The organism is Roseateles sp. DB2 (assembly GCF_051857535.1).
GTDB lineage: Bacteria > Pseudomonadota > Gammaproteobacteria > Burkholderiales > Burkholderiaceae_C > Roseateles_B.
Window position 1 is genome coordinate 1 of sequence record NZ_JBPZGY010000023.1, and the last position, 50,726, is coordinate 50,726.

Consider the following 50,726-nt stretch of genomic DNA (forward strand, 5'->3'; position numbering starts at 1 on the left):
CTGCTCGACCACCGCCAACTTAAAGGCCATCGTGTAGTCGCGCTGGGTGCGCTTGATCCCTGTATCCATCACATCTGCCCTCTCTCGGGTGCAAATGTGTCAACGCTGGGCAGGACGGGTCACTCCAATGAAAAAGGCGCCTCCATGAGGCGCCTTTTGCGATATGACCGGGCGATGCTCAGCGTGCCACGGCTTGTCGCATGGAGCGGGCAATGAAGAGCAGGCCGGCCAGGGTCATCACACCGCACACCAGCACCGAGGGTAGGACCTTGGCCAGGCTCAGGGCCTCGCCCTTGAGCACCTGCAGCATCAGGGTGTTCTGGGCCAGGCCAGGGACCCAGTAATACCAGGCCGCCTCCCCGCCTGGATTCATCAACCCCACCATGGGCGCCAGGCTGATCAGGGTCATGGCCAGGGTGGCGCTGGCCTGGGCCTCCTTGAAGGTCTTGGTGCGCACGGCCATGGCCATCAGCAGGGCACCCACGCCGGCCGCCAGCGGCAGTTGCACCGCCAGGCAGCGCAGGGCCTCGCCCCAGCCGAACTGGAACATGGCCTGCAGGCTGTCACTCTGGATCAGGTACTGCGCTGGCAGGAAGCTGAGGTTGGACAAGGCCGCCACGGCCACACCGGACAGTGCCACCGCGCCCCACTTGCCCAGCACCAGCGCCAGTGGTGAGGCCGGGTTCATCAGCAGTGGCTCCAGCGAACCACGCTCGCGTTCGCCGGCCGTGCTGTCGAGTGCCGCCGTCAGCGCGCCGTAGAGCACGGCCATGATGATGAACATGGGCACGATGCTTGTGATGCGGGTGGCGCGGGCCTGGACGCTGGCCAGGTCGCGTTCCTCGATGGCCACAGGCTGCAGCAGCTCGGGCGAGATGCCGCGCAGGGCGAGGCTCAGGCCCGCACGCTCCTGGTTGAAGCCGCGCAGCAAGCGCTGCATGCTGCCGACGGCGACCTGGGCGCGCTGGTTGGCGCTGTCGCTGACCACCTCCACCGTGGGCCGCTCACCCTCCAGCAGCTGCTTCTCGAAGTCCTTGCCAATGACCAGCACAGGCTCCAGCAGCTGGGTCGCCCGCAGCTTCTGTTCATAGTCCGCCGGTGCGGCCTTGAGCGTGTAGGTCTGGCGCAGCAGGTAGTTCTCCAGCGTGGGGGCGTGCTCCAGGCCCGCCACCATCAGCTCGCGCTTCTCGGCCCGCTCCTCCAGGGAGGCAATCAGCCCGGACAGCGCCATCAGCATCAGGGGACCCATCAGCACCGCAGGCACCAGCATGCGCAACAGGGTACGGCGGTCGCGTATTGCATCGACGAGTTCCTTGAACAGCACGATGCGGGCGTGGGCCAGGAAGGACAAGGGAGGGCGTGTGGGGCTCATCAACAGCTCCTTGGAAACGGGGCTTGGGTTCTCGCTCATGCCATGACCTCATCGGCGGTGTTGTCGCTGAAGGCCAGCTTCACGAAGGCCTCCTCGAAGCGCGTCTCGCCGGTCTGAGCCAGCAGCTCGGGCACGCTGCCCTGCGCCACGGCTCGGCCGCGCGCCATCACCACGACGTGATCGCAGAGCTGCTCGACCTCCTGCATGATGTGGCTGGAAAAGACGATGCACTTGTTGCCGCCAGCCGGCGAGCGCAGATGGCGCAGGGCGTCGCGCAGGCCGCGCGTGGCCAGCACGTCCAGGCCGTTGGTGGGTTCATCCAGCACGATATTGGCCGGGTCGTGCACCAGGGCGCGTGCCAGGGCCGTCTTCATGCGCTCCCCTTGGCTGAATCCCTCGGTGCGGCGGTCCATGATGCGGCGCATGTCCAGCAGCTCGGCCAGGACGTCGGCGCGGGCGCTGGCGGCGTCGGCGTCCATGCCCTGCAGGCGGCCGAAGTAGATGATGTTCTCGCGGGCTGTCAGGCGGGGGTACAGGCCGTGGGCATCACCCAGGATGCCCATGCGTGCCAGGGCCGTGCGAGGGCTCTTGAGCACGTCGATGCCGTCTACCGCCAGGCTGCCCTGGTCGGGTGGAAAGAGGCCGGCCAGCATGCGCAGTGTCGTGGTCTTGCCGGCGCCGTTGGGGCCGAGCAGGCCGGTGATGCGGCCGTCCGGCGCATGGAAGCTCAACGACTGCACGGCTTGCACCACACGCTTGGGCGGGCGCTTGAAGAGGGTCTTGCCGCCAGCCTGGGTGATGAACTGCTTGGAGAGTTGTTCGATGCGGATCATGGCTGCACCTCCGTGCGGACGATGGGCTGGAAGGCGGGCGGACGGGGAATCCTCACGGCGCAGGCGGCGTTCTGGGGGAGGGCGGCGGCGTCGGTCTTGGCATCGATGAAGCGGTACAGCACCTCGCTCATGCAGCCCAGGCTCATCACGCCATGGCCGGCCTGAGGCACCACGATGTGCTGGGTCTTGGCACCCAGCAGCCTGGCGACGCGGTCGGCGTGGCGCGGCGGGGTCACCGGGTCGGCGCCGCCAGAGAGGAGCAGCACCGGAGTCTGGGCAGGCGGCACCTGATAGAAGGCCGCGGGCACCTCGGCGCGGGGCCAGGTCTTGCAGACGCGCTCATAGAGCTCGGCATCGACGCGACCGGTGTCCCGGCCCGGCTGCTCGGCGCTCTTGCCCATGCGCGGCGCATCCTCGGCGCAGATCACCGAGAAGTGCATCCCCAGGGCCAGTCGCGTGGCCTTGTTGCTGCCCATCAGTCCGCCGAGGCCGGCCAGGGCCTCGAACTGGCCCTTGCTGGCGGCCTGGATGGCAGCGGGCACCAGCGAGGTCATGGACGGCACGTACAGCGGACCGCGGATGGCGCGCAGCATCTGGGGGCGGGTCAGGGTGAAGGTCTCTGGCTCGTTCGTCAGCGGGTGTCTCATGGTCACCGAGCGTGGCAGCGAGCCCAGCAATTGCGCCCACTGCTGGCGCAGCTGTGGATAGCGTTTCGCACAGGCCGGCTCGTCCTCGCAGGCCTTGAACTCGGCGTCCAGGGCGGCCTGGATGTCGACGGACAGGCTCTCTGGCAGCACCAGGTCCGCCGGAGCAACGCCATCGATCACGGTGCGCCGCACCCGCTGCGGAAACTGGCGCTGGTACTCCAGCGCGGCGCGCGTGCCGTAGGAGCCGCCGATCAGGTTCCAGCGCTCGGCGCCCAGCTCGGCGCGCACGGCGTCGAAGTCCTGCATGGCGAGGGTGGTGCTGTAGAAGCGCAGATCGCCATGGGGCAGCTTCTGCAGTTGCTCGCGACACTGCTCGATGCGGCGCAGGCCGGCCAGCTCGTCGGCACCTTCCGCCAGCGACAGACGGGATTCGTCAGGGCACTGCAGCGGCGCGGACTTGCCGGTGCCGCGCTGGTCGATGAAGACCAGGTCGCGCCGGTTGTTGAGTCGCGCCATGCGGGGCAGCACCAGCGGCGCCACGCCGATGGCGCTCTGGCCGGGGCCGCCGGCCAGCATCAGTACCGGATCGGGCTGCTTGTTGCGCGCCATGGCCGGTACCACGAGGTAGTGAACCTCGATCTGCGGGCCCTGTGCGCGGGCGGGGTCCAGCGGACGCTTCAGTACGCCGCATTGCAGCTCATTGGCAATGCCCTCGATGCGGCAGGGCCTGGTGGCCGCCTCGGCCTTGTGCTGGGCGCCCATCAGGGCCGTCAGCAGCCCCACCAGGATGGCTATCCACCCCCCGTGCCGTGTTCGGCAGATCATCATCGTCATCCTCCGAGGCCCGTTGGGCCCTTCATGTTGGCATGGGGCGGATTATGGGAAGAGACAGGGTCGTCGGTGCCGGCCGTGAGGTGAATGGAGGACGGACGCGTTGACTGGCTGGAAACCGGCCATGGACGGAGGCCGCCTTGCTGGACCGCCTTTGGCGCCTCAGTTCGGGTAGCTCAGCAGCAGTGCCGAAGCGAGGCAGGCCATGGGCTCGGTCGCGTCGGCCGGCAGCCCGCGATGGCGCCACACGCGGCCCGGCCGGAAGGTGTCGACAGCCGCCAGCAGCTGATCCTCCTCGCCCCGGACGAGGAAGGCTGGGGCCGTGCTGGCGAGGTTGACCTCATGGCCGGCGACGTCCTGCAAGTGCAGCTGCAGCGTCCGTCCGTCGATCAGCAGATCGCCACCGGCCGGGCGCCATTCGTCGCTGATGCTGAACGCCGCCTTGCGCTGCCCTTGGCTGCATACGCAGTGCAGGGTCGTCACGGCGTCCGGCAGCAGGCCTATCCGGTGGGTGAGCAGCGTCTTGCTGCGCCAGTCACAGCGGCCTTCCCAGTCCATGGCCCCATGGAAACCGTATGACAGCGTCCACTGGTGGGTGAGCCGCTCCAAGGGCCCGAGAGCGAGGCGCTGCGTGCTGATGGCGCTGCGGCGGACCGCCGTGACGGCATGGGATCCCAGCCGGAAGGCCTCCGCCGTGCTGGGGCCCAGGCCGCTCTGCGCCCAGGGCCCGCGGTCCTGGACGGCAAGCTGCTCGGCAGCTTGCTCCCACTGCGGCGCCAGCACCATCATGCGCAGGGGCGCGGCGGTGGGTGGCGGTTCAGCGGGGCAGGGGCGGGCCGCGACCAGCAGGCTCAGGGTCGCCATGACGAGGCAGCGCCGGGGTGCAGGCATCAGGGGCGGGCGGCTCATTGCGGACGTTCCTGCCAGTCGCTGAACCGCAGCTGGCGGTCGACCGTGCTGCTGCCGATGAGGGGCAGGCGCGTGGTGATGGTCAGCAAGGCCTGGCTCGGCAGGTGACGCTGCCAGCGCTCGTCGGGGGCGAAGTACACCTGGTAGCTGAACTCGCTGACGAAAGGCAGTCCTTCGACCTGATAGGCCAGGCTTAGCGGCGCGCCGCTGTCCTGCTGGACCCAGACCCGCCCCCTGAAGGACAGCTTGTGCTCCTGTTGCGAGCCGGCCAGGGATTCGCACGCATCGAGGTGCCCCCGGATGTCGAAGGCCTGGGCGAGTATGTTTCCGCGCGCCTCCACGCCGGCCGGCTCGGCCGCGTCGATCTCCAGCAGGACCCGATCGGGATGGTCGGCAGGGTTGAAGCCGGGAGGCGGCAGGGCCTCGGCCAGACCCTGCAGTGCGCTGTCCCGGGCGCTCACCCAGTGGCGCCGCGGCTGCGTGCCGTCCCATCCCTGCAGCCGCTCGATGGCGCGATACTGCGCGCGCCTGCCTGCGCCCTGCTGACTGACCCGGTAGTCCACCTGACCTGCTGCCAGGCTGCTGAGGTCCTGCAGATGCTGGCGGGTCTGCTGCCAGAGCGGATGGCTCGTCTGGGCAGCCAGGGGCTGGGCAAAGGCGGTCAGTACGGCGGCGGTGAACAGCAAGGAGGCACGGTGGATGCAGTCAACTCTCATGGGCATGGCGGGGTGGATGTCCGGTCTGGCGTGCCCCGATGAAACCATGCCTGCCTGGCGTGCACGCCTGTGCGTGCCTTCCCGTGCCGTTTAGCTGAACCGCTGGTAGCGCCAGACAATGCCAGTCCCGCCCTTTCTCTTGACGCAGCCCTTTCAGCGGTCCCTTCCGCTGCCCCCTGACGCCCCTGACGCCGATCCATGGCGCCACTCCCATGACCGAACACCGACCCCGCCCGACTTCAAGCCAGCCTTGGCGGACGCCCCCCCGCCCTGTTCTGAGACAGACCGGGCGTTGGCAGCGCTGGCCGCTCACCCGGCTGCTTCTGCTGGCGGCAGCCCTGCCCTTCGGCAGCAGCGGCATCGCCTCGGCCCAGACAGGCGATGCACCAGCCATCGTCCAGCGCCCCCGGGTGGCCCTGGTGCTGTCGGGCGGCGGAGCGCGGGGGCTCGCGCACATTGGTGTCCTGAAGGTGCTGCAGGAGTTGCGGGTGCCCGTGGACATGGTGGTCGGGACCAGCATGGGAGCTGTGGTGGGGGGGGCTTATGCAGCCGGGCGTAGCCCGCAGGAACTGGAAATCCTCATGCGGGGCGCGGACTGGGACAACATTCTTGCGGACCGCCCGCCCCGTGACGAACTGAGCTTGCGTCGCCGCGAGGACGACCGGCTGCTCGCCTCACGGGTGGAATTCGGGCTGACCTCGCAGGGGGTGCGCCTGCCCAATGCTGCGGCAGGCAACAGCGGCCTGGAGTTCACGCTGCAGCGCCTCCCTCCAGCCGCCGATCACGAGACGCTGGTCAGCCAGCTGCCCCTGCTCTTCCGGGCCATCGCGACGGACTTGCTCAACGGGCAGATGGTGGTGCTCTCTGAGGTGCCCCTGCGCCAGGCAATCCGTGCCTCGATGGCGGTGCCGGGGCTGTTCACCCCGGTGCGGCTGCAAGGGCGTCTCATGGTGGATGGCGCGCTGGTGCGCAACCTGCCCATCGACGTGGCCCGGCAACTGGGAGCCGATCTCGTCATCGCCGTCGACGTGGGGTCGCCACTCCTGGAGGAATCCGAGATTCAGAGCGCCCTGGGTGTCGCAGACCAGATGCTCAAGATCCTCACGTCGCAGAACGTCGAGCGCTCGCTGGCCGATCTGAAGCCGCAGGACATCCTGATCCGGCCATCACTCAAGGACATCGGCCTGACCGACTTCCAGCGCAGCGACCAGGCGCTTGAGGACGGGGTCGCGGCCGCCCGCGCTCAGACCGAGCGTCTGCAGGCGCTGGCCCTCAGCAGCGAGGACTACCGCCGGCACGAGGCCGCGCGCGATCAGCACCGCGCCTTGCACGAGCAGTCGGCGCCGGTGCTGGCGTCGATCGCTCTGGAGGGCATCGATCGCGGACGGACGGACAGCCTGCTGCAGTCCCTGCCATTGACGCTCGGCGCACCGGCCCCACTGCAGCAGGTGCAGCAGGCGGCCGCGACGTTGTACGGCCGCGGCGATTTCGAACGGGTCGATCCCCGCATCGAGGACAAGGACGGCCAGCGACAGGTGAGCTTCGAACTCACCGAAGCGCCCTGGACGCGCAGCCGAGTCCGCCTGGGCTTCGAGGTGGCCAGCCAGTTCGAACGGGCCACGGAATACACACTTTCCGGCCTGCACACCCTCAGCTGGGTCAATGCCTGGGGGGCGGAGCTTCGCACGGTAGCAAAGTTGGGCTTTAGCCGGCAGTTGCAGAGCAGTTGGTTCCAGCCGCTGGGGCCGGGTTCGCGCTGGTACGCCGAGCCGAGCCTCAGCTTCACCGGCACCACCTTGAACCTGGAAAGGCAGCCGGCGAGCATGCGCGTGCGCAATGGCAGCCTGTTGCTGGGGCGCCAGCTGGGAGACTGGGGGGCGGTGGAACTGGGTGCCGGCAGGAAGCACACGCGGCTGACGCTGCTGGGCTCGCCCAACCTCTTTGACGAGCGCTACGCCTTCGGGCGCCTGCGCGTGGACACCCTCGACGCCATGGCCTTCCCCACGACAGGCCGCCTGCTCGATCTGCAGTACGCCCGCCACCGGGCTCGCGATGACACCATCGCCATCAGCCTGACTGCCAAGGGCATGCAGGCCTTCCGCGTGGGGGACTGGGCGGGCCATGCCTACGTGAACGTGGCCGACGTCGCCAAGGGCTCGCCCCTGTACTCCCAGGAGGTGCTGGGCGGCTTCCTGCGTCTGTCAGGGTTACCGCCCCAGGCCTATGACAAGGTGAAATCCCATGCATTCGGGCGCCTGGTGATGGCCCGCAGGATAGGCGAGATGCCCACCGGGCTGGGGGGAGCGCTGCGGTGGGGATTCTCGCTTGAGGCCGCGCGCGAGGAGCCCTGGCCGGCAGACGAGACCCAGGTCCGGCTGGGCCTGCAGCAGCCCCGGTCGCCCTGGTCAACGCAGGCGGCCAGCGTCTTCCTGGCAGTGGATACGCGATTCGGTCCGGTCTACGTGGCCCATGGCGGTACCCGCGGCGGCAGCCAGGCCACCTACTTCTTCATCGGGCCCGTCTGGTGACCGCGCCTTCGTGCGGCGTAGCGCCAGGTGAGCCTTTGCGGCGCGCCTCGCGGTGCTGCCCGCCAAAGATGCCAGATCTGAGGGAACTATTGCCTACTCTCGCCCCATTTCACCCCATCACTGGATGACCATGATGATCAGCAAGATTTCGACGACCTGCCTGGCCCTGGCCCTGGTGGCGTGCGGGGGCGGCGGCGACGGCTCCGTGCCCACCCCGCCCGTTCCCAAGCCCAACCCCCAGCTCAATGAGAGCAATCTCCTGGACGCTGCCGCCGTGGCCTATGTCGGCAATGCCCACAACTGGGCGGACTACGCCGTCCTCTACGACGACCTGATCAGCGCCTATCTGGTCCAGGTCGAGGACGGCACCCATGACTGCCCCCGAGGCGGTTCTGTCACCTTGAAGCGCGAGGGCCAGCGCTGGAACTATGCCGTCAACAATTGCCAGACACAGCGACTGAGCATTGCGTCGGGCAGCTTCGAGGTCGATGCCAGCGCCCAGTCCGGGGCCGGCCAGCTCACCGTGCGCCTCGACAAGCTGCGTCTCCTCAAGCTCTGGGCCAATGCACCGGACCTTCAGTTCTCCGGCATCTACCAGCATGACCTCGCCGCGGGCGGCGAACCTTCGCAGCACATTCCCAAGGCGTCGCTCACCGTGCAGAGCCCGGTGAGCACGCGCCAGTACACGGCCATCTCCCGCACGACGGAGGCCAGCCGCTACCGCGTGCAGTCCAGCGCCTTCGGGGTGGTGATGAACGTGGTCATCGGTGCAGGATATGGCGACGCCTTCGTCGCCAGCGCTGATGACGGGACCACCATCAGTGTCAGCTCCGTGGCTACGGGCAAGCGGATCGAGCTGCGCAGCTCTCCGCAGAGCAGCCCATCGGCGGTGAAGCTCTACACCGACAGCGAGTTCCGCGCAGCCGTCCAGCGCGCCGCGCCTTGAACGGCCCCGGCGCCCCGGTGCGGTAGCGTCCTTCGGCACTGGTAGTGGCGCACGGCGCGACTGCCCTGCATTTCCAAACGCATGGATGTGATGGCTGAAGACACTGCGGCCGTTGCAGCAGGAAGCTGCAACGCCCATCAACTCCAGTCCACGCCATGACCCAGTCTTCTACCTCCCTTGCCCGCCTCACCTTGCTAACGCTTTCCATGAGCGCTCTGCTGACCGCCTGCGGAAGCGGCAGTGGGCCCAGCCAGCCCGATGACCCGCTGGCGAACTCACAGCTCAACAGCGGCAACGTGCTGCAGAGCATCGCCCTCGCGCAACGAGCCCAGGACTCGGCTCTGGTGCTGAACCAGCTCTTCCGGCTGGCTTCCGCGGAGCTGCTGGCCGAGCTCCCCGCCAAGTCGACGGGCGCCTGCAGCGGCGGCGGCGACTTCAGCTACAGCGCAACGGCCCAGTACCAGAGCTTGCAGTTGAACCAATGCCAGTTCAAGAGCTATCGCTACCGGAAGGGCACCTTGACGCATGTCGATGCTGCCAGCGGCGGCACCCTGACGCTGACGGACGTCGGTTTCGACCAATCGGCCATCGGCATGAGCTTTGACGCCAGCGGCACCGTGACGGAATCCCTGAGCGCCGGGCAATGGCGCTGGCGTGGCGACGTCAAGATCGGCGCCGGCCAGCACAGCGATGTGTGGAAGTACAGCCTCGAGACGGCGGCGAACAGTGCCTCTGCCGACGTCATCACTGGCGAGATGAGCCTGCAATCCTCCCGCCTGAAGGCGCCCCTCACGGTGCGCTGGCTGGCGGGCAATCCCGGGCTCGTCATCCAGTCGGCGGATGGGTCGTCGGTCACGGTCACCACCGATGGGCAGACCCGCGGCACCGCGCAGCTGCGCAGCCCAAGCGGAGCGACGATGCAGCACAGCTTCACCGCCGATGAGCTGCAGGCGGCGATGAAGGCCTGGAGCTATTGAATCCGAATCTGCGCCCCACCGGCAGCACGTGGCGAGGGTGCGTCGAGGCGAACCGCCATCAGCGGGGCTAGCAGGTTTTGCGCGAGGCTGCAGGCGCGGGCCTTCTCACGACGGTCAGGCAGATGGCGTATCGTTTTCGCCTCATCCACCTTGGTGCCGGCCCGCGGCCAGCACCTTTCCCTCGAAGGAACCTCCGCATGAAGCTCTACTACAGCCCCGGCGCCTGCTCCCTGTCTCCGCACATCGTGCTGCGCGAGGCCGGCCTGCCCTTCGAGGCGGTGCTGGCCAGCACCAAGACCAAGAAGCTGGCCGACGGCACGGACTTCTTCTCCATCAATCCCAAGGGCTCGGTGCCGGTACTGGAGCTGGACAATGGCGAGCGCCTGACCGAAGGCCCGGCCATCGTCCAGTACCTGGCCGACCTCGTTCCCGAGAAGCAGCTGGCTCCAGCCAACGGCAGCTGGCCGCGCTACCGCCTGCAGGAATGGCTGAACTACATCACCAGCGAGCTGCACAAGGGCTTCTCGCCCCTGTTCAACCCGGCCACGCCTGAGGACGCCAAGCCCCTGTTCCGCGAGGCCCTCAACAAGCGCCTGACCTGGGTGGACAGCCAGCTGGAAGGCCGCGACTATCTGCTGGGCAGCCAGTTCAGTGTGGCGGATGCCTATCTCTTTGTGGTCAGCAACTGGGGCCAGTACGTGGGCGTGGACATCAGCGGCCTGCCGAATCTGGGCGCCTGGCGCGGCCGCGTGGCGGCACGCCCGGCGGTGCAGGAGGCCATGAAGGCCGAAGGCCTGCTCAAGTAAGCCCAGGGCTTGCCCATGAAAAAGGCGCCTCGACGAGGCGCCTTTGCTTTGGCCGCAGACCGGCGTTCAACCCTTCTTCGCGGGCTTCAGCAGGCCTTCGCAGGTGGCGCGCTGCTGGTCGGCCGTGTCGACCTTGGCGCAGATGCCGTCCAGCTGTCCGCGCAGCTTGCCCAGGCTGGCCTCGTGCTGCCCGCCCTTGTTCCAGGCCTGCAGATCGCTGCCAACCTTCTTCAGCGAGCGGGCACTGCGCTCATAGAAGGCGCCCTTGTCCTTCTCGGCCTCGGCGAAGAGCTGGCCGGCCACCTTCTCGATGCGGGCGGCGTCCTGCGGTGCCAGTTCCACCAGCGCGGCCAGGTAGTTGGCGCCCCACTGCAGGCGGGTGGCGGGGCCTTCGCTCTTGTTGAAGGCCTCTTCGTACCAGCGCAGGGCCTCGTCCTTCCTGCCCTGCTTCTTGGCGTTGCCGCCCAGCATGCTCATCAGGTAGTAGGGCGAATGGCTCTTGGACAGGCTGGACTTGAGCAGGGCATCGCTCTGCTCCCATTGGCCGGAGATGCTCAGCAGGCCGGCGGCCTCGGTGATCACGGCCTGGCGTTCATAGCCGTCGGTGATTTCCTTGTCCAGGCGCGCGGCGGTGTCGCGCACTTCCTGCAGCAGGGCAGGGTTCAGCTTGGGATGACGCTCGTCCTTGGGCAGGTCGATGCGGGCCAGCTCCACGCGTGCGCTCAAGGCGGCCAGGCGATCGGCGCGCGAAAGGCTGGCGTCGGCCTCCAGGCGCTTGAGGGCGGCTTCGTACTGGCCCAGCAGGGCCTGACGCTCGGGGCCCGCCTTGGGAGCCAGGCTCCTGACGATCTCGGGGGCGCCGTAGCTCAGGGCATCGGTCTGGGCGCGGGTCTCGGTCGTGCTCGCCAGGACCTTGCTCACGCGCTCGGCCAGGGCGGCATCGACCTTGAGGCTCTTGCCGCCTTCATTCGCGGCCAGGGCCTTGAGCCAGAGGCGGGAACCGGTCTCGGCGTCCACGGCCTGGGCTGCGGCGGCCAACTGGGCCAGCAGGGCAGGGCGCTGGGCGGCGGGCACCAGCTGCTGCTCGTCGGTTTCCCAGGAGTAGAAACCCAGCAGCTTCCATTCGTTGGCGCTGAGCTTCTTGCCGGTGCGGGCATCGGCCAGCACGGACTTGATCGGGCGGCCGCCGGCCAGGCCGAGCTGCAGCACCTTCATCACCTGGGCGGCATCGGCCTCGCCGGGCAGGCGGGTCAGCTCCTGGCCGTCATTGCTGAAGAGGATGAGCGTGGGATAACCACGCACCTTGAAGCGCGTGCCCAGCTTCTGCGCGCCGGGGACGTCGCCATCCAGATGCACGGCGACGATGCTGCGCGTCTGTTCGATGAAGTCCTGGCGGTTGAAGAGCGTCGCCTTGAGCTGGTTGCAGGGCGGGCACCACTTGGCCCCCCAGTAGAGCAGCACGGGCTTTTTCTCGCTGCGAGCCTGGGCGAAGGCTTTCTCGATGTCGGCATCGCCAGCGGCTTCCTGCCAGGCCACGCTGCTGGCAGTGGGCGCCGCGGCGCTGGCGGGCAGGATGCAGGAGGGGCTGAAGGCGGCCAGGCTCAGCAGGCCGGCACAGGCCAGGGAGGTGGGGCGCAGGGAGGCAGGGAGCTTCATGCGTTCATGCGGCCCTCTCGTGGATGGCCGGTGTCGGGTGAAGAAGGGCGCATTGTGAACCCAAGCTTCCAGGCCTGCCTATGCGGACTCGTCCGGGCGATCTGCGCAAAGGGCATATCGCCTGCCGGGCGGCAGCGGATCAAAGCTTCATCGCCATCCCGATGGAAGCCGGTGCCGTGGGCTGGAAACCGAACTGGGCATAGAGCCGGTGGGCTTCTCCGTCGGCGATCAGGCTGACGTAGGCGGTGCGTGGCGCCCGCGCATGCAGCCACTCGCACAGGGCCGACATGATGCGCTTGCCCAGGCCGCGCCCCTGGTGCGGCGGCAGCACGGCGATGTCCACGACCTGGTAGAAGCAGCCGTCGTCACCAATCACCCGGCCCATGCCCACCACCTCCTCCCCTTGCAGCAGCTGCACGGCGAACAGGGTCTGGCGCAGGCCGCGGGCTGCCGCCGTGTCGCTCTTGTCGCTCAGCCCGGCCTGCTGGCGCAGATGGCGGTAGGTCTGGACGCTGGGGGGCTGCCGGAGCAAGGTGTAGTCGGGGGACATGGTGCGGGGAGTCACTGCAGGAACGGCCCATTCTGGCAAGCGGGTGCCAGGCATCCAAAGGGCATGGGGCCAGAGCTCAGTGCGAGGCAGGCAGGTACAGGCGTACGCGAAGCCCCCCCAGTGCGGGGCTGCGGTCGACCGCCAGGCGGGCGTCATGCACAGCGGCGATGCGGCGCACGATGGACCAGCCGAGCCCGCTGCCGTCCTGGCCGGTCCCCAACTGGCGGAAGAAGCGCTCGCCCAGGCGCGCCAGGGCCGGGACCTCCAGGCCGGGGCCGCTGTCCTCCAGGGTCAGCAGCACCTCGCCGTCATCCTGCGCCAGCTGGAGGTGAACCCGGGCGCCCGGCGGGCTGTAGCGCAGGGCGTTGTCCAGCAGGTTGCGCAGCAGGGCGGCCAGCAAACTGCTGTCGCCCCGGACCACCCGGGGCGCGTCGGCGCCGTCCAGTGCCAGCTGCTGACGGGCCTGCAGGGCGCGCGGTACCTGCTCTGCCAAGGACTGGCGCGCCAGGGCCGCGAGGTCCAGGGGCTGCAGTGCGGGGGACTGCCCGGCCTCCAGCCGTGCCAGGGTCAGCAACTGTTCGACCAGCCGCGAGGCGCGATCGCAGCCGACCAAGGTGGCCTGCAGCGCGCGCGCGCGGGTGGGCTCGTCCTCCCCGGCAGCCAGTGCCACCTGGGCCTGGGTGCGGATGGCGGCGATGGGTGTGCGCAGCTCGTGGGCGGCATCGGCAGTGAAGCGTCGCTCGCTCTCCATCAGCGCCTGGATGCGTGCAAACAGGGTATTGAGCGCCTCCAGCAGGGGCTGCATCTCCAGCGGGGCCTCGGGGAGATGCAGGGGCTGCAGCTCGGCGGCGGAGCGGGCGCGCAACTGCCGGCCCAGCTCGCGCAGGGGGCTCATGCCGCGGTGCACGCCCCACCACAGGCCCAGGGCCAGCAGGGGCAGGGCCAGCAGCAGTGGCCACAGCATGCCGCGCAGCACAGCCCGCAGGATGTCGGCCCGTGACTGCAGCTGCTCGCCCACCAGCACGAGGATGTCGCCTTCGGCCCCCTGCGTCGCGAAGACACGCCAGGCCCGGCCCTCGCGCTGCACATTGCGAAAGCCTGCGGCCTCGGACAGGGGCAGCATCGGCGCCGTCGGCGCATTGGCCGAGCGCAGCACCAACTGCCCTTCGTGGAAGACCTGGAAGGCCACCTTGGAGGCATAGCGGTGCAGGCTGGGCGCCTCGGGCCGCAGCTCGCGCAGTTCCCTGTGCTCCAGCGGCCCGCCCTCGTGCGGTACGCCTGACTGGCGCGCTACCAGCAGGGCGGCGGCCTGCGCCAGATGCGCGTCCAGCAGCTCGTCCAGTTCATGACGCGCATCCAGGCCGGTACTGAGGCTGCTCAGGGCCCACAGGCCCAGCACCAGGCCCAGCATCAACGCGAGCAGCCGGGCCTGCAGGGAACGGGGGTGCAGCACGGTCCTCATGGCAGTGGTTCCCGGCTCAGGAGGTAGCCCACGCCGCGAACTGTCTGGATCAGTCCGGGCCCCAGCTTCTTGCGCAGGTGATGGATGTGGACCTCGATGGTGTTGCTCTCCACCTCCCGGCCCCAGGCGTAGAGCTGCTGCTCCAGCTGTTCCCGGGAGAGCACACGTCCGGCCGACAACATCAGCAGTTGCAGCAGATCGAACTCCCGCGTGGCCAGCGCGACGGGCTGGCCGGCGCGCTGCACGCTGCGCGCGGCAGGGTCCAGCACCAGGTCCTGCACCTGCAGCCGCTCCTGCGGTTGTCCGTGGGCGCGGCGAACGAGGGCCCGCAGTCGGGCGGCCAGCTCGTGCAGGTCCACGGGCTTGACCACGTAGTCGTCGGCCCCGAGATCCAGGCCGCGGATGCGGTCGGGTACGGCGTCGCGCGCGGTCAGCGCCAGCACGGGCAGCTGCACGCCAGCGGCACGGATGCGGGCCAGCACCTCAAGCCCGTCCAGCAAAGGCAGGCCCAGGTCCAGCACGGCCGCGGCATAGGGCTCGGCCCGCAGCTCGCGTTCGGCGGCCGCGCCGTCACGCACCCAGTCGACTTGAAAACCCAGCTGGCGCAGGCCTGTGCGCAGGCCGTCGCCCAGCAGCGCGTCGTCTTCGGCAATCAGGATGCGCATGGTCGCGTGGCCTCCGGGGGCTCAGTCGTCGTCGTGGGAGCGACCACGGTGGCGCTCGCCCTTGTCATGGTGTTCATGATGCACCGAATGCTGCTCATGGCCACCTTCCCCTTCCTTCCCGGGAGCGAGCGCACCACGGTTCCACTGCCAGGCCCAGAAGGCGGCGATCAGGGTCGCGATTCCCAGGGCCAGCGGCCAGAGGCTGTGGCGGACCAGGTCCGGGCCGGCGCCGGGCTGGCGGCCGCTGAACATGGGGGCGAAGGCATTGCGCCGACGCAGCACCGACAGCCCGGCCAGCAGGCCCAGATGCAGCAGCACGACGAAGAGCATGATCTCACCGCTGGCCTCATGCAGTTCCTCCAGAGCCTCGCCCAGCCATTCCTGGTCCAGGGCCAGGCCGCTGAGGCCGCTCAGCAGGGCCAGACCCAGCAGGCCCAGTGCGGCCGCGGCCTGCCCGGCGGCCAGCAGGCGCCCGGCCTCCAGGCGCCCCTGCCAGGCCCCGCGGACGCGGTTCAGCAGGGCGGCCAGCCTGCTGCGACGCGGCCCCAGCAGGCCCCACAGCAAGCGCCACAGGGCCAGGCCCAGTGCGGTGTAGCCGAAGCTGATGTGCAGGCCGTGCCAGGCTTCCTGCTCGGCGCTCACATAGGCGCCGACAAAGCTGAGGGCCAGGGCCCAGTGCACCAGCCGCGTCGGGGCGTCGATGATCCGGCGCTGCTTGGGGGCGGTCTCGGCCGGCGCCTCGGCGCCGCGTGGCGGGTTCTGCGTGATGTCCATGAGGGGCTCCAGCGGTGGCTTTCGATGGGCTCATGGTGGGCGCGGCAGATGAGCGTTTTCTTAACGGCCTTCGGGCGGGCTGCCGGCCTCGGGCTCTCCCAGCCGACCCTGGGCCTCGTCCTCGGGCGGCGGTTCACAGGCATGGCGTGCCAGAGCCATCCAGGTGGCGAAATCGGGCTGGTGCGGGCGGCGCGGGGCGGGGCGAGCGAGCTCCAGGTGCCTGGCATGGGCCAGCAGCACGCCGAAGCTCTCGGGAATCTCCTGCGGCTCGGCGATGCCGGCCTGCAGCACGAACCAGCACTGACTGCTGAGCGCCAGATAGGCCTGGGACTTGGCGGGGCGGCGCAGCTCGCCCAGCAGGTCCGCGCGGCTGACCTTGATCTCGTGAACGGCCACATCCAGATAGTCCGCCACCGTGGTGTGGCGAATGGAGAAGACGTCAGGCATCGCATTGACCCAGCGGGGCCGGGGAAGGCGCATCGGCGCGCTGGCCTCGATCAACGTGCCTGCCTCGGCGGGCGGTGCACCGTCGGCGGGCAAGCCGGCTCGCAGGCTCAGTCCTCGCCATACGATGCGCCCGGCTCGCTGAAGCTCCAGGGCCACGCGGCCGACCAGCTGCTCATGGGCGTCTCGCGCCTGCCGGTTGCGATGGAGCGTGGCGGCCAGGGCCTGGATGCCGGCATCGGTGACCCGCAGCCGTTCCTGCGGCCCTTCGGTGAGGCGTTCAAGGAGGCCGGCCGCCAGCAGCTCCACCTCGATCAGGTCCTGGCAGGGCCAGCCGGCGCTGCGCCAGATCTCGCGCAGGCGTCGCCAATGCGGGGTGCCCAGGGCCATGGTGAGCGCGGCCTCAGTCCAGTACCGGAGGCTGGGCGTCTGCAGCCTGGCGCGTGGCGCTGGCTTGCGGTGCGAACTGGGCCCAGGCCACGCCGGCCAGCGTCAAGGTGGCGCCCAGCAGCTTGGCTGTGCCGAACTGCTCGCCTCCCGCAAGCCAGGCGGCCAGACCGGCGATGGGTGGCATCAGGTAGATCAGGGGTGCCGTGCGGGCGACCCCGCGCTGCGCATTGACCCAGCCCCAGGCCAGCCAACTGCCGAAGCCAATGCCCACGACCGCCCACAAGGCGCCCAGCCAGAGCCCGGGCGTGATGGCAGCCCAGTCGGTCTGCAGGGCCGCAGGCACGGCGTAGAGCAGCACCGGTGGCGTGGCGGCGAGGCTGGCATAGCACATCACCAGCACGGCGCCATGGCGTTCGATCAGGGGCTTGGCTGCCACCGTGTAGTACGAGAAGAGGGCCGCGGCGATGAGCAGCACCAGGTCTCCGCCGCCGGCCCGCCAGTTGGCTGCCAGCAGCTTGTCCGACATGAAGAGCAGGGCCCCGGCCACCGCCAGCACGATGCCCACCAGTTGGGCCCGCCGCAGCCGCTCCAGGCCATAGGCGCGAAGGATCAGCAGGGTGAAGATGGGGCCGCAGGCCAGCAGCACCGAGCTGGAGAAGGGCGTGGACCAGTGCACCCCGAAGCTGGACAGCATCAGATGCAGGCCCTGGCCGAGAAGGCCCAGGCGCGCCAGCGCCCAGGCATCCTGGCGGGACACGCGTGGCCAATGCAGGCCATGCTGTTGCAGCAGCAGGCCGATCACCAGCAGCGGCATCAGGGTGAAGCGCAGGCAGAGGAAGCCGCCCGGCCCCATGGCGGCCAGCAGGGCTTTCTGCAGGGGAAAGTTGAGGCCCCAGGCGAGGATGACCAGGAGCCCGGCCGGCAGCGCGAGCCGGGAGAAGGGGGAGGCGGTGGGCATGCCCGGCATCTTGCCAGCGCGGGCGGCCGGATGCTGTCAGCAAGGCGCCGTCCGGCGCGCAGTGGGCAAGAAAAAACCCCCTGGCCGGGAGGCTCAGGGGGTTTTGAAGGGGATCAGGGACAGCAGGATCAGGGCTCGATCCAGGTGCCTTCCAGGGCGCCGGGCGTGCCGGTCAGCCAGATGGTGTAGACCTTGCCGGCCGTCAGCGTCTTCTTGGACAGGAAGACCGTCGGTGCGCCTGCGCGGACGTCGAACTGGATTTCGCTCGTCGTGGAGAGCAGGGTGCTGCTGGACAGCTGACCCGGGGCGACGTCGGCGATCAGCGGCTGGGCATCGATGTACAGGGACACCTTGCCGAGGCCCTTCACACTGTTCAGGACGCGGACCTTGGCCTGGTTGAGGCCGGTGGGCAGGGAGTTGTCTTCCTTCAGCGCGGTCAGCGTGGGTGCTGCGGCATCACCCCACAGCAGCATGCTGTACACGCCGCTGCGCTCCAGCGAGAGGGTCTGCGGCGCCTGGGCCGTGCCGTTCACGCTCCAGTCCACCTTGAGACCGTTGGTCACGGTGATGTCGAAGTAGGAAGAGCGGGCGGGCGCAGCCTTGTCATCCAGTGCGGTGGAACCGTTGAGGCGGATCGTGGCCTTGTCGCTGCGGGTCAGGGCGGACAGGGCGCGGACCTTGGCCAGACCGTTCTCGTACTTGGTCACGGTGCCTTGCTGGCCCAGCAGCAGGCCGTTGACCATCACGCCACCGGTGGCGCTGGTCAGGACCAGGGTGTTGACCTTGGTCGAGTCCAGGTTGACGCTGGGGATGTCCAGGCGCAGGTCGCTCTTGTTGCCGGCAGAGGTCACGCGGATCTGGTAAGTGCCCGAGGTGATGGTGCGGTAGGCGTCACCATTGCCCGGGATCAGCGAAGAAGCCGTCGGTGTGGAGTCGCTCAGCGAGGCGCCGGGGGCCGTCACGTAGACGTCCACGGTGCCGGCGTCCGGCGACAGGTTCAGGGTCAGCAGCTTGGTGTTGCCGGTGGTGGGCTCGGCCTCGGACTCGTTCAGCAAGCGGGTGGCCATGGAGCCGGTGTTGCCGAAGGCGATCAGGGTGTAGTGGCCGTCCTTGACCAGATTGCTCAGGGCCGGGGTGGACAGCAGGGTGGTGGTGCCCGCGACCAGCAGCTCGGAGGTGTTGCTGCCGGTGCCGATGCTGCCGTAGCCGGATACGGTGCCGAAATTGACGCCCGTGTTGACCTTGGTGTCATTGACCTTCAGGTCCAGGGAGGAGTAGCCGACGCTTGCGTTCAGAAGGCGCACGTTGGTGTTGCCGTCATTGCTGCCGCTGCCGCTGCCACAGGCGCTCAGCGCCAGGGTGCCGATCATGGCGATCGAGCTCGCCCATCGAGTGAATCTCATCAAACGCTCCAGTTCTCCGTTCGCGCCCCAGGGGGCACGCATGAATCGAGTACGCGACAGCCCGGGGCTGCCGGCGTCGACTGCGGGCGATTGTAATGAGATGGCCTGAAGCTGTCGGTGAGCCTGGGCGAGGGCCATTCCGTAAAGATTTGATGCCCTTGCCTGTGCCTAGAGCCGGCTCTCCAAAGCAGGGTTGCCCGCCATGGGCCGCGCAGGGGCCGCTGCTAGCATCAGCCGCGACCTCGGGCCGCCTGCGCTGGCCTGAGCTGGCGCAATGACAAGCATGAAGGAGACCGCCATGGCCTATGAGCATCTGCTGGCCCCGCTGGACCTGGGCCATACCCAGCTGAAGAACCGGGTACTGATGGGCAGCATGCACACGGGGCTGGAGGACTCCCGCAAACATTTCGAGCGCATGGCGGCCTATTTCGCTGAACGTGCGCGGGGCGAGGTGGGTTTGATCGTCACGGGCGGCTTCGCCCCCAATATCGAGGGGTGGGCCAAGCCCTTTGCCGGTACCCTGGCCACCAGCGGCGCGGCGCGCCGCCACCGCGTGATCACGGACGCCGTCCACGCCGAGGGCGGCAAGATCGCCCTGCAGATCCTGCACACCGGCCGCTACGGCTACCACCCGCTGTGCGTGGCGCCCTCGCGCATCCAGTCGCCCATTTCTCCCTTCACGCCGCGCGAGCTGGGCGAGCGTGGCATCGAGCGCCAGATCCGCGCCTTTGTGCGCTGCGCCAGGCTGGCCCGCGAGGCCGGCTATGACGGCGTCGAGGTGATGGGCTCGGAGGGCTACTTCATCAATCAGTTTCTGGTGACCCACACCAACCAGCGCCAGGACCGCTGGGGCGGCGCCTACGAGAACCGCATGCGCCTGCCGCTGGAGATCCTGCGTCGCATGCGCGAGGCCGTGGGCCGGGACTTCATCATCATCTACCGCCTCTCCATGCTGGACCTGATCCCGGACGGCAGCAGCTGGGAGGAAGTCGTGCAGCTGGCGCGCGAGCTGCCCGGCGCGGGTGCCGACATCATCAACACGGGCATCGGCTGGCATGAGGCCCGCGTGCCCACCATCGCCACCAGCGTGCCGCGTGCCGGCTTTGCCTGGGTCACGAAGAAGCTGCGCGAGCAGCTGCGCGCTGAAGGCATCACCACGCCGCTGGTCACCAGCAACCGCATCAACACCCCCGAGGTGGCCGATCAGGTGCTGGCCGAGGGCAGCGCCGACATGGTCAGCATGGCCCGCCCCTTCCTGGCCGATGCCGACTTCGTGCGCAAGGCCCGCCAGGGACGCGCCGACGAGATCAACACCTGCATCGCCTGCAACCAGGCCTGCCTGGACCATGCCTTCCAGCAGAAGATTGCCAGTTGCCTGGTCAACCCGCGGGCGGCCCACGAGACCGAGCTGCGCGTGATCCCGCTGCAGAAGGAGCAGCCGCGCAAGCGCATCGCCGTGGTGGGCGGCGGCCCGGCCGGCATGGCGGCGGCCACGACTCTGGCCGAGCGCGGCCACGCGGTCGAGCTGTTCGAGGCGGGCGCGGAGCTGGGCGGCCAGTTCAATCTCGCGCGCCGCGTGCCTGGCAAGGAGGAGTTCAGCGAGACCCTGCGCTACTTCCGCCGCCGCATCGAGACCACCGGCGTGCAGCTTCACCTCAACCGCCGCGTGGGCCTGGACGACCTGCAAGGCTTTGACGAGATCCTGCTGGCCACCGGCGTCGCCCCGCGAAACCCTCGCATCGAGGGCCAGGCCGAGGGCGAGGCCCGGGGTCAGGTCTTGAGCTATGTGGACGTGCTGCTGCAGCGCAAGCCCGTGGGCCAGCGCGTGGCCGTGATTGGCGCGGGCGGCATTGGCTTCGATGTGTCGGAATTCCTGCTCGAGGCCGGGCATTCGCTGGCGCTGGACCCAGAGGCCTGGCGCAGGCACTGGGGCGTGGGTGACCCTGCCGAGACCCGTGGCGGCTTGCTGCGCGCCGCACCCGAGGCCCCGCAACGCCAGATCACCCTGCTGCAGCGCAAGAAGGGCAAGCTGGGCGCCGGCCTGGGCAAGACCACCGGCTGGATCCACCGTGCTGCTCTCAAGATGAAGAACGTGGAGATGGTGGGGGGCGTCAACTACGAGCGCATCACGCCCGAGGGCCTGTGGGTCAGCTATGGCGAGAAGCGCGAGGACCTGCAGCTGATCGAGGCCGACACCATCGTGCTGTGCGCAGGCCAGGAGCCGGTGCGCGAGCTGCAGGGGCCGCTGGAGTCCGCGGGGCGCCGCGTGCATCTGATTGGCGGCGCGCTGGAGGCCGGCGAGCTGGATGCCAAGCGTGCCATTCGTCAGGGGGTGGAGCTCGCTGCACGCTTGTGAGCCCGACCCAGGCTTCTTGACCTCACGGCCAAGCGTGCAAATTTTCTCTGATGCCGGAGCGGCGCGCTCCCGGTAAACCCTAGACGGCGTGCCGCGCGCACCGCTTTGGCCTGACAGTCCTGTGCAGAGGGGGCGTCCCGAGATGTTGAATGGCGCTCGATCCCGATAAATACAGCGACCCGTGGACCCAGTGGTCCGAGGGATTCGCGAAAGGTCTGTCGCTCCATGCGCTTTCTGCGTCGCCGCCCGCTGATGGCGAGCCCGCTGCTCCTGCCGCTGTGCGCGCATGCGCAAGGCGGGCTGCTGCCCCGCTGGGATGATCTCCATGCCCAGGACCCCGTACTGTGGCTCGGACTGGCCTGCGTGGCCGGCGGGCTGGCCATGGGCGGCGTACTCGCCTTGTTCTTCCATCAGCGCCAGCGCCTGCAGCGCCGACGCGAGGAACTGCGCCGCCTTCGCCAGGAGCGCGCCCGTCTGCGCGCCTTCCTCAATGCCGTGCCCGATCCCATGTTCTCCAAGAACGCCTGGGGGGCCTATGAGGGCTGCAATCCGGCCTTCGAGGCCGCGGTGGGGCTTGATGAAGCCGAACTGCTGGGCCGGCGGGACGACGAGGTGGGCATACGCCTGGACTGGACCCGCAAGCGCGACCGCCAGCTGAGCTGGTACCAGCGCCCCAATGGCGAGCGCCAGTGCCTGGACGTGGTCCAGGTGGACATCCACGATGGCGAGGACTTCCTTGGCCGCATGGCCATCGGTCGCGACGTCACCGAGCTGCAGCTCGCGCGCGAGAAGGCGCGCCGCGCCGAGACCGTCTTCGCCCACTGCGGCGAGGGCATCCTGGTCTGCGACGAGGAACTGCGGGTGCTGGACCTCAACCCTGCCCTCAGCCGCATCTGCGGCTACGAGCGCGAGGAGCTGCTGGGCGAGGTGCCCCAGCTCTGGCGCGATGGCGAGCAGGACCCCGAGCAGCTGCTGGCCCTGCATGCCCAGGTCGAGAGCCAGGGCCACTGGAGCGGCGAGCTGCTCGTGCGCCACAAGAGCGGCGATCCGGTGCCGGTGTGGGCGACGGTGGTGCGCGTGGAGCCCGAGGCCGGTCAGGCCGAAGGCGTGCAGTACCTCAGCGTGCTGACCGACATCTCCCGCATCAAGGCCACCGAGGCCGAGCTGCTGCACCAGTCCCTGCACGACCGCCTCACCGGCCTGCCCAACTCGGCCCTGATGCGCGACCGCATCGAGCGCGAGATCGGCCAGGCCCAGCGCGCGCAGGGCAAGGTGGCGGTGCTCTTCATCGACCTGGACGATTTCCGCGACGTCAACGACATCGCCGGCCATGCCGCAGGCGACCAGGTGCTGCGCACTGCGGCCGAGCGCTTCGTCAACGTGGTGCGGGCCAGCGACTCCGTGGCCCGCGTGGGTGCCGACGAGTTCGCCATCGTGCTGGGCGGGCTGGATGACGAGTCCGCCGCCCTGCGTCTGGGCGACCGCCTGGTCCAGGCCATGGAGGAGCCCATTCACGTGGGTCTGCAGCGCTTCAATATCGGCGCCAGCATCGGCCTGGCCCTGTACCCCACGGACGGCCAGACGGTGGACGAGCTGCTGCGCAATGCCGAGGCTGCCATGTGCCGAGCCAAGGGCCATGCACGCAACAGCGTGCAGTCCTACCGACCCGAGCTGACCCAGGCCGTGCAGCAGCGCTTCGAGCTGACCCATGCCCTGCGCCTGGCCAACGAGGCGGCGCAGTTCCGGCTTGAGTACCAGCCCCAGGTGCGCCTGTCCGATGGACAGCTGATAGGCGCCGAGGCCCTGCTGCGCTGGCGCCACCCGACCCGCGGCCCCATCTCGCCGGCCGAGTTCATCCCCCTGGCCGAGGACACCGGCCTCATCGTGCCCATCGGGCGCTGGGTGCTGGAGCAGGCCTGCGCCCAGGCCGCGCGCTGGCAGGGCCAGGCCGGCAAGCCGCAGCAGGTGGCGGTGAACGTCTCGGCCCGCCAGCTGCGCCAGCCCGACTTCATCCTGGCCCTGGACTTCATCCTGATGAGCACCGGCTGCCCCGCCACGGCCCTGGAGCTGGAGGTCACCGAGAGCCTGCTGCTGGAGGATGCCGAGCAGGCCATCCGCCTGCTGAACCAGCTGGCCGACCGTGGCGTGCGCGTGGCCATCGACGATTTCGGCACGGGCTATTCCTCTCTGGCCTACCTCAAGCGCATGCCGGTGCAGACGCTCAAGATCGACCGCAGCTTCGTGCAGGAGCTGGGCGAGGACAACAACGTCGCCGCCATCGCCCGCACCGTGATCGTGCTGGCTCACAGCCTGAACCTGGATGTGCTGGCCGAGGGTGTGGAAACCGCCCAGCAGGCCGAGTGGCTGCGCCGCGAGGGCTGCGACTGGGCCCAGGGCTGGCACTACGGCCGGCCCATGCCCGCCGAGGCCTTCGTGCTGCCTCAGCCCGTGCCCACGGAGCCCAGGCTGGCGGTGGTGAAGGCGCTGCAGCGGGCCTGAATCCCGCCCTCGCGGGCTTGACGGGGCCAGGTCTTGCCCGCCCGCGGCGGGTGCGCTCACCTGCCAGGACTTGCTATACGCCGAGGCGTGCCTGATCTCTAGACTCCCGCTGCTCAATGCGCTCCGGAGGCTGCTGCCCGTTGGCTGCAGGAGGAGCATCAGGTTCACGGCCCGACGAGGCCGGGGCCGCATGACATAGGGAGATGACTTGATGAAGACCATCCTGGCGGTGCGCAGCGCGGCTTGCCTGTGCGCGCATGGCGCGACGCACGCCCAGTCCACCGCCCCGTTCGCCCCGAGCGCGACCACCCCCACGCCCCCAGCCAGCAAACTGCCGGCCACGCCTGCCAGGCCAGGCAGCGGGCAGACGGCGTCCCTGTCGGAGTCCGAGGGGAGCAACTGCCCGCGGGACGAGAACGGGGATCCGCGGTGCGTGGTGACGTCCAGCGGCACACGTTCAGGCGGCGGAAGCTACACGCCGCCTGAACCGGGCAAGCAGCCGGGTGGGGCGATGAGCGGCGATGGAGCTGGAGGGGGGCAGGCGGAGGGGCGGGAACTGACCCTAAAGAGGAGGAGCGGAAAAAGAAGAAGGATGACTTTGACAACGAGTGTGAGAAAAAAAGGGAAAAAATGGATGCGGCGGACAACCTCATACTGCAGTCGGCCCTCAAGCATTGCAACGATACGTATGGAGGCGGCTGGTTTGGTGCTCCGCTGGGTTCGCTGTGGAATCTTGCGATGTTTGGCCTACCGATGCGGCAATGCCTGACGGATGCAAGGAATGAGTATTCCTCGCACCTGTCCGCCAACTTGGATATGCAGAAGATCTGCAAGTACAACAATCCATATAAATGATGAATATGTCCAGAGGCTTAGCCATCGTCATCGGCGCCCTGCTGCTGATTTTGCTTAGCGGCTGGCTATCCAGCCGCCCCTTGGTCACGCACACACAGTTGGCCCTCCCTCAACCCCCGCAGAATCCGGCCCCTGCGCAAAGTTCAAAGTCGGAGGTAGCCCCTGATCAAAGCATGAGGGCACCTCACGAAGAAGGGGTGGCTGCGAATTCGGGGACCGCGGCCGTGGCCGCAGCACAGCCACTGGGTGAGCGCCTGGCCCTGGGGGTCGAGGCCCTACAGCCCGCGATAGCCCTGGAAACGGCCCGGGTCCTGGCTCGTTGTGCGACCTTGCAGCAAGACTTTCAATTGCTTGAGGAGCGCATGAGCCGAGAGGAAGCGGGCGCCTACAAGGAAAGAATGATGCGGGAGAGAGAGGCGCTGATGGCGCAGGAAAGGAACTGTCAAACCTTGCCTGCCGGCATCAGGACTCAGGGGGACGAGCTTCAGCTGAGGTCGCGCCTGCTGAGGCATGCCTATGCCGCCCGTGTCCCTGGCGCTGCGGCAGAACTCCTTGGGATTCCTCAGCAGTTTGCGGGCATCCCAGTTGGCGAATTGAGGGACCGTACCGCTGAAGACGCACGAGCCGGCGACATACCCACCTTGACGGCCTGGGCCCTCCTAAAGGCGCAGGCTGGTGATTTGGAGTCGCCAGACTTCAAGGTTTTTGCGTTTGCACTGCAAAGGGCCGCGGGCAACCCGGAACTCGAACACGAGGTATCGCAAGCCCAGGCGGTATATGCCAGGGTCTTGGAGCAATACTGGGCGAAGCGTTACCCGGAGCAGAAACAGACCCGCCCCCTGGGCTTCAACATGGATAAACAGGGGGTGTTCCTCTATCCCCAGGGCTTCGAAGAGCCCCGCGACACGGCTTATCTGGCCCAAGCGCGGGCCATGGACGCCGTACTTGCCAGCACGGTGCATCGCATGCGCAAGCCCTCTTGATGAGGCGGGACGGCCATCGTTCGAGAGCCCTGATCCTATCGGGGCGCCGTCGTCCATCAACGCGGCCAGAGTCTGGACGCGCTGGCCGAGGCCTTCGAGCTGCTCCTGCCCGTGCCCACGGAGCCCAGGCTGGCGGTGGTGAAGGCGCTGCAGCGGGCCTGAAGCCCGCCCTCGCGGGCTTGACGGGGCCAGGTCTTGCCCGCCCGCGGCGGGGGCGCTCACCTGCCAGGACTTGCTATACGCCGAGGCGTGCCTGATCTCTAGACTCCCGCTGCTCAATGAGCTCCGGAGGCTGCTGCCCGTTGGCTGCAGGAGGAGCATCAGGTTCACGGCCCGACGAGGCCGGGGCCGCATGACATAGGGAGATGACTTGATGAAGACCATCCTGGCGCTTCTCAGCGCGGCTTGCCTGTGCGTGCATGGCGCGACGCACGCCCAGTCCACCGCCCCGGCAGCCCCGAAAGTCCCGCTGCCGGCCACCGCTGGCAGCAAGCTGGCGGCGGTGGCCGCAAAGCCGGGCAGCGGGCAGCGGGCAGACGGCGTCGCTGTCCGAGTCCGAGGGCAGCAACTGCCCCGTAGATGGAAACGGTGATTCGCGGTGCGTGGTGACGTCCAGCGGCACACGTTCAGGCGGTGGAGGCGGAAGCTACACGCCGCCGGAGCCGGGCAAGGAGCCGGGTAAGCAGCCGGGTAAGCAGCCGATAGAGGGCGGACGGGGTGGACATGGGGCTGATTCAGGAGGCGGAGCGGCACAAGATGCAGCAGAGAAGGCGCGGGAGCGAGCCAGAGCACTGTGCCTCAGCGACTATGAAACGGATCTGAAGTTCATTGCAGATGACTTCAACGCATCGGTTCAAACGCAGTGCGGCAACCTGGCGCAGCTGAAGATTGGCTTCAAGGCGGGACCGGTTGAGATGGAGCTCGACCGCATCGGCGCTGTCATCGAAGAGCTGGGGCGGCCTTTTGGATGGGGCTGCGTGGGTATCGCCAGCGCCGCCAGGAATGGCGCTGTCGAGCAGAAGCGCGCAAAGCGCAATCAATGTCTGGCCAAGGCAGACAAGGGCTGATCGATGAACATCGCGAACAGGTGGGTGCTTGCCCTTGTCATTGTCGCCCTGGGCGCCTGGGTGGCGGGGCGGTTCACGGCGGATCCGCAAGTGCGGGTGGTGGGGGCGCCGGCATCCGCGGGACCTTCCCTTGTCGCTGGGCCGCCGCCCACGGCGGCGTCGAGCGACGGCGGGCGTGTCGCACCGCCGTTGCAAGGTAGTACGACGGCGGCGCCGTCCACAGCAGCCAGACAGCGAAGCTACGCTGAGCTCATCCGCCGCTTCCCTGGCGGCCTGCAGACAGAGGCACAGCAGGCCTTGCGCGCTGGCGATGGCGCCCGGGCCAGTGAGGTGGCACGAGAACTGGGGACCTGCCAGTCCTGGGCGGAACTGCGAGAGGCATTGGAAAGGACAGGCAAGCAAGCGTTGCTGGCACAGCGGTACCCGGAGGTGACGTCGTCGGAGCAGCCTCGGCTTGATGCCTTTTGCCAGACCGCAGGGCCTCACGCGCAGGAGTTGCAGGACAGCTTGCTGCTCATGGCGGCCCGGCAGGGCCTGCCGGATGCCGTCTACTGGGCTCATGAGATGGAGAAGGACCCTTCAGGTTCTGCCAGTCGATTGATCGGCCGCTGGGCCATGGAAGGCAAGGATTTGCGGGCTTTGAGAGCCGTGATCTATGGCATGCAGCCTGAGTTGTTCGGGCTGCGCATGGACGACCAGAATGTGGCGCGCATGGCGCTCGTGCTGTTGGCGCAGACACCGGAATACGCCGATCGACAAGGCGTGGTCAACGCCATTCAGTTGGGCCAGGAGATCGCCACCTATCAGCGGGCGGGGGTGGGCACCAAGCAGGCGTATGAGCAGCTCCTGACCGAGAAGCCTCCGCCCGTCCGATTTTCGGAGCTCAAGCTTTCTCCTGGCGACGAGCACCGAGCGCAAGCCATTGTTGAGGCCCTGGTCAGGGAGCGGCGCCGGCAACTGACAAAGCCGGGCCCCTGAGGCAGTCCTCATGCGGGATGCCCCGGGGCTGCTTCCCACGGTCGGCGGCGAGTGATCGGTCCGCCGCCCCTGCACCGCCTGCCCATCACCCAGCGGTGCCCGCGGCCTGAGCCTCGGCAGCAACGCAGGCCCCAGCCAGCAGCGCGAGAGAGAGCTCCATCACCTCCAGCCCTTCCCGCAGCTCATGGCTGGACCCGAACCAGCCGCATTCCTGCAGGGCAGGGGCGGCCGGGGGCTCGGGAGCCCCCTCTATCATGGCGTCTTGCATGGGTTGCCCCAGAAGTGATGATGACGCTCATCTTGCAAGTTATGCTGCAAGCCCGCATCGCCAAGCGGTGTGAGGACACACAGGGTTTCATGGGAGCCGCCCCGACCCGGCGGACCGCGCCGTTTCGCCGCAATCCCTTACTCGACAGCAGCCAAGGCCCAGGTCTTCGTCGAGTTCCCCTTCCGCGACCTCGCCGGCCCCTACGCCGGCCACGCGCAGCCGCTGCCGCCCGAGGACGACCAGCGCGCCGGGCGGGCGATGGACAAGAGCCAGCTGACCGTCTCCCCGGACAACCACTGCCAGTAGAACCCCCAGGGCTCGAACAAGCGCACGGAGGGCCTGGCTGAGCTGCAGTTCGCGCATTTCTTCGCGCCGGACAGCTGCTGGTTCGCCTCCCCAGGCATGGGCTATCGCGGCATGGCGCTTTACAAGCAGCTGCTAGGCGGCGTGGGCCATCGCCTGCAGCTCACGCCGGCACTGACGCTCTATGGCCAGCTGGGCCTGGATTCCGGCGGTTATGCGCCCGAGGTGATAGGCACGGCCTCGGGTCGCTGGTCTACCCCGGCGTGGGCCTGGATTACCGCTCTTCCATCCCGGTGCGCTGAGCCGCGGCTCGCAGGCCTTCACGCCGGTACTCACGCCGGTACTCACGCCGACACTCATGCAGTCACCGCCCGCCCACCAGGGCAGGGGTTCTCAGGGCAGCGGCACGCCGCCGCCGGCCAGGGCCTGCTGCAGGGCCTGGCGGTACTCGGCGGATTCGCGTACCGCGGCCACGCCGTCCCAGATCCGTTCCGCCAGAGCAGGGTGGCGCCGGGCGAAGGCGTGCGAGAGCAGCAGGTAGTAGGGCTTGCTCACCAAGGGCGGCCCCTGGCGTTCGATCTGCGCGGCGAAGGGCGGGTGGCGGCTGAGGGCGTAGTCGCCCTGGCTGGTCTGCAGGGCGGCGGCGCCCAGGCGGCCGCGCTGCAGCATGGCCAGGATGGCATCGGGCGCCTTGGCCGAGGCCTCGACGGGCAGCTGCTGCTGGCGCAGCCAGGCCACGATGGAGAAGCCGGCCTGCGCGCCCACGGCGCCCTCCAACTGGCTCACCTGCTGACCGTCCCAGCTGACGGCGCTGCCCTTGAGGCGGTAGAGGTGGTAACTCTCCTCCAGCATGGCGCGCTCCACGTCGACCTGCTCACCCCGCATGGGATAGCGGCCGATCTTGAGGCGCTCGGGCTGGAAGCTGGCCTTGAAGGCGCCGTCCACGCCACCATCTTGCAGCGAGAGCAGGCAGCGCCGCCAGGGCAGCAGCGTGACCTCGAAGCGCAGCCCCAGGCGCTGGCCCAGCAGCCGCATCATCAGCATGCTGAGGCCGCTGCGGTCGCGCAGCAGCCAGGGGTAGGAGTTCTCGTCCTCGGCGCACAGCTGCAGCGTGGTCGGGCCGCCTGTCTCCTGCACCTGCGCGACTGTCGGTCTGCACGCCAGGGCCAGGAGGCCCAGCAGGCCGACGGCCATGAGCGGTGCAAAGCCCTGGAGGCCAGGTCTTCCTGCGCGATCCCAGCGCATCTTGTGGTGTCTCCTGCCGTCCGCGGCAGGCGGACGGGGCCTCATGAATATAGCCAGCCGCGCGGGGCTTGTGGGGCCGCCGGCCGCCCCTGCGCGCCCCTCAGATCGGCAGCGCCGTGCTGTTCTTCACCTCTTCCATCACGGCATAGGTGCGGGTCTCGCGCACGCCGGGCAGGGTCCAGATCACGCTGCCGATGAACTCGCGGTAGGCGCTCATGTCCGAGACGCGGGTCTTGAGCAGGTAGTCGAAGCCGCCGGCCACCAGATGGCATTCCAGGATCTCGGGCCGGGCCTGCACGGCGGCCTTGAAGTTGTCCATCACGTCCTGCACCGTGCGGTCCAGCAGGATCTCGATGAAGACCATCATGGAGGCGCCCAGCTTGGCCGGGTTCAGCCGGGCTTCGTAGCCCAGGATGTAGCCCTCACGGGTGAGGCGCTTGACGCGCTCCAGCACCGCTGTCGGGGAGAGGTGCACGGCCTCGGCCAACTTGAGGTTCGAGATGCGCCCATCCTGCTGCAGCACGCGCAGAATGCGGGCGTCGATGGTGTCTAGACCCGAGTCGTGGCTGGCCATTTGAACTTCTCACTACAGTTTGGTTGATGTTCTGAATTTAATTCAGTACCAACCTGCATAAAGTTCAGGCTTTCACTAATTCGACCGACAAAAAAGGGGATCTCCATGACCGCCTTCACGCTCCTGCCCGAACACGCCCGCCTGCCGGACCCCTACCGCGACGAGATTCCCGTGGTGCAGGCGCTGGCCGCCACGCTCGGCGAAGGTCTGGACTGGAACGCGGTGATCGCCACCGCCAGCCCCTGGGTGGACCAGGTGCGCAACAACCCCGCGCCCTTCTGGGCCATGGAATCGCTGCTGCGCGAGTACCCCATCACCAGCAGCGAGGGCCTGGCCCTGATGCGTCTGGCCGAGGCCCTGCTGCGCGTGCCCGACGCTCCCACCGCCATCGCCCTGACGGCCGACCAGCTCGGCCGCGGCAGCTTCGACGGCGGCTCCGAGGGCCCGCACAAGATGCTGGCCAGCCTGTCGGCCACGGCCATCTCGCTGTCCAAGAAGTTCCTGCCTGAGAACGAAGGGCAGGGCGGCCTGCTGACCCGCCTGGGCGCGCAGACCGTGGTCGCCGCCACCGTGCGTGCCATCCAGCTGCTGGGCCGCCAGTTCGTGCTGGGCCGCAACATCCAGGAAGCGATGAAGGAGGCGGACGACGCTCGCCACGTGCAGTCCCAGCTGCGCTTCAGCTACGACATGCTGGGCGAGGGCGCTCGCACCGAGGCCGACGCGCGCCGCTATCACGCCGCCTACGTCAACGCCATCGAGGCCATTGCCGCAGGCCGCAAGGCCGAGTCGCCGGAAGGCTCGGACGGCATCTCCATCAAGCTCAGCGCCCTGTTCTCCCGCTACGAGGTGCTTCACCGCGAGCGCGTGTTCGCCGAGCTGCTGCCTCGCGTGTGGCTGCTGATCGAGAAGGCCGCGCAGGCCAATATCAACCTCACCATCGACGCCGAGGAGGTCGACCGCCTGGAGCTGTCGCTGGATGTGCTGGACGCCCTGGCCGCCCGCATCGCCGCGCACTTCCCGCAATGGCGCGGCTTCGGCCTGGCCGTGCAGGCCTACCAGACCCGCGCCCTGGCCGTGGTCAACGAGGTGGCCGCCATCGCCCGCAAGCATGGCCTGAAGTTCATGGTGCGCCTGGTCAAGGGCGCCTACTGGGACGGTGAGATCAAGCGTGCCCAGGAGAACGGCCTGGCGGCCTACCCGGTCTTCACGCACAAGCAGCACACCGACGTCAGCTACCTGGCCTGCGCCCAGGCGCTGATCCAGCATGCTGACGTGATCTACCCGCAGTTCGCCAGCCACAACGCCGGCACCATCGCCGCCATCGTGCAGATGGCCCGCGCGGCCGGCGCCAAGTTCGAGATGCAGCGTCTGCACGGCATGGGCGAGGGCATCTACCGCGAGGTGCTGAAGGACGCCAGCATTCCCTGCCGCGTCTACGCCCCCGTGGGTGAGCACCGCGACCTGCTGGCCTACCTGGTGCGCCGCCTGCTGGAGAACGGCGCCAACAGCTCCTTCGTCCACCAACTGGCCGATCCGACCGTCAACGTGCAGGAGCTGCTGGGCTCGCCGTTGGCGCAGGTCCAGGGCCGCAGCGCCCTGCCCATGCCCCTGGACCTCTACCGCGACGAGCACGGCCGCGGTCGTGCCAACTCCAAGGGCGTGGACCTGACCGCCCTGGACCAGCGCCAGCCCCTGCTGGCGGCGCTGGAGAAAGCCGTGGTCGGCCCGGTGGCCGAGGCCACGCCGACGGAGATCGGTGCCGCCATGGAGCGCCTCCAGGCCGGCTTCAAGAGCTGGAATGCCACGCCCGTGGCCCAGCGTGCCGCCATCCTGCGCCGCGCGGCGGACGCCCTGGAAGCCCGCCTGCCCGAGTTCTGCGCCCTGCTGGTCAAGGAAGCCTTCAAGACCCAGGGCGACTGCGTGGCCGAGGTCCGCGAGGCGGTGGACTTCCTGCGCTACTACGCTGACGAGGCCGAAGCCCAGGCGCCGCAGATGCTGGGCCGTGGTGTCTTCGTCTGCATCTCGCCCTGGAACTTCCCGCTGGCCATCTTCGCCGGCCAGGTCGTCGCGGCGCTGGTGACGGGTAATGCCGTCGCCGCCAAGCCCGCCGAGCAGACACCCTATGTCGCGCTGAAGGCCGTGGAGCTGCTGCATGAGGCCGGCGTGCCCGCCGATGCCCTGGTGCTGCTGCATGGCGCTGGCGAGACCGTGGGCGCGGGCCTGGTGGCCCATCCGCTGACCGCGGGCGTGTGCTTCACGGGATCGACCGTCGTGGCGCAGATCATCAACAAGACCCTGGCGGCCAAGGACGGCAGCGAGATCGTCCCCCTGATCGCCGAGACCGGCGGCCTCAACGCCATGCTGGTGGACTCCACCGCTCTGCCCGAGCAGGTGGTCGATGCCGTGGTGCAGAGCGCCTTCCGCTCCGCCGGCCAGCGCTGCTCGGCCCTGCGCCTGCTGTGCGTGCACGAGAGCATTGCCGACGGCGTGATCGAGATGATCAAGGGCGCCGTGCAGGAGCTGTGGGTGGGCCAGCCGGCCGACCTGGCCACCGACGTGGGCCCGGTCATCGACGACGAGGCCTATGTCAACATCGCCCGCCACGTCGAGCGCCTCAAGCGTGAGGCGCGCCTCATTGCCGAGGCCCCGGTGCATGACAAGCTGCCGCGCATCATCCGCCCGGTGGCCTTCGAGATCGCCAAGGTCTCGGACCTGGGCCAGGAGATCTTCGGCCCGGTGCTGCACGTGCTGCGCTGGAACGGCGAGGTCGATGCCGTGCTGGAGCAGATCAACGCCCTGGGCTATGGCCTGACCATGGGCATCCAGACCCGCATCGACAGCCGCGCCCTGCGCCTGGCCGAGAAGGCCCGCGTGGGCAATATCTACGTCAACCGCAACATCATCGGCGCGGTGGTGGGCGTGCAGCCCTTCGGCGGCGAAGGCATGTCGGGCACGGGGCCCAAGGCCGGCGGCCGGCACTACCTGCACCGTTTCTGTGCCGAGGCCGGCGCGGCGCCGGCCGTGGGCGGCGGCCTGATCTCCGGCAGTGCCGATGCCGGCCAGCTGAGCAGCCGCCTGGCCGCTCTGCAGGCCGCGCAGGCCACCTGGGCTTCGGTGGACCTGGCCCAGCGCGTGGCCGTGCTGCGCCGTGCCGCCGAGGGCGCCGAAGGCCCGGTGGCCGCCGTGCTGCGCGCCCATGCCCAGCAGGCCGAGCATGGCCTGCAGGACCAGGTCCTGCCCGGCCCCACGGGGGAGAGCAACGAGCTGCGTCTGCATGGCCGCGGCGTGTTCGCCGTGCTCAGCGAGGGCGCTGACGACGCCCAGATCGCCGCCGCCCTGGGCGGCGCCCTGGTGGCCGGCAACGCCGTGGCCCTGGTCGGCAACGGCCGCTGCGAGGCTCTGCGCCAGCGCCTGGTGCAGGCCGGCGTGCCTGGCACTGCCGTGGCCGTGCTGCCCGTGGACCTGGCCCATGGCCTGCTGGGCGCACCCGCCCTGGCCGGCGTGGTGGTGGCGGCCAACGACATCGCCCTGGCCCGCGCCGTGCTGCGCCGTCTGGCCGAGCGCCAGGGCGCCATCCTGCCGCTGGTCACCGCCGCCGATGCCGCCAATCCGCGCCAGCAGTACCGCTTCGCGGCCGAGCAGACCCTGACCATCAACACCGCGGCCGCAGGCGGCAACGCGGCGCTGCTGGCGGGCATGCACTGAGGCGCTGCCCGCTGGGGTCAGGTCTTGCCAGTGCTCGCCGGGGGCACCGCCCCTGGCGGGCCGGCGCAGCTCAGAGCCAGGTGCTGATCTGCGCCAGCGGCTTCTTGAGGCCGCCGTGCACCGGCACCTGGCAGCCTGGCTTGGGGTAGCCCACCACCAGCAGGATCACCGGCTTCTCGTTGTCCGGGCGCCGGCACAGGCCATTGAGGAAGCCCATGGGGCTGGGGGTGTGCGTCAGCGTGGCCAGGCCGGCGTCATGCAGGGCGCTGATCAGGAAGCCGGTGGCGATGCCCACTGATTCCGGCACGTAGTAATGGCTGAAGCGTTCGCCCTGTTCATCGATGCCGTACTTCTGCGCAAAGATGGCGATCAGCAGGGGCGCCTCTTCCAGGAAGGGCTTGTTCGGGTCCGTGCCCAGCGGGGCGAGGGCGCGCAGCCATTCCTCAGGGGCGCGGCCGCTGTAGAAGGCGCGCTCCTCTTCCTCGGCCGCCTCGCGGATCTGGCGCTTGAGCGCCGGGTCGCTGATCACCGTGAAATGCCAGGGCTGCTGGTTGGCGCCCGAGGGGGCGGTGCCGGCGGCCAGCAGGCAATGCTCGATGACCTCGCGGGGCACGGCGCGGCTGTCGAAGTCGCGCACCGTGCGGCGGCGCTTCTGCTGCTCGTAGTGCGCCAGGGCGCGGGCCTTCATCTCGTCCGCCGGCAGTTCCCGGTAGTGCACCAGGGCCTCCATGGGGGGCAGGGGATGGGTCTGATGGGTTTGATTGGTCTGCATGTGGTCTCCTCTCGTGACTCCGGGCGCGAGCTTAAGCATCTGGGCTTCCCCTGCCAAGCCGACGTTATCCCGAAGCTTGCGCCAGCCGCCCGCGACGGCCTGCATGGGCTGCGCCGCGCCCCTCTTACACTGGTCCGGTGCAGCGCCGCAGGGCGCCGCCAGGCATTCCTTCCTCACCTCCTGAAACCGCATCCATGAACAACACCCTGGCCTTCATCGGCGGCGGCAACATGGCCAGCGCCATCCTGGGCGGCCTGTTGCGTGCTGGGCGCACGCCGGAGTCTCTCCTCGTCGTCGAGCCCTACGAGCCCCAGCGGCAGAAGCTGGCCGCGGAGCTGGGCCTGCAGGCCCTGGCGGCGCCGGACGCCTCGCTGGCCCGCGCCAGCCTGGTGGTCTGGGCGGTCAAGCCCCAGCTCTTCGCCGAGGCTGCCGCGCCCTGCTCCGGTCTGCTGGGCCAGGCCCTGCATCTTTCGGTGATGGCGGGCATCCGCTCGGACGCCATCGCCCGCGCCACCGGCAGCGAGCGCGTGGTGCGCAGCATGCCCAACACGCCGGCCCTGATCGGCCAGGGCATGGCCGGTCTCTTTGCCCGGCCGGCGGTGACGGCCAAGGACCGCCAGCAGGTGGAGGCCGTGCTGGCGCCCACGGGCCGGGTGGTGTGGGTGGCGCAGGAGTCCGACCTGGACGCGGTGACGGCCCTGTCCGGCTCCGGCCCGGCCTACTTCTTTTACGTGGTCGAGGCCATGGTGCAGGCCGCGCAGGAGATGGGCCTGAGCGAGGCCCAGGGCCGCGACCTGGCTCTGGCCACCTGTGCCGGCGCTGCCGCCCTGGCCCTGCAGTCGGGAGAATCGCCCAGCGTGCTGCGTGAACGCGTGACTTCCAAGGGCGGCACCACCTACGCGGCATTGAGCTCGATGCAGGCGGCCGGCGTCGGCCCGGCCATCGTACAGGCCGTGAAGGCCGCCCAGCAGCGGGCCCGGGAACTGGGCGACGAGTTCGGTGGCTGAGGCACTGGGCGCCTCAGGGGCGATGCAGCGGTCAATGGCCTGGTGCTCAGCCCGGCGCTGAGCCCATCCCGCGCGTCAGCGCGTCTGAGCCTGCCGGCCACGGCCCTACACTCACGCGCCGTGAGCTCCAATCCCGAACTCTCCCGCCGGGCGGCCTATCCTGCCCGTCACCCTGTTGCCGTCTGACATGGGCATTGCTTCCCGCCACTCCCTGCGCGACTGGCTGCGCGCACCCGGCAGCCTCAGCCGCCGCCTGGCCCGGCTGGGCCAGCGCTTCGAGGTGCAGGTGCTGCACCAGGGCGTGACCCCGCTGCGGGCGGCTGAGCGCCAGGCTCTGGGACTGCCCCGGCGCGGCTGCACGGTGGTGCGCGAGGTGCTGCTGCGCGTTGATGGCCAGCCCCTGGTCTGGGCGCGATCGGCCCTGCACCAGTCCTCGCTGGCCGGCCCGTGGAAGGCGCTCAAGGGCCTGGGTTCGCGGCCTCTGGCCCATCTGCTCTACGACGATCCGCGTATCCAGCGCAGCGAGCTGCAACCCCGGCGCCTGGCCCGCTTCGGCCATACCCGCCGGCAGATGCAGCGCCAGTGGCTGGCCGCGACGGGCGAGCTGCCGCCCGCGCAGATGCTCTGGTCCCGCAATTCCGTCTTTCGCCGGGGCGGAGCGCCGCTGCGGGTGATGGAGCTGTTCGTGCCGGGAGTCGCCGGCTACAAGCCGGGGAAGCGACCCCGCTGAGCAAGGGCGCTCACGGCACCTTGGGCAGATAGCGCTGCTGCAGCCTCTGCAGCTCGCCGCTCTGCTGCAGGCGGGCCAGCTCCTCGTTGACGAGCTGGCGCAGCGCGCTGCCGCGTGGATCGCGGCTGAACATCATGTGGTATTGCAGCGGCAGCGTGCCGGGCAGGGGCTGCGCCTCAATGCCGGCGGCGTCCAGCGAGCCCAGGGCGCCGGTGCGCTCCAGGCCGCGCATGGCTTCGTAGTCCTCCACCAGCACATCCACCCGCCCCAGCTGCAGCATGCGGAACAGCGCCGGGTAGCTGCCCGTGCGCAGCATGCGGTCGCGCAGGGCCTCGCTGAGCATGGGGTAGGCATAGCCGCGGATGCCGCCCAGCGTGTAGGGCTGCAGGTCTCCGGTGGACTTCAGGCTGAGCCCGCGGGGGTAGCGCTTGCGGTCGTAGAACACATAGCTGTGCGTCTGGTGGTAGGCGGTGGAGAGGAGGTAGTCGCGCTCGCGTTCGGGAGTGGCGGAGGCGTTGAGCAGCATCTGGTAGCGCGTGCCGTCCCGGACTTCCATCAGGCAGCGCTTCCAGGGCAGCAGCTCGATGGCGAAGCTGACGCCGCGCCTTTGCAGGATCAGCCGGATCAGCTCGACGGAGTAGCCCATGAGCTGACCCGTGAGCTGCCCGTCGCGGCGTTCTGCGAAGGTGTAGGGGGGCCACTCGTTGGCGTCGTCGCAGATGCGGACGGTGCTGGGGGGCAGGGGGGGCTCTGCGCGCTCCGCCTGCACGGGCAGGGCGGCCGCCAGCGCCAGCCAGGCCAGGACGCTGGCAAACCGGCCGCCCCTGCGGCGACGCAGGGGCGGGCAGGGGCGGGTGGGGGAGGCGGACATGGGCAGTCCATGGTGCCACAAGGGTCTTGCCTGACCATGACGGAGGCGGCCTGCTTCGCCGATTCCTGCCGGCCCGCCCCAGTCCTGAGGCTGGGTACCGAGGCGGCATTCGGCCTTCGGCGCTCGTGCAGGAGTCCACAATGCGCACATCCGGCGTTCTCTACCTCCGGTCTGTTGCTTCAAAAGAAAGGATGTCGCCATGCAACGTCGCCGACTGCTGCCCCTGCTGCTGCCAGCCTTGGCCCTGCCCGCCCTCGCCAATCCGCCCGAGGGTCGCGGCCATGGCAAAGGACACCACAAGCGCGAGGAGCGTGACGATCGCTCGGACGACGCCAACCTGAGCGTACGCGGCGACGCGGGCGGCCTGGTCAGTGTCAGCATCAGTGTCGGCGATGCCCGCCTGTGGGTGCGCGAGGCCGGGGTGCGCGAGCGCTATGCCGACCTGCCGCCGGGCATCCGCAAGAACCTGGCCCGCGGCAAGCCCCTGCCGCCGGGCATCGCCAAGCGCCTGCCGCCGCCGGCCCTGCGGCAGCGGCTGCCGCAGTATCCCGGCTACGAATGGCAGGTCTGCGGCAAGGACTTGGTGCTGGTGGCCGTGACCACCCTCGTGGTGGCCGCGGTGCTGAGTTCCGTGTTCGACTGAGGCGCGGTGCCTCAACGCAGGCTGAGGTCGGCCACGGTGCCGGCGAAGATCGCGAAACCCACCCAGTGGTTGGCACGGAATGCGCGGAAGCAGCCCTCGCGACTGCGGTCACGGATCAGCGTGTAGTGCCAGGCCACCTGGGCAGCGGCTACGGCCAGTCCCGTCAGGAAGGGCTTGCCCAGCCCCAGGCGCAGGCCCAGGAAGGCCCAGGCCGCCAGGAAGATGCCATAGAAGGCCATCACGCCCGCCACGTCGAAGCGGCCCAGGGTGATGGCGCTGGTCTTGATGCCGATCTTGAGGTCGTCGTCGCGGTCGACCATGGCGTATTCGGTGTCGTAGGCCAGCACCCAGAACAGATTGGCCACCAGCAGCGCCCAGGCCGACCTGGGCACGGCCGCGTTGATGGCGGCCAGGCTCCACTCGCTGCCGCCCAGGGCCGCCGAGAACGCCATGGGGATGCCGAAGCTGAAGGCCACGCCCAGCACGGCCTGGGGCATGTTCACCACGCGCTTGGCGTAGGGGTAGAGCAGGGTCACGGCCAGGGCGGCGAAGGACAGCAGGATGGTGGGCGCATTGGTCGTGAGCACCAGACCGAAGGCCAGCAGGGCCAGCACGGCGCCCACGGTCAGCGCTTCCTTCACCGAGACTGCGCCGCTGGTCACGGGACGCTGGGCGGTGCGCTTGACGTGCTTGTCGAAGTCGCGGTCGGCCACGTCGTTGACGCAGCAGCCGGCCGAGCGCATCAGCACCGTCCCAGCGGTGAACACGGCCAGCAGATGCCAGCCCGGAAAGCCGTCCGCCGCCATCCACAGGGCCGCCAGCGTGGGCCACAGCAGCAGCAGCCAGCCGGCCGGCCGGTCCCAGCGGATCAGGTTCAGGTAGAGACTCAATCGGGAGGGGACGGCGGCACTCATGCGGGCATTGTCACCCGGTCTGGTGACGGGCAATGTCCCTGGCGTGGCGAGCCATGGCCGGCGCCGCTATGCTGCCCTCGCGCAAGGACCTGCGGGGCATCCCTGCGGCGTCCTGCGCCCCCTACGCGGGCCTGTCGCCACGGCGAGTGGCCCGGGCCGCATCCATTCCGGAGGACTTCATGAGCGCACGCGCAACCATCCTGCAACTGTCCCGCCTCTGCACGAGCCTGGGCCTGGCCCTGGCCGTCACGCTGCCTGCCTTGGCGGCGGCCCCTCAGCAAAAGAGTCAGGCGCCGGGTTACTACCGGCTCGCGCTGGGCGACTTCGAGGTCACCGCGCTCAACGACGGCACCGTGGACCTGCCGGTGGACAAGCTGCTGACCGGCGCCAAGCCTGGCCAGGTCGAGAAGGCCCTCAGCCGCGCCTACCTGAAGGCGCCGGTGGAGACCTCGGTGAACGCCTTTCTCGTCAACACGGGCTCCAAGCTGGTGCTGATCGACACCGGTGCCGCCGGTCTCTTCGGCCCCACCCTGGGACGCCTGATGGCCCAGCTCAAGGCGGCCGGCTACCAGCCGGAGCAGGTTGACGAGATCTACATCACCCATTTCCACGGCGACCATGTCGGTGGTCTCGCGGCAGAGGGCAAGGCAGCCTTTCCCAATGCCATTGTGCGAGCCGAGCAGCATGAATCCGACTACTGGCTCAGCAAGGAAGAGATGGACAAGGCTCCCGCTGCGGCCAAGGGCGGCTTCCAAGGCGCCCAGATGTCCCTGAAGCCCTATGTGGACGCTGGCCGCTTCAAGCCCTTCAGCGGCCCGACCGAGCTGCTGCCGGGCATTCGCGCCGTGCCGACGCCCGGCCACACGCCCGGCCACAGCATCTACGTGATCGAAAGCCAGGGACAGCAGATGGCCTTCTGGGGCGACCTGATGCACGTGGCCGCCGTGCAGTTCCCCGACCCCAGCGTGACCATCCAGTTCGACAGCGATCCCAAGGCCGCCGCGCCTCAGCGCAAGAAGGCCTATGCCGAGGCTGCCGCCAAGGGCTACTACGTGGCCGTGGCCCATGTGAGCTTCCCAGGCATCGGCAAGCTGCGCGCCGACGGCAAGGGCTATACCTGGTTGCCGGCGAACTACAGCACCAGGTTCTGAACGCGGCCACGCCGGCCTCGCCCCGGCACGCCTGCAAACGGTTGTGTTCATGGCCGTGTTCACGAACGCCCGGGAAAGTGCCCGCCCAAAGCCTCCCTGCGCTTGCCTGCGCAGGACGACTCATCAAGAATGGGGCGGCTGCGTCGGCCCTGGCCGACCAAGGAGATGCGTTTGGACCTGCGTGCTGTCGGGCGTTGGGTGTGGGTGCTGGGGGCTCTGCTGGCTGGAAGCTCGGGCGCCTGGGCGCAGGCCGTGCCCACGGGTGCGGTCACCCAGTCGGGGGCGCCTGCCGGAGCATCGAACGCTGGGGGCCAGGTCTTGCTGGCTCTGTCAGATCCCTGGTGCCCCTACAACTGCCAGCCCGACAGCGACAAGCCGGGCTATGTGGTGGAGATGCTGCGCGAGATCTTCGCGCCGCCGGCCTGGCAGCTGAAGTACCAGATCGTGCCCTGGGACCGCGCCCTGCAGCAGGTGCGCGAAGGTCAGGCCGCCATCGCGCTGGAGCTGACACGCGAGCAGGCGCAGCGCCTGGGTCTGCTGATCGGGCACGAGCCGGTGGGCGAGCCGGCCGACTGCCTTTACGTGGCCGCCAGCAACCCGCTGCGCTTCAGCCAGGCCTCGGATCTGGACGGGCTCAAGCAGGTGGCTGTGGTGTCGGGCTATGAGTACGAGTACGCCCTTGGCGAATGGATCAACCGACCGGAGAACAAGGCCCGCGTCGTGATGACGCGTGGCGCCAACCCCGCCGAGGTCAATGCCCGCAACCTGGCCCGCGGGCGGCTGGACGGCGTCATCGAGAGCGCAGCGGTGATGCACATGCTGGTCCAGCAGTTGCGCCTGCAGGACAAGATCCGGGAGGCCGGCTGCCAGCAGGCCTCGCCCGTCTACGTGGGCTTCAGCCCGCGCCTGCCCAATGCTGCGCAGTTGGTCGAGCATTTCGACCAGGGCATCGCCGAGCTGCGCCGCAGCAAGCGCCTGGCGCGCATCCTGGCCCGCTATGGCCAGCAGGACTGGAAGGCGGACTGAGCCGCTGTTCCCGGCGCCTTCCGGCGCTCAGCCGTCCAGCCGCTGCTGGAAGACCAGGCCGGCGTGCTCGCGCAGGGCGTGGAACTTGATCTTGGGCCAGTTGGCCTCGATGGCACGCAGCTCCGGGGCGTACTCCACCAGCACCGTGGGTGCATCGACGGCGTCATAGGCCATGCGGAAGTCGTTGGCGTTGATGAAGCGCTTGAGCTCGGCTTCATCGTCGCAGGTGACCCAGCGTGCCACCTGGAAGCGGCTGGGCGTGATGCGGGCCTTGACGCCGTATTCGTGTTCCAGGCGGTGGGCCACCACTTCGAACTGCAGCTGGCCCACGGCGCCCAGCAGCAGCACGCTGCCAGCCACCGGGCGGAAGACCTGGATCGCGCCTTCCTCGCCCAGTTGCTGCAGGCCGGCCTTGAGCTGCTTGGTCTTGAGCGGGTCAGCCACTTCCACGGAGCGGAACATTTCCGGCGCGAAGAAGGGCAGGCCGGTGAACTGCAGGGCCTCGCCCTCGGTGATGGTGTCGCCCAGCTGCAGCACGCCGTGGTTGGGGATGCCGATGATGTCGCCGGCAAAGGCCTCGTCCAGCAGCTCGCGGCGCTGCGAGAGGAAGCTCACCACGGTATTGGGGCGCAGCTCCTTGCCCGATCGCACGACCTTGAGCCGCATGCCGCGCTCGAAGTGGCCCGAGGCCACGCGCAGGAAGGCGATGCGGTCGCGGTGGGCGGGGTCCATATTGGCCTGGATCTTGAAGACCACGCCGCTGAACTTGGGCTCCTCGGGCTTGACCACGCGCTGCATGGCGCCGCGCTCGCCGGGGGCCGGGGCCAGCTCCACGAGTGCGTCCAGCACCTCCTGCACGCCGAAGTTGTTGACGGCGGAACCGAAAAACATGGGCGTCTGCCGGCCGGTGAGGAACTGCTCCAGGTCGAAGGCCGGTGCGGCCTCGTTGACCAGCTCGATCTCGCCCTTGGCGTTGTCGTACTGCATGCCGAAGCGCTCGGCGTAGGCGGGGTTGTCCAGGCCTGCCAGCACTTCCTCGTCGCCCGCCACGCGGTCCTCGCCAGGGGCGAAGACGCGCATGCGCTGCTGGCGCAGGTCCATCACGCCATGGAACTGCTTGCCCATGCCCACCGGCCAGGTGAAGGGCACCACGGCCATGCCCAGCTCGCGCTCGATCTCGTCCAGCAGGGCCAACGGCTCCTGGACCTCGCGGTCCATCTTGTTGACGAAGGTGAGGATGGGCGTGTTGCGGGCGCGGCAGACCTGCAGCAGGCGGCGGGTCTGGGGCTCGACGCCGTTGGCCGCGTCGATGACCATCAGCGCCGCGTCCACGGCGGTCAGCACGCGGTAGGTGTCTTCCGAGAAGTCCTGGTGGCCCGGGGTGTCCAGCAGATTGATCACGCAGTCGCGGTACTCCATCTGCATGACCGAGGAGGCCACCGAGATGCCGCGCTGCTTCTCGATCTCCATCCAGTCCGAGGTCGCGTGGCGGCTGGCCTTGCGCGCCTTCACCGAGCCGGCGATCTGGATCGCGCCCGAGAACAGCAGCAGCTTTTCCGTCAGCGTGGTCTTGCCCGCGTCAGGGTGGGAAATGATGGCGAAGGTGCGGCGGCGGCGCACTTCCGTCTCGATGCGGGTGGACAGCTCGGTGGACATGGGTGGTGAGGCCGCCACGCTGAGAAGCGCGCTTGTGGGCCTGGACGGGAAAGCCGGCGATTATCGCAGGCCCGCCCCGTCGGCCGCAGGCGTCACTTCGCTCCGATCACCTTCACGCTTGCATCCACCTTGGTGCTGTCCAGGATGCCCACTGCATTGGGGGTGCTGGCCACCCACTTCTTGAGTTCGTCCTCGTTGTCGAACTGCTTGGGTTCCTGGGCGCGCCCGGTGAAGATCAGCTGGGTCCAGATGGCCTTGTACTGTTTCTCGTTCTTGCCGACGTAGCCGAGCACGAAGTCCTCGCGCAGCTTGCCGGACTTGGGCATACCCACCTGGACATTGCCGCCGCCGGCCAGGCTGTTGGTCTGGCCGAGGAACACGGCCTTCACCTCATCCACGGAAGGCTTGGCCGCCAGCGCAGGATTGGCCACGACCACCGGCTCGGCCTGGGCCGAGGTTCCGATCAGCAGGCCGGCCGTGACCGGGATGCATGCGAGCAGTCTGAGCTTCATACCGCCTCCTCAGAACACGTAGTCCAGCGACACGGTGATCGCCTTGGAGTTGCCCACGAAGGGAAAGGCCGAGCGGTCCTTGAAGACGTCGTACTCGAGCTTCAGGGCCATGTCCTCGCGGAAGTCCCAGCGCAGGGTCGCGGCCCAGGTGTTGTGCTTCTCGTTGGCGGTGGGGTCGTCCTTGTAGTCCTCGGTGAAGCGCGAGTAGGTCAGCATGGGCAGCCAGTCGCCGATGCGGTAGCCAGCGCCCACGAAGAAGACGTTGTAGATGTCCTTGGGCGCATCGGGCCGCACGAAGCGGTTGAACTCGGTGCGCAGCACCACATCCTTGTGATCCACGTTGAAGGTCAGGCCGTAGAACTGCTGCTTGACGCCGTCCTTGTTGACGGTGCGCCCGGCGCCGCTGCCCACCCAGCGGTCGACCTTGTTCGTCATCATCACGAAGCGGGCCGTGCCCCAGTCCGTGCCCAGCTCGACATAGCCGCCCAGGATGCTCTTCCAGGTCTCGTCGACCCGGTCACCGTAGTAGACGCGGCCCAGCATCTGGTTGTCCTTGTCGGTCTCGCGGCCGGCCCAGATATTGGCCGTCACGGCCAGGCCGCTGAAGTTCTTGCGATACAGCAGGTTGGCGCCGTTGTAGGCCACGATCTGCCAGCCGTAGAGGTCACCCGGCGGGCGCACCCAGGGGTAGGCATAGCCCACCTGGAAGAAATCGGAGTAGCCGAACAGAGGCAGGCGCTTGCGGCCGGCCTGCAGGGTCAGGCTGTCGCTGAGATTCCAGGAGGCATAGAGCCAGTCCACCGCCGGCTTGTCGGCCGAGGCATTGGCGGTCACCTGGCCGGTCAGCGAGAGCTGATTTGCGAACTTGTAGGTGGCTTGTACGCCGGCGCGGGTGTCGGGCTTCAGGGACCAACTGCTGCGGTACACGCCCACGTCAGGGTAGTTGGCGATGTAGCAGGGGCAGCGGAACTCGTAGTTGGACTGGTCCGCCCCGGAAATGGCCTTGCCCAGCCCCACCGTGGCGAAGCCGGTGATGTTGAGCCGGTCATCCGCCTGCGCCCCGCTGCACAGCAGCCCCAGGAGCAGTGATGACAAGGCCAGCGGCCTTGCGGTGATCCTTGGTCCCATGACGCACTCCTTGCATGAGCTTGGTGAAACCATGATGCCAGCAGGGCGCTCTAGAGCGCCAGTGGGCGCTGTGCGCCCAAAACCACAGCAGGGGCGCCATCAACCTGCGGCCGGGCACAAGGCTTGTCCTCAGCCAGTGTCAGTGCTAGATGTCGGCGACAGGGGCGGGCGGCTCAGGCCCTGAACACGTCCAGCGAGCGCTTGAGCGTATCCGCGCGCTGCAGCAGGGCCTCCACCGCGGCCGTTGTCTGCTCGACCATGGCGGAGTTCTCCTGGGTCATGCGGTCCAGCGTGGACACCGCCGTGTTGACCTCGGCAATGCCGCTGGACTGCTCGGTGGTGGCGCGCTGGATCTCGTTCATCATCGCGCCCACGCGGTCCACCTCGCCGACGGTGCGGCGTATGGTCTCGTTGACCTCGTCCATCTCCCGGGCGCTCTGTGCAACTTGCTCGACCGAGGCCTGTATCACCTGCCGCACCTCCTTGGCCGCACTCGCGCTGCGCTGGGCCAGGGCGCGGACCTCGCTGGCGACCACCGCGAAACCGCGGCCCGCCTCGCCGGCACGTGCCGCCTCCACCGCGGCATTGAGCGCCAGGATATTGGTCTGGAAGGCGATGCCCTCGATGACCTGGACGATGTCGCCAATGCGCTTGGACGAGGCCTCGATGGCTGCGAAGGCGCTGTTGACGCGCTCCACGGCTGCGCCGCTGTGCTGGGCGGCACCGGCGGCCGAGGCTGACTGCGCAGCCACCTGGCTGGCCGTGTCCGCGGTCTGGCGCACGGTGGTGGCGATCTGCTCCATGCTCGCGGCCGAGCGTTGCACGGCGCTGGCCTGGTTCTCGGTGCGCTGGGACAGGTCCTGGCCGGCCCGCGCCAGCTCGGTCGTGGTCTCCACCGTGCCTTGCACTTCCGCGCGGGTGTCGCCGATCACGGCGCGCAGGTTGATCTGGATCTGGCTCAGCGCCCGGGTGATGGCACTCAAGGGGTGCGGGTGCTTGTTATCGACGCGGTCAATCAGATTGCAGCTGGCGATGCGGTTGGCGGCATCCTCGGCGTCATCCAGGCGCCGCTGGATGTCGTGCTGGAACCAGGTCACCAGCCACACGCTGCCCAGCACCGCCACGCCCACTGGCGCCCAGCCGCCCCAGCTGGGCAGCAGCCAGGCCGCTGCCGCGGCGCTCAACCCTGTGCCCGTCAGGCCGGCTGCCAGGCGCTGGGTCACGTTGAGCCGGTGCAGCCGCGCCGGCAGGTCACGCAGGCCGACCTGGCGCACCCGCCCAGCATGCAGCCTGATGCGCTGCACCCCACTGCGTTGCTGCTCGCGCAAGCGGGCGTAGAGCTGCTCGGCCTCCTGGACCTCCTCGCGCGTCGGTGCCTCGCGCACCGACATATAGCCCACCGGCTTGCCGCGCTCCAGGATGGGCGTCACGTTGGCGCGCACCCAGTAGTGGTCGCCGTTCTTGCGTCGGTTCTTGACGATGCCCGTCCAGGGGCGGCCCCGGCCGATGGTGGACCACATGTCCTTGAACGCCAGCTCCGGCATGTCGGGATGGCGCACGAGGTTGTGCGGCTGCCCTATCAGTTCCTGGTCGCTGTAGCCGCTGACCTTGCAGAAGGCGGCGTTGCAGTGGGTGATCCGGCCCTGGGGGTCGGTGGTCGACACCAGCAGCGCGTCATGGAACAGGTACTCGCGCTGGGTCACGGGTTCATTCATTCGCATGGTGGTACTCCGTCTGCCTGGGGGCAGTTCACCAGCCCGGCCTCGGGCCCTGGCCACTTCTTCAGCATCGGGGCAATCCGGAGGGCGCCACTTGAGCTTGATCAAGCGCCGGCTCTGCCCTGCCGGGGAAAGGCATGCACGCCAGCCACCATCTGACGAATTGGTGAAAAGCCCGGCTCTGCAAACCCGCATTGACCCAGGCTTGCGCTCGCCGGACAGTCCCGCCGGCCGGCGCCGAGGACGCCGGCCCCCCCTCAACGACAAACACGGAAGGCCTGGTCCCCATGAAATCCGTCTCCGCGAATTCACTCGCTTCAGGGCGCAAACGTATGCGCAAACCTTTGCTCCCCCAATTCCGCGCTGCCGGCCTGCTGCCGCTGGCGCTGGCCACCGGTCTGCTGGCGGCCTGTTCGGGCGAGACGCCCGGCACCCAGATGCCTGTGCAGGCCCTGCCGGAGCAGGCCCAGGGCCTGGTCAATCCGGCTGCCAAGTTCCCGGATCACCACGAGTTCGACGCCAGTCTCTACCTGCCCTTCCGCACGGCCAAGGGCCAGGCGGCGCGCGATCTGGCGCTGACCTTCAGCTATCCGGGCATGCCGGCTGGGCAGGTGTTCGCCTGGCAGGTGGCCCTGGTGGACGAGCGCCAGCAGCAGCGGCGCGTGCTGGACGGCGAGGCGGTCTGGGGCGGGCGTCCCCTGACCGTGGTGCAGGCCTGGGACGGCCTGGATGCACAGGGTCAGGTCTTGCCTGAGGGGCGCTACGAAGCGCGCCTGACGGCCATCACGGTGCCCGGATCGGTGGCCGTGTCGTCGCCGGCCAGCGGTGAAGCGCGCCGCAGCGCGCTCTGGGCCCAAGCACAGGGGCATGAGGTGCAACAGCGCTGGGCCTTCCAGGTCGGCCGACCGAGCAGCCCGCAGATGCCGGCTTTTGCGCCGATGCGCACCGCGCTGGAGGCCAACGGGCCGCAGCGTGCCCGCATCCAGTCGGCAGCGGCGACCGGCGCCTTGCCCTATACCGTCTACTACGCCAATCTGCACAGCCAGACCAATGACTCCGACGGCGGCGGCGCGGTGAGCAACTGCACTTCATCCCAGGCGGCTCAGACCGGCGCCTACGGTCCCGCCGATGCCTTCGCCTACGGCCGCGGTGCGGGCCTGGATGCCCTGATGACCTCGGAGCACAACCACTACTTCGACGGCTCCTCCGGCACCAACACCGGCGGCAGCGCCAGCGCGGCGCGCAGCCGCTACCAGGCTGGGCTCACGGCAGCGAGCAGCTTCAATACGGCCAATCCGGGCTTCCTGGCGCTGTACGGCCTGGAATGGGGCGTCATCAACAACGGCGGACACCTCAACATCTTCAACAGCAACGAGCTCCTGGCCTGGGAGTACAACGGCAGCAACGAACTCTTCGGGGACCGCTACGTGGCCAAGAGCGACTACGCGGCGCTCTATGGCGTGATGCGCAGCCAGGGCTTGATCGGGCAGTTCAACCATCCCGAGACCACGGGCCAGTTCGCCATCAACGGCACAGAGTTGGCCTACAGCGCCGATGGCGACGAGGTCATGGTGCTGGCCGAGATCCTCAATACCTCGGCCTTCTCCAGCAACACCAGCGAAACCGAGACCGGACGCAGCAGCTACGAGGACGCCTACAACAAGCTGCTGGAGCGGGGCTTCCACATCGCCCCGGCCAGCAACCAGGACAATCACTGCGCGAACTGGGGCAAGTCCTACACCAACCGCACCGGGGTGCTCATCCCCAACGGCACGCCCCTGGGCCGCACGGCCTTTCTGGATGCGCTCAAGGCACGTCGCGTGTTCGCCACCATGGACAAGAACTCGCAGCTGGTGCTCCAGGCCAACGGCCACCTGATGGGGGAGCGCTTCAGCAACAGCGGGCCGCTCAACCTGAGCGTGGGCTATGCCAACAGCGCCGGGCGCAGCGTGGCCTCCGTGCAGATCATCGAGGGTGTGCCCCGGCGCAGCGGCACGGTGAGCACGCTGGCGACCACGGCCACCACCACCGTCACGCCGGCCGTGGGCGAGCACTTCTACTACGCCAAGGTCACGCAGGACGACGGCAAGATCCTGTGGTCCGCGCCGGTGTGGGTCACCCAGACTTCTGGCGGCGGCTCGGACAGCACGCCGCCCACGGTCAGCGCGACAGCGAGCGGCACGGCGGGCAGCATCACCCTCTCGGCCACGGCCAGCGACAACGTGGGCGTGAGCCGGGTGGACTTCGTGGTGGACGGCAACGTCAAGGGCAGTGACACCAGCGCGCCCTACAGCCTGGCCCTGGACTCCAACACGCTCAGCAACGGCAGCCACACCCTGGTGGCGCGGGCCTATGACGCCGCCGGCAACGTGGGGGCTTCCTCCAGCGTGAGTTTCAACGTCAGCAATGCCGGCGCCACGCTCAATGAGACCGAGTCAAACGGCACCATCGCCAGCGCCAATGTGGTCGGCACGCAGACCACGATCAGCGGCACCATGGGCAGCAGCAGCGACAAGGACTTCTTCAAGGTGAGCCTGCCGGCCGGCAGGAAGCTGCGCGTGGACATGGTCGGCCCCAGCACGACCGACTACGACCTCTACATCGTCAACGGCAGCGGCACGACGCTGGTGGCCTCCGAGGGCAGCACCAGCAGCGAGAGCGTGAGCTACACCAACGGCAGCAGCGCCCAGACGGTCTACATCAAGGTGGTGGCCTACTCGGGCAGCAGCACCACGCAGCGCTACACGCTGACGCTGAGCTACCCCTGAGCGGATGCAGACCGCCCGCCTGCGTATCCTGCAGGCGGGTTCTTGCGTCAGATCAGGGCGGCGCCCCTGGCCAGGGCAGGGGGTGAAAGACCCGTGGTGGCGGGCTTACGCGGCGATTACAGTCGCGCCCATTCCTCACTTTGGAAGCACCATGTCCAACCCCTCCCTCACCCAGCCGGACACCCGACGCTGGGCCTGGCTGCCGCCCGTCGGCAGCTGGGGCTACTACACCTTGCTGGCTGTGGTCGGCATGTTCATCCTCGGCCCTCTGGGCGGCGTCACGGCCGCCTTCATGAACTTCTCCATCGGCTTCTTCGTCGGCGGCCAGGTGCTGGCCGGCATCCTGGGCTCGGTGATCACCTACGGCTACGGTCCCGAAGGCCGCCATGGCGCCAACTACATCCAGACCACCGCCGCTTCAGTGGCCGGCATGATGGCCATGAGCACGCTGATCCAGGCCATGACCTGGATGGGCATGCCCGAGGTCCCCGCCTGGCAACTGGTGCTGTACATGCTGTGCATCAGCATGATGGCCGCCGGCATCGGCATGCTCTACACGCCCATCCTGGTCGAGCGCATGCAGCTGACCTTCCCCTCAGGGCTGGCCGTGGCCAATATCCTGCGCGCGCTCACCGACCCGGTGCTGCTGCGCCAGTCGGTGTCCCGGCTTTTCGGCGGCATGGGCGTGGGCCTGGCCGGCGGTATCGCGGCTGCCAAGATGGCCTGGATGGGTGCCATCGAACTCTCGACCTCCACCTTCGGCGCCGGCCTGATCGTGGGCGCACGCGTGGGCATCCCGGCCATCGTGGCTGGCGGCGTGTTCTGGGCTTTGTCGCCCTACTTCATCAGCATAGGCTGGCTGCAGGAGGGCGAGCCATTCCGCAAGATCGCCTTCCTGATCGCGCTGGGCATGATTCTGGGGGCGGCCATCATCGACCTGGCGCTGATCTTCTATCGCGTCGCCCGCCGCCTGGCCCAGCCGGGCGAGCGCGTGGTGGTGCCCGATGAACAGCGCACCGGCCCTCGCGCCAGCCTGCCGCGTCTGCTGGCCTGGGTGGGCGTGTGGACCGTGGCCACGGTGATCTGTGGCGTGCAGTTCTTCAACGAACCCCTGGGCTTCATGCTGCTGGCCGTGGCCCTGGTCTACCTCTTCGTCATCGTCTGCGGCATCTCCCTGGGCCTGACGGACTCCAACCCCATCTCCTCGTCCTTCGTGGTGACGGTGCTGGTGCTGGCCAGCCTGGGTCTCAAGGACCCCATGCTGGGCCTGATGGCGGCCATGGTGGTCTTCGTTTCGGCCAGCGTGGCCGGCGATATGCAGCAGGACCGCTCCACCGGTTGGCGCCTGGGCTCCAACCGGGCCTTGCAGTTCCGTTTCCAGGTCGTGGGTCTGCTGCTGGGCGCGGTGATGGCCGTGGCCATCGCCAAGCTCTTCATGACGGCTTATCCGGTGCTGAACCTGGACCAGACGGTGATGAGCAAGGATCAGGCCCCGGCCCAGTGGACCTCGGCCATGACCTACAAGTTCGTGGGGGCCTTGCGCAGCCTGACCGATCCCAAGCCCTACCAGACCGACGCCATCCTGATCGGCATCGCCATCGGCCTGGTGACCGAGTTCCTGCGCAAGTGGATCAAGGGCAACGCCGCCTACCAGCGCTTCGCGGCAGGCTCACGCCTGGGCTTCGGCACGGACTTCATGCTGGACGCCGTGGTGCTGCCCAGCCCCTATGCCTCGTCCTTCGGCGGCTTCGTGAACCTGCACACCTCGGCCTGGTTTGCAGCGGGCGGGGTGATTTCCAGCGCGATCAATACCTTCGGGCCCAAACCTGCGCCTGGCGAGCAGGAGTTGCCGTCGGACATGAGCTCGACCTCGCTGGTCGGCGGCGGTCTGATCGCCGGCGATGCGCTTGCCGCCCTGGGCCTGGGCGTGGCGGGGCTTCTGGCGGTGCTGTGACCGCCCGGGCGCTGCAATAGAGAAGGGGGCCGAAAACCGGCCCCCTTTTTTCATGGCTCTTTGCGCATTGCTTCGAGACGCCTCAAGCCCCGACTGCCAGAGCCAGGAACGGCGCGGGCTGGCGAGGCGTTTGAGCTGACCGGTCCAGAGCACGGAACCAGCCCAAGTAGCTGGCC

General features: G+C 68.7%; 43 protein-coding genes. 20 read left to right on the forward strand and 23 right to left on the reverse strand.

Annotated elements, in window-relative coordinates; genetic code table 11:
* Window positions 1–178 precede the first annotated feature (178 nt).
* The 5 genes from ACS5PK_RS21570 to ACS5PK_RS21590 all read right to left on the reverse strand — a co-directional run bounded on the left by ACS5PK_RS21570 (window position 179) and on the right by ACS5PK_RS21590 (window position 5,314).
* Window positions 179–1,372, reverse strand: coding sequence for an ABC transporter permease (locus tag ACS5PK_RS21570; protein WP_439442329.1), 1,194 nt, complete (start codon window positions 1,370–1,372; stop codon window positions 179–181).
* 35 nt (window positions 1,373–1,407) lie between these two features.
* Entirely contained in the window at window positions 1,408–2,205 is a 798-nt protein-coding gene (locus ACS5PK_RS21575) for an ABC transporter ATP-binding protein (RefSeq protein WP_439442330.1), read from the reverse strand.
* Window positions 2,202–3,680, reverse strand: coding sequence for an alpha/beta hydrolase (locus ACS5PK_RS21580; protein WP_439442331.1), 1,479 nt, complete (start codon window positions 3,678–3,680; stop codon window positions 2,202–2,204). The genes ACS5PK_RS21575 and ACS5PK_RS21580 overlap by 4 nt, the downstream gene beginning before the upstream one ends.
* A gap of 165 nt (window positions 3,681–3,845) precedes the next feature.
* On the reverse strand, window positions 3,846–4,592 hold the full coding sequence (locus tag ACS5PK_RS21585) for a hypothetical protein (RefSeq protein WP_439442332.1): 747 nt from the start codon (window positions 4,590–4,592) through the stop codon (window positions 3,846–3,848).
* Window positions 4,589–5,314 carry a hypothetical protein gene (locus ACS5PK_RS21590; RefSeq protein WP_439442333.1) on the reverse strand — a complete coding sequence of 242 codons (726 nt, stop codon included), beginning with the start codon at window positions 5,312–5,314 and terminating at the stop codon, window positions 4,589–4,591. The genes ACS5PK_RS21585 and ACS5PK_RS21590 overlap by 4 nt, the downstream gene beginning before the upstream one ends.
* A gap of 206 nt (window positions 5,315–5,520) precedes the next feature.
* Here ACS5PK_RS21590 and ACS5PK_RS21595 point away from each other — a divergent pair, with 206 nt between their 5' ends.
* The 4 genes from ACS5PK_RS21595 (at window position 5,521) to gstA (ending at window position 10,565) form a co-directional block, all read left to right on the forward strand.
* Window positions 5,521–7,836 (forward strand): patatin-like phospholipase family protein, encoded by a 2,316-nt coding sequence (locus ACS5PK_RS21595; protein ID WP_439442334.1) that lies wholly within the window; start codon window positions 5,521–5,523, stop codon window positions 7,834–7,836.
* A 130-nt stretch (window positions 7,837–7,966) separates the two neighbouring features.
* Window positions 7,967–8,782, forward strand: a complete 816-nt coding sequence (locus ACS5PK_RS21600; RefSeq protein ID WP_439442335.1) for a hypothetical protein — start codon at window positions 7,967–7,969, stop codon at window positions 8,780–8,782.
* 206 nt (window positions 8,783–8,988) lie between these two features.
* Window positions 8,989–9,759, forward strand: a complete 771-nt coding sequence (locus ACS5PK_RS21605; RefSeq protein WP_439442336.1) for a hypothetical protein — start codon at window positions 8,989–8,991, stop codon at window positions 9,757–9,759.
* 197 nt (window positions 9,760–9,956) lie between these two features.
* Complete coding sequence (gstA, locus tag ACS5PK_RS21610) at window positions 9,957–10,565, forward strand: glutathione transferase GstA (protein WP_439442337.1); 609 nt, start codon at window positions 9,957–9,959, stop codon at window positions 10,563–10,565.
* A 66-nt stretch (window positions 10,566–10,631) separates the two neighbouring features.
* On the opposite strand, the gene ACS5PK_RS21615 is transcribed toward gstA, so the two are convergent.
* The 8 genes from ACS5PK_RS21615 to ACS5PK_RS21650 form a co-directional block, all read right to left on the reverse strand.
* Entirely contained in the window at window positions 10,632–12,221 is a 1,590-nt protein-coding gene (locus ACS5PK_RS21615) for a thioredoxin family protein (RefSeq protein ID WP_439442338.1), read from the reverse strand.
* A gap of 139 nt (window positions 12,222–12,360) precedes the next feature.
* Window positions 12,361–12,771, reverse strand: a complete 411-nt coding sequence (locus ACS5PK_RS21620; protein ID WP_439442339.1) for a GNAT family N-acetyltransferase — start codon at window positions 12,769–12,771, stop codon at window positions 12,361–12,363.
* 76 nt (window positions 12,772–12,847) lie between these two features.
* Entirely contained in the window at window positions 12,848–14,224 is a 1,377-nt protein-coding gene (locus tag ACS5PK_RS21625) for an ATP-binding protein (protein WP_439442370.1), read from the reverse strand.
* A 5-nt stretch (window positions 14,225–14,229) separates the two neighbouring features.
* Complete coding sequence (locus ACS5PK_RS21630) at window positions 14,230–14,898, reverse strand: response regulator (protein ID WP_439442340.1); 669 nt, start codon at window positions 14,896–14,898, stop codon at window positions 14,230–14,232.
* 21 nt (window positions 14,899–14,919) lie between these two features.
* A complete protein-coding gene (locus ACS5PK_RS21635) occupies window positions 14,920–15,672 on the reverse strand; it encodes a cytochrome b/b6 domain-containing protein (protein ID WP_439442341.1) in 753 nt (250 codons plus the stop codon).
* Window positions 15,673–15,732: 60 nt separating this feature from the next.
* Window positions 15,733–16,506 carry a hypothetical protein gene (locus ACS5PK_RS21640; protein WP_439442342.1) on the reverse strand — a complete coding sequence of 258 codons (774 nt, stop codon included), beginning with the start codon at window positions 16,504–16,506 and terminating at the stop codon, window positions 15,733–15,735.
* Window positions 16,507–16,519: 13 nt separating this feature from the next.
* Window positions 16,520–17,464, reverse strand: coding sequence for a DMT family transporter (locus ACS5PK_RS21645; RefSeq protein WP_439442343.1), 945 nt, complete (start codon window positions 17,462–17,464; stop codon window positions 16,520–16,522).
* A gap of 128 nt (window positions 17,465–17,592) precedes the next feature.
* The gene (locus ACS5PK_RS21650) at window positions 17,593–18,867 is read right to left on the reverse strand and encodes a DUF4397 domain-containing protein (protein WP_439442344.1); all 1,275 of its coding nucleotides are present in this window, start codon (window positions 18,865–18,867) and stop codon (window positions 17,593–17,595) included.
* Between the two features lie 283 nt (window positions 18,868–19,150).
* Between ACS5PK_RS21650 and ACS5PK_RS21655 the strand changes: the two genes are divergently transcribed.
* From ACS5PK_RS21655 to ACS5PK_RS21685, 7 genes are all read left to right on the forward strand, one after another.
* Complete coding sequence (locus ACS5PK_RS21655; protein ID WP_439442345.1) at window positions 19,151–21,223, forward strand: FAD-dependent oxidoreductase; 2,073 nt, start codon at window positions 19,151–19,153, stop codon at window positions 21,221–21,223.
* A gap of 225 nt (window positions 21,224–21,448) precedes the next feature.
* The gene (locus ACS5PK_RS21660; RefSeq protein WP_439442346.1) at window positions 21,449–23,722 is read left to right on the forward strand and encodes a putative bifunctional diguanylate cyclase/phosphodiesterase; all 2,274 of its coding nucleotides are present in this window, start codon (window positions 21,449–21,451) and stop codon (window positions 23,720–23,722) included.
* Window positions 23,723–24,352: 630 nt separating this feature from the next.
* The gene (locus tag ACS5PK_RS21665; RefSeq protein WP_439442347.1) at window positions 24,353–24,577 is read left to right on the forward strand and encodes a hypothetical protein; all 225 of its coding nucleotides are present in this window, start codon (window positions 24,353–24,355) and stop codon (window positions 24,575–24,577) included.
* Window positions 24,574–25,560 carry a hypothetical protein gene (locus tag ACS5PK_RS21670; RefSeq protein ID WP_439442348.1) on the forward strand — a complete coding sequence of 329 codons (987 nt, stop codon included), beginning with the start codon at window positions 24,574–24,576 and terminating at the stop codon, window positions 25,558–25,560. Before ACS5PK_RS21665 ends, ACS5PK_RS21670 begins: the two co-directional genes overlap by 4 nt.
* A 373-nt stretch (window positions 25,561–25,933) precedes the next feature.
* Window positions 25,934–26,152: a hypothetical protein gene (locus ACS5PK_RS21675; protein WP_439442349.1), complete on the forward strand. Its 219-nt coding sequence runs from the start codon at window positions 25,934–25,936 to the stop codon at window positions 26,150–26,152.
* Between the two features lie 10 nt (window positions 26,153–26,162).
* Window positions 26,163–26,627 (forward strand): hypothetical protein, encoded by a 465-nt coding sequence (locus ACS5PK_RS21680; RefSeq protein WP_439442350.1) that lies wholly within the window; start codon window positions 26,163–26,165, stop codon window positions 26,625–26,627.
* A 3-nt stretch (window positions 26,628–26,630) separates the two neighbouring features.
* Window positions 26,631–27,605, forward strand: coding sequence for a hypothetical protein (locus ACS5PK_RS21685; protein ID WP_439442351.1), 975 nt, complete (start codon window positions 26,631–26,633; stop codon window positions 27,603–27,605).
* Between the two features lie 85 nt (window positions 27,606–27,690).
* Here ACS5PK_RS21685 and ACS5PK_RS21690 read toward each other — a convergent pair whose 3' ends face one another.
* Window positions 27,691–27,873 (reverse strand): hypothetical protein, encoded by a 183-nt coding sequence (locus ACS5PK_RS21690; protein ID WP_439442352.1) that lies wholly within the window; start codon window positions 27,871–27,873, stop codon window positions 27,691–27,693.
* Between the two features lie 69 nt (window positions 27,874–27,942).
* Here ACS5PK_RS21690 and ACS5PK_RS21695 point away from each other — a divergent pair, with 69 nt between their 5' ends.
* Window positions 27,943–28,179: a hypothetical protein gene (locus ACS5PK_RS21695; RefSeq protein ID WP_439442353.1), complete on the forward strand. Its 237-nt coding sequence runs from the start codon at window positions 27,943–27,945 to the stop codon at window positions 28,177–28,179.
* 390 nt (window positions 28,180–28,569) lie between these two features.
* Here ACS5PK_RS21695 and ACS5PK_RS21700 read toward each other — a convergent pair whose 3' ends face one another.
* Together ACS5PK_RS21700 and ACS5PK_RS21705 are read right to left on the reverse strand one after the other, a co-directional pair.
* A complete protein-coding gene (locus ACS5PK_RS21700; RefSeq protein ID WP_439442354.1) occupies window positions 28,570–29,421 on the reverse strand; it encodes a substrate-binding periplasmic protein in 852 nt (283 codons plus the stop codon).
* Window positions 29,422–29,521: 100 nt separating this feature from the next.
* Window positions 29,522–29,995, reverse strand: a complete 474-nt coding sequence (locus ACS5PK_RS21705) for an Lrp/AsnC ligand binding domain-containing protein (protein ID WP_285980828.1) — start codon at window positions 29,993–29,995, stop codon at window positions 29,522–29,524.
* Window positions 29,996–30,100: 105 nt separating this feature from the next.
* Here ACS5PK_RS21705 and ACS5PK_RS21710 point away from each other — a divergent pair, with 105 nt between their 5' ends.
* On the forward strand, window positions 30,101–33,700 hold the full coding sequence (locus ACS5PK_RS21710; protein ID WP_439442355.1) for an L-glutamate gamma-semialdehyde dehydrogenase: 3,600 nt from the start codon (window positions 30,101–30,103) through the stop codon (window positions 33,698–33,700).
* Window positions 33,701–33,770: 70 nt separating this feature from the next.
* On the opposite strand, the gene ACS5PK_RS21715 is transcribed toward ACS5PK_RS21710, so the two are convergent.
* Complete coding sequence (locus ACS5PK_RS21715) at window positions 33,771–34,472, reverse strand: nitroreductase family protein (protein WP_439442356.1); 702 nt, start codon at window positions 34,470–34,472, stop codon at window positions 33,771–33,773.
* A 194-nt stretch (window positions 34,473–34,666) separates the two neighbouring features.
* On the opposite strand from ACS5PK_RS21715, the gene proC reads away from it, so the two are divergent.
* Both proC and ACS5PK_RS21725 read left to right on the forward strand, forming a co-directional pair.
* Entirely contained in the window at window positions 34,667–35,479 is an 813-nt protein-coding gene (gene proC, locus ACS5PK_RS21720) for a pyrroline-5-carboxylate reductase (protein ID WP_439442357.1), read from the forward strand.
* 187 nt (window positions 35,480–35,666) lie between these two features.
* Window positions 35,667–36,209: a chorismate--pyruvate lyase family protein gene (locus tag ACS5PK_RS21725; RefSeq protein ID WP_439442358.1), complete on the forward strand. Its 543-nt coding sequence runs from the start codon at window positions 35,667–35,669 to the stop codon at window positions 36,207–36,209.
* Window positions 36,210–36,219: 10 nt separating this feature from the next.
* Here the strand turns inward: ACS5PK_RS21725 and ACS5PK_RS21730 are convergent, their stop codons facing one another.
* Entirely contained in the window at window positions 36,220–37,080 is an 861-nt protein-coding gene (locus ACS5PK_RS21730) for a substrate-binding periplasmic protein (RefSeq protein WP_439442359.1), read from the reverse strand.
* Window positions 37,081–37,279: 199 nt separating this feature from the next.
* On the opposite strand from ACS5PK_RS21730, the gene ACS5PK_RS21735 reads away from it, so the two are divergent.
* Complete coding sequence (locus ACS5PK_RS21735; protein WP_439442360.1) at window positions 37,280–37,723, forward strand: anti-virulence regulator CigR family protein; 444 nt, start codon at window positions 37,280–37,282, stop codon at window positions 37,721–37,723.
* 11 nt (window positions 37,724–37,734) lie between these two features.
* Here the strand turns inward: ACS5PK_RS21735 and ubiA are convergent, their stop codons facing one another.
* Window positions 37,735–38,637, reverse strand: a complete 903-nt coding sequence (gene ubiA, locus ACS5PK_RS21740; protein WP_439442361.1) for a 4-hydroxybenzoate octaprenyltransferase — start codon at window positions 38,635–38,637, stop codon at window positions 37,735–37,737.
* Between the two features lie 179 nt (window positions 38,638–38,816).
* Between ubiA and ACS5PK_RS21745 the strand changes: the two genes are divergently transcribed.
* Window positions 38,817–39,788 carry an MBL fold metallo-hydrolase gene (locus ACS5PK_RS21745; RefSeq protein WP_439442362.1) on the forward strand — a complete coding sequence of 324 codons (972 nt, stop codon included), beginning with the start codon at window positions 38,817–38,819 and terminating at the stop codon, window positions 39,786–39,788.
* A gap of 171 nt (window positions 39,789–39,959) precedes the next feature.
* Window positions 39,960–40,814: a substrate-binding periplasmic protein gene (locus ACS5PK_RS21750; protein WP_439442363.1), complete on the forward strand. Its 855-nt coding sequence runs from the start codon at window positions 39,960–39,962 to the stop codon at window positions 40,812–40,814.
* Window positions 40,815–40,841: 27 nt separating this feature from the next.
* Here the strand turns inward: ACS5PK_RS21750 and ACS5PK_RS21755 are convergent, their stop codons facing one another.
* From ACS5PK_RS21755 to ACS5PK_RS21770, 4 genes are all read right to left on the reverse strand, one after another.
* Complete coding sequence (locus ACS5PK_RS21755; RefSeq protein WP_439442364.1) at window positions 40,842–42,470, reverse strand: peptide chain release factor 3; 1,629 nt, start codon at window positions 42,468–42,470, stop codon at window positions 40,842–40,844.
* Window positions 42,471–42,562: 92 nt separating this feature from the next.
* Complete coding sequence (locus ACS5PK_RS21760) at window positions 42,563–42,982, reverse strand: hypothetical protein (protein WP_439442365.1); 420 nt, start codon at window positions 42,980–42,982, stop codon at window positions 42,563–42,565.
* A gap of 9 nt (window positions 42,983–42,991) precedes the next feature.
* Window positions 42,992–44,110 (reverse strand): porin, encoded by a 1,119-nt coding sequence (locus ACS5PK_RS21765; protein WP_439442366.1) that lies wholly within the window; start codon window positions 44,108–44,110, stop codon window positions 42,992–42,994.
* Between the two features lie 173 nt (window positions 44,111–44,283).
* Entirely contained in the window at window positions 44,284–45,831 is a 1,548-nt protein-coding gene (locus tag ACS5PK_RS21770) for a methyl-accepting chemotaxis protein (RefSeq protein ID WP_439442367.1), read from the reverse strand.
* A gap of 329 nt (window positions 45,832–46,160) precedes the next feature.
* Between ACS5PK_RS21770 and ACS5PK_RS21775 the strand changes: the two genes are divergently transcribed.
* Window positions 46,161–48,596, forward strand: coding sequence for an Ig-like domain-containing protein (locus tag ACS5PK_RS21775; protein WP_439442368.1), 2,436 nt, complete (start codon window positions 46,161–46,163; stop codon window positions 48,594–48,596).
* Between the two features lie 151 nt (window positions 48,597–48,747).
* Window positions 48,748–50,550: an OPT/YSL family transporter gene (locus ACS5PK_RS21780; RefSeq protein ID WP_439442369.1), complete on the forward strand. Its 1,803-nt coding sequence runs from the start codon at window positions 48,748–48,750 to the stop codon at window positions 50,548–50,550.
* The last annotated feature ends 176 nt before the right edge of the window (window positions 50,551–50,726 follow it).

Coding starts and splice junctions, on each gene's coding strand:
- ACS5PK_RS21640 (WP_439442342.1), bottom strand. CDS start 16,506: ATGGCCCTGGGCACCCCGCATTGGCGACGCCTGCGCGAGATCTGGCGC.
- ACS5PK_RS21580 (WP_439442331.1), bottom strand. CDS start 3,680: ATGATGATCTGCCGAACACGGCACGGGGGGTGGATAGCCATCCTGGTG.
- ACS5PK_RS21705 (WP_285980828.1), bottom strand. CDS start 29,995: ATGGCCAGCCACGACTCGGGTCTAGACACCATCGACGCCCGCATTCTG.
- ACS5PK_RS21670 (WP_439442348.1), top strand. CDS start 24,574: ATGATGAATATGTCCAGAGGCTTAGCCATCGTCATCGGCGCCCTGCTG.
- ACS5PK_RS21575 (WP_439442330.1), bottom strand. CDS start 2,205: ATGATCCGCATCGAACAACTCTCCAAGCAGTTCATCACCCAGGCTGGC.
- ACS5PK_RS21715 (WP_439442356.1), bottom strand. CDS start 34,472: ATGCAGACCAATCAAACCCATCAGACCCATCCCCTGCCCCCCATGGAG.
- ACS5PK_RS21585 (WP_439442332.1), bottom strand. CDS start 4,592: ATGAGCCGCCCGCCCCTGATGCCTGCACCCCGGCGCTGCCTCGTCATG.
- ACS5PK_RS21570 (WP_439442329.1), bottom strand. CDS start 1,372: ATGAGCCCCACACGCCCTCCCTTGTCCTTCCTGGCCCACGCCCGCATC.
- ACS5PK_RS21770 (WP_439442367.1), bottom strand. CDS start 45,831: ATGCGAATGAATGAACCCGTGACCCAGCGCGAGTACCTGTTCCATGAC.
- ACS5PK_RS21665 (WP_439442347.1), top strand. CDS start 24,353: ATGGATGCGGCGGACAACCTCATACTGCAGTCGGCCCTCAAGCATTGC.
- ACS5PK_RS21655 (WP_439442345.1), top strand. CDS start 19,151: ATGAAGGAGACCGCCATGGCCTATGAGCATCTGCTGGCCCCGCTGGAC.
- ACS5PK_RS21735 (WP_439442360.1), top strand. CDS start 37,280: ATGCAACGTCGCCGACTGCTGCCCCTGCTGCTGCCAGCCTTGGCCCTG.
- ACS5PK_RS21690 (WP_439442352.1), bottom strand. CDS start 27,873: ATGCAAGACGCCATGATAGAGGGGGCTCCCGAGCCCCCGGCCGCCCCT.
- gstA (WP_439442337.1), top strand. CDS start 9,957: ATGAAGCTCTACTACAGCCCCGGCGCCTGCTCCCTGTCTCCGCACATC.
- ACS5PK_RS21615 (WP_439442338.1), bottom strand. CDS start 12,221: ATGAAGCTCCCTGCCTCCCTGCGCCCCACCTCCCTGGCCTGTGCCGGC.
- ACS5PK_RS21685 (WP_439442351.1), top strand. CDS start 26,631: ATGAACATCGCGAACAGGTGGGTGCTTGCCCTTGTCATTGTCGCCCTG.
- ACS5PK_RS21590 (WP_439442333.1), bottom strand. CDS start 5,314: ATGCCCATGAGAGTTGACTGCATCCACCGTGCCTCCTTGCTGTTCACC.
- ACS5PK_RS21700 (WP_439442354.1), bottom strand. CDS start 29,421: ATGCGCTGGGATCGCGCAGGAAGACCTGGCCTCCAGGGCTTTGCACCG.
- ACS5PK_RS21765 (WP_439442366.1), bottom strand. CDS start 44,110: ATGGGACCAAGGATCACCGCAAGGCCGCTGGCCTTGTCATCACTGCTC.
- ACS5PK_RS21710 (WP_439442355.1), top strand. CDS start 30,101: ATGACCGCCTTCACGCTCCTGCCCGAACACGCCCGCCTGCCGGACCCC.
- ACS5PK_RS21605 (WP_439442336.1), top strand. CDS start 8,989: ATGAGCGCTCTGCTGACCGCCTGCGGAAGCGGCAGTGGGCCCAGCCAG.
- ACS5PK_RS21730 (WP_439442359.1), bottom strand. CDS start 37,080: ATGTCCGCCTCCCCCACCCGCCCCTGCCCGCCCCTGCGTCGCCGCAGG.
- ACS5PK_RS21645 (WP_439442343.1), bottom strand. CDS start 17,464: ATGCCCACCGCCTCCCCCTTCTCCCGGCTCGCGCTGCCGGCCGGGCTC.
- ACS5PK_RS21660 (WP_439442346.1), top strand. CDS start 21,449: ATGCGCTTTCTGCGTCGCCGCCCGCTGATGGCGAGCCCGCTGCTCCTG.
- ACS5PK_RS21760 (WP_439442365.1), bottom strand. CDS start 42,982: ATGAAGCTCAGACTGCTCGCATGCATCCCGGTCACGGCCGGCCTGCTG.
- ACS5PK_RS21745 (WP_439442362.1), top strand. CDS start 38,817: ATGAGCGCACGCGCAACCATCCTGCAACTGTCCCGCCTCTGCACGAGC.
- ACS5PK_RS21775 (WP_439442368.1), top strand. CDS start 46,161: ATGCGCAAACCTTTGCTCCCCCAATTCCGCGCTGCCGGCCTGCTGCCG.
- ACS5PK_RS21780 (WP_439442369.1), top strand. CDS start 48,748: ATGTCCAACCCCTCCCTCACCCAGCCGGACACCCGACGCTGGGCCTGG.
- ACS5PK_RS21725 (WP_439442358.1), top strand. CDS start 35,667: ATGGGCATTGCTTCCCGCCACTCCCTGCGCGACTGGCTGCGCGCACCC.
- proC (WP_439442357.1), top strand. CDS start 34,667: ATGAACAACACCCTGGCCTTCATCGGCGGCGGCAACATGGCCAGCGCC.
- ACS5PK_RS21600 (WP_439442335.1), top strand. CDS start 7,967: ATGATGATCAGCAAGATTTCGACGACCTGCCTGGCCCTGGCCCTGGTG.
- ACS5PK_RS21650 (WP_439442344.1), bottom strand. CDS start 18,867: ATGAGATTCACTCGATGGGCGAGCTCGATCGCCATGATCGGCACCCTG.
- ACS5PK_RS21630 (WP_439442340.1), bottom strand. CDS start 14,898: ATGCGCATCCTGATTGCCGAAGACGACGCGCTGCTGGGCGACGGCCTG.
- ACS5PK_RS21635 (WP_439442341.1), bottom strand. CDS start 15,672: ATGGACATCACGCAGAACCCGCCACGCGGCGCCGAGGCGCCGGCCGAG.
- ubiA (WP_439442361.1), bottom strand. CDS start 38,637: ATGAGTGCCGCCGTCCCCTCCCGATTGAGTCTCTACCTGAACCTGATC.
- ACS5PK_RS21755 (WP_439442364.1), bottom strand. CDS start 42,470: ATGTCCACCGAGCTGTCCACCCGCATCGAGACGGAAGTGCGCCGCCGC.
- ACS5PK_RS21620 (WP_439442339.1), bottom strand. CDS start 12,771: ATGTCCCCCGACTACACCTTGCTCCGGCAGCCCCCCAGCGTCCAGACC.
- ACS5PK_RS21595 (WP_439442334.1), top strand. CDS start 5,521: ATGACCGAACACCGACCCCGCCCGACTTCAAGCCAGCCTTGGCGGACG.
- ACS5PK_RS21675 (WP_439442349.1), top strand. CDS start 25,934: ATGAAGACCATCCTGGCGCTTCTCAGCGCGGCTTGCCTGTGCGTGCAT.